The sequence below is a fragment of the Streptomyces sp. NPDC111744 genome, assembly GCF_055634995.1.
This window is the reverse complement of record NZ_JBVKCG010000028.1, coordinates 1-56449: the sequence shown is the minus strand read 5'-3', so window position 1 is coordinate 56449 and position 56449 is coordinate 1. Positions and strand designations below refer to the sequence as shown.

The 56449-nt window shown below is 71.0% G+C and carries 53 protein-coding genes (1 of these 53 cut by a window edge); 34 read left to right on the top strand and 19 right to left on the bottom strand.

Translation table 11 applies throughout. From position 1 onward, the window contains the following. Positions 1-1755, bottom strand: partial view of a phosphatidylglycerol lysyltransferase domain-containing protein gene (locus ACZ7OO_RS38125; protein ID WP_471512055.1) — the 5' portion only. The gene continues 57 nt to the left of window position 1, outside the view; 1755 of the gene's 1812 nt are visible here — the first part of the coding sequence; it begins with the start codon at positions 1753-1755; its stop codon lies off the left edge, out of view. Between the two features lie 224 nt (positions 1756-1979). Here ACZ7OO_RS38125 and ACZ7OO_RS38120 point away from each other — a divergent pair, with 224 nt between their 5' ends. Together ACZ7OO_RS38120 and ACZ7OO_RS38115 are read left to right on the top strand one after the other, a co-directional pair. Further along, positions 1980-3107 (top strand): alpha/beta hydrolase, encoded by a 1128-nt coding sequence (locus ACZ7OO_RS38120; RefSeq protein ID WP_471512054.1) that lies wholly within the window; start codon positions 1980-1982, stop codon positions 3105-3107. Between the two features lie 97 nt (positions 3108-3204). After that, a complete protein-coding gene (locus ACZ7OO_RS38115; RefSeq protein WP_471512053.1) occupies positions 3205-4404 on the top strand; it encodes a coiled-coil domain-containing protein in 1200 nt (399 codons plus the stop codon). A 138-nt stretch (positions 4405-4542) separates the two neighbouring features. Here ACZ7OO_RS38115 and ACZ7OO_RS38110 read toward each other — a convergent pair whose 3' ends face one another. Next, the gene (locus ACZ7OO_RS38110) at positions 4543-5871 is read right to left on the bottom strand and encodes a PH domain-containing protein (protein WP_471512052.1); all 1329 of its coding nucleotides are present in this window, start codon (positions 5869-5871) and stop codon (positions 4543-4545) included. Continuing rightward, positions 5868-6371: a PH domain-containing protein gene (locus ACZ7OO_RS38105; RefSeq protein WP_471512051.1), complete on the bottom strand. Its 504-nt coding sequence runs from the start codon at positions 6369-6371 to the stop codon at positions 5868-5870. Before ACZ7OO_RS38105 ends, ACZ7OO_RS38110 begins: the two co-directional genes overlap by 4 nt. 31 nt (positions 6372-6402) lie before the next feature. Between ACZ7OO_RS38105 and ACZ7OO_RS38100 the strand changes: the two genes are divergently transcribed. After that, the gene (locus tag ACZ7OO_RS38100) at positions 6403-7554 is read left to right on the top strand and encodes an NADH-quinone oxidoreductase subunit D (protein ID WP_471512050.1); all 1152 of its coding nucleotides are present in this window, start codon (positions 6403-6405) and stop codon (positions 7552-7554) included. A 10-nt stretch (positions 7555-7564) separates the two neighbouring features. On the opposite strand, the gene ACZ7OO_RS38095 is transcribed toward ACZ7OO_RS38100, so the two are convergent. Next, positions 7565-8587, bottom strand: a complete 1023-nt coding sequence (locus ACZ7OO_RS38095) for an SAM-dependent methyltransferase (RefSeq protein WP_471512049.1) — start codon at positions 8585-8587, stop codon at positions 7565-7567. Positions 8588-8705: 118 nt separating this feature from the next. Between ACZ7OO_RS38095 and ACZ7OO_RS38090 the strand changes: the two genes are divergently transcribed. Continuing rightward, positions 8706-9911, top strand: a complete 1206-nt coding sequence (locus tag ACZ7OO_RS38090) for a sensor histidine kinase (protein ID WP_471512048.1) — start codon at positions 8706-8708, stop codon at positions 9909-9911. Between the two features lie 83 nt (positions 9912-9994). Beyond that, complete coding sequence (locus ACZ7OO_RS38085) at positions 9995-10669, top strand: response regulator (RefSeq protein ID WP_471512047.1); 675 nt, start codon at positions 9995-9997, stop codon at positions 10667-10669. A gap of 36 nt (positions 10670-10705) precedes the next feature. Here the strand turns inward: ACZ7OO_RS38085 and ACZ7OO_RS38080 are convergent, their stop codons facing one another. Both ACZ7OO_RS38080 and ACZ7OO_RS38075 read right to left on the bottom strand, forming a co-directional pair. Further along, positions 10706-11806, bottom strand: a complete 1101-nt coding sequence (locus ACZ7OO_RS38080) for a DUF5937 family protein (RefSeq protein ID WP_352225673.1) — start codon at positions 11804-11806, stop codon at positions 10706-10708. Positions 11807-12123: 317 nt separating this feature from the next. Continuing rightward, positions 12124-13314 (bottom strand): threonine aldolase family protein, encoded by a 1191-nt coding sequence (locus ACZ7OO_RS38075; RefSeq protein ID WP_471512046.1) that lies wholly within the window; start codon positions 13312-13314, stop codon positions 12124-12126. 209 nt (positions 13315-13523) lie between these two features. On the opposite strand from ACZ7OO_RS38075, the gene ACZ7OO_RS38070 reads away from it, so the two are divergent. From ACZ7OO_RS38070 to ACZ7OO_RS38025, 10 genes are all read left to right on the top strand, one after another. Continuing rightward, a complete protein-coding gene (locus ACZ7OO_RS38070) occupies positions 13524-14459 on the top strand; it encodes a Rossmann-like and DUF2520 domain-containing protein (RefSeq protein WP_471512045.1) in 936 nt (311 codons plus the stop codon). Beyond that, positions 14459-15460: a pantoate--beta-alanine ligase gene (panC, locus tag ACZ7OO_RS38065; RefSeq protein WP_471512044.1), complete on the top strand. Its 1002-nt coding sequence runs from the start codon at positions 14459-14461 to the stop codon at positions 15458-15460. The genes ACZ7OO_RS38070 and panC overlap by 1 nt, the downstream gene beginning before the upstream one ends. Next, a complete protein-coding gene (locus ACZ7OO_RS38060) occupies positions 15457-17178 on the top strand; it encodes an L-aspartate oxidase (RefSeq protein WP_471512043.1) in 1722 nt (573 codons plus the stop codon). Before panC ends, ACZ7OO_RS38060 begins: the two co-directional genes overlap by 4 nt. A gap of 5 nt (positions 17179-17183) precedes the next feature. After that, on the top strand, positions 17184-18152 hold the full coding sequence (nadC, locus tag ACZ7OO_RS38055) for a carboxylating nicotinate-nucleotide diphosphorylase (RefSeq protein ID WP_471512042.1): 969 nt from the start codon (positions 17184-17186) through the stop codon (positions 18150-18152). Between the two features lie 4 nt (positions 18153-18156). Then, on the top strand, positions 18157-18954 hold the full coding sequence (locus ACZ7OO_RS38050; RefSeq protein ID WP_046730883.1) for a type III pantothenate kinase: 798 nt from the start codon (positions 18157-18159) through the stop codon (positions 18952-18954). Between the two features lie 139 nt (positions 18955-19093). Beyond that, positions 19094-19711: a hypothetical protein gene (locus ACZ7OO_RS38045; protein ID WP_471512089.1), complete on the top strand. Its 618-nt coding sequence runs from the start codon at positions 19094-19096 to the stop codon at positions 19709-19711. A gap of 83 nt (positions 19712-19794) precedes the next feature. Next, the gene (locus tag ACZ7OO_RS38040; RefSeq protein ID WP_471512041.1) at positions 19795-19977 is read left to right on the top strand and encodes a hypothetical protein; all 183 of its coding nucleotides are present in this window, start codon (positions 19795-19797) and stop codon (positions 19975-19977) included. 178 nt (positions 19978-20155) lie between these two features. Further along, positions 20156-20593 (top strand): BlaI/MecI/CopY family transcriptional regulator, encoded by a 438-nt coding sequence (locus tag ACZ7OO_RS38035; RefSeq protein ID WP_471512040.1) that lies wholly within the window; start codon positions 20156-20158, stop codon positions 20591-20593. A gap of 9 nt (positions 20594-20602) precedes the next feature. Next, positions 20603-21136, top strand: coding sequence for an amino-acid N-acetyltransferase (locus ACZ7OO_RS38030; protein ID WP_471512039.1), 534 nt, complete (start codon positions 20603-20605; stop codon positions 21134-21136). A gap of 278 nt (positions 21137-21414) precedes the next feature. Next, positions 21415-21750, top strand: a complete 336-nt coding sequence (locus ACZ7OO_RS38025) for a histone-like nucleoid-structuring protein Lsr2 (RefSeq protein ID WP_471512038.1) — start codon at positions 21415-21417, stop codon at positions 21748-21750. Here the strand turns inward: ACZ7OO_RS38025 and ACZ7OO_RS38020 are convergent. Continuing rightward, positions 21729-22493 carry an SCO3374 family protein gene (locus ACZ7OO_RS38020; RefSeq protein ID WP_471512037.1) on the bottom strand — a complete coding sequence of 255 codons (765 nt, stop codon included), beginning with the start codon at positions 22491-22493 and terminating at the stop codon, positions 21729-21731. The genes ACZ7OO_RS38025 and ACZ7OO_RS38020 overlap by 22 nt on opposite strands. A gap of 429 nt (positions 22494-22922) precedes the next feature. Between ACZ7OO_RS38020 and ACZ7OO_RS38015 the strand changes: the two genes are divergently transcribed. After that, on the top strand, positions 22923-25448 hold the full coding sequence (locus ACZ7OO_RS38015) for an ATP-dependent Clp protease ATP-binding subunit (RefSeq protein WP_471512036.1): 2526 nt from the start codon (positions 22923-22925) through the stop codon (positions 25446-25448). Positions 25449-25545: 97 nt separating this feature from the next. Here the strand turns inward: ACZ7OO_RS38015 and ACZ7OO_RS38010 are convergent, their stop codons facing one another. After that, on the bottom strand, positions 25546-26148 hold the full coding sequence (locus ACZ7OO_RS38010; RefSeq protein WP_471512035.1) for an HAD family acid phosphatase: 603 nt from the start codon (positions 26146-26148) through the stop codon (positions 25546-25548). 400 nt (positions 26149-26548) lie between these two features. On the opposite strand from ACZ7OO_RS38010, the gene ACZ7OO_RS38005 reads away from it, so the two are divergent. Next, positions 26549-27100 carry a M23 family metallopeptidase gene (locus ACZ7OO_RS38005; RefSeq protein ID WP_471512034.1) on the top strand — a complete coding sequence of 184 codons (552 nt, stop codon included), beginning with the start codon at positions 26549-26551 and terminating at the stop codon, positions 27098-27100. A 33-nt stretch (positions 27101-27133) separates the two neighbouring features. On the opposite strand, the gene ACZ7OO_RS38000 is transcribed toward ACZ7OO_RS38005, so the two are convergent. Continuing rightward, on the bottom strand, positions 27134-27733 hold the full coding sequence (locus tag ACZ7OO_RS38000; RefSeq protein ID WP_471512033.1) for a TetR/AcrR family transcriptional regulator: 600 nt from the start codon (positions 27731-27733) through the stop codon (positions 27134-27136). A 159-nt stretch (positions 27734-27892) separates the two neighbouring features. On the opposite strand from ACZ7OO_RS38000, the gene ACZ7OO_RS37995 reads away from it, so the two are divergent. From ACZ7OO_RS37995 to ACZ7OO_RS37980, 4 genes are all read left to right on the top strand, one after another. Then, positions 27893-29497: an MDR family MFS transporter gene (locus ACZ7OO_RS37995; protein WP_471512032.1), complete on the top strand. Its 1605-nt coding sequence runs from the start codon at positions 27893-27895 to the stop codon at positions 29495-29497. A 92-nt stretch (positions 29498-29589) separates the two neighbouring features. Then, positions 29590-30072, top strand: a complete 483-nt coding sequence (locus ACZ7OO_RS37990) for a helix-turn-helix transcriptional regulator (RefSeq protein ID WP_471512031.1) — start codon at positions 29590-29592, stop codon at positions 30070-30072. Continuing rightward, complete coding sequence (locus ACZ7OO_RS37985; RefSeq protein WP_471512030.1) at positions 30069-30500, top strand: VOC family protein; 432 nt, start codon at positions 30069-30071, stop codon at positions 30498-30500. Before ACZ7OO_RS37990 ends, ACZ7OO_RS37985 begins: the two co-directional genes overlap by 4 nt. Positions 30501-30502: 2 nt before the next feature. Then, positions 30503-31360 (top strand): class I SAM-dependent methyltransferase, encoded by an 858-nt coding sequence (locus ACZ7OO_RS37980; RefSeq protein ID WP_471512029.1) that lies wholly within the window; start codon positions 30503-30505, stop codon positions 31358-31360. Between the two features lie 3 nt (positions 31361-31363). Here the strand turns inward: ACZ7OO_RS37980 and cseC are convergent, their stop codons facing one another. From cseC to ACZ7OO_RS37955, 5 genes are all read right to left on the bottom strand, one after another. After that, a complete protein-coding gene (gene cseC / locus ACZ7OO_RS37975) occupies positions 31364-32731 on the bottom strand; it encodes a two-component system sensor histidine kinase CseC (RefSeq protein ID WP_471512028.1) in 1368 nt (455 codons plus the stop codon). 11 nt (positions 32732-32742) lie between these two features. Next, positions 32743-33447 carry a two-component system response regulator CseB gene (gene cseB / locus ACZ7OO_RS37970; RefSeq protein WP_471512027.1) on the bottom strand — a complete coding sequence of 235 codons (705 nt, stop codon included), beginning with the start codon at positions 33445-33447 and terminating at the stop codon, positions 32743-32745. A gap of 42 nt (positions 33448-33489) precedes the next feature. Beyond that, a complete protein-coding gene (locus ACZ7OO_RS37965) occupies positions 33490-34161 on the bottom strand; it encodes a hypothetical protein (protein ID WP_471512026.1) in 672 nt (223 codons plus the stop codon). Then, positions 34149-34688 (bottom strand): SigE family RNA polymerase sigma factor, encoded by a 540-nt coding sequence (locus ACZ7OO_RS37960; RefSeq protein ID WP_471512025.1) that lies wholly within the window; start codon positions 34686-34688, stop codon positions 34149-34151. The genes ACZ7OO_RS37965 and ACZ7OO_RS37960 overlap by 13 nt, the downstream gene beginning before the upstream one ends. 267 nt (positions 34689-34955) lie before the next feature. Next, positions 34956-35831 carry an HhH-GPD family protein gene (locus ACZ7OO_RS37955; RefSeq protein WP_471512024.1) on the bottom strand — a complete coding sequence of 292 codons (876 nt, stop codon included), beginning with the start codon at positions 35829-35831 and terminating at the stop codon, positions 34956-34958. Between the two features lie 234 nt (positions 35832-36065). Between ACZ7OO_RS37955 and ACZ7OO_RS37950 the strand changes: the two genes are divergently transcribed. Continuing rightward, positions 36066-36920, top strand: a complete 855-nt coding sequence (locus ACZ7OO_RS37950) for a hypothetical protein (protein WP_471512023.1) — start codon at positions 36066-36068, stop codon at positions 36918-36920. Positions 36921-37132: 212 nt separating this feature from the next. Here ACZ7OO_RS37950 and disA read toward each other — a convergent pair whose 3' ends face one another. Both disA and radA read right to left on the bottom strand, forming a co-directional pair. After that, positions 37133-38257 (bottom strand): DNA integrity scanning diadenylate cyclase DisA, encoded by a 1125-nt coding sequence (gene disA, locus ACZ7OO_RS37945; RefSeq protein WP_471512022.1) that lies wholly within the window; start codon positions 38255-38257, stop codon positions 37133-37135. 80 nt (positions 38258-38337) lie between these two features. Beyond that, the gene (radA, locus tag ACZ7OO_RS37940) at positions 38338-39747 is read right to left on the bottom strand and encodes a DNA repair protein RadA (protein WP_471512021.1); all 1410 of its coding nucleotides are present in this window, start codon (positions 39745-39747) and stop codon (positions 38338-38340) included. 210 nt (positions 39748-39957) lie between these two features. On the opposite strand from radA, the gene ACZ7OO_RS37935 reads away from it, so the two are divergent. Beyond that, complete coding sequence (locus ACZ7OO_RS37935; RefSeq protein ID WP_471512020.1) at positions 39958-41643, top strand: BACON domain-containing protein; 1686 nt, start codon at positions 39958-39960, stop codon at positions 41641-41643. A gap of 114 nt (positions 41644-41757) precedes the next feature. Here ACZ7OO_RS37935 and ACZ7OO_RS37930 read toward each other — a convergent pair whose 3' ends face one another. Next, positions 41758-42561 carry a DUF3109 family protein gene (locus ACZ7OO_RS37930; RefSeq protein ID WP_471512088.1) on the bottom strand — a complete coding sequence of 268 codons (804 nt, stop codon included), beginning with the start codon at positions 42559-42561 and terminating at the stop codon, positions 41758-41760. Between the two features lie 149 nt (positions 42562-42710). Here ACZ7OO_RS37930 and ACZ7OO_RS37925 point away from each other — a divergent pair, with 149 nt between their 5' ends. The 4 genes from ACZ7OO_RS37925 to ilvD all read left to right on the top strand — a co-directional run bounded on the left by ACZ7OO_RS37925 (position 42711) and on the right by ilvD (position 47384). Then, positions 42711-43643: a Ppx/GppA family phosphatase gene (locus ACZ7OO_RS37925; RefSeq protein WP_471512019.1), complete on the top strand. Its 933-nt coding sequence runs from the start codon at positions 42711-42713 to the stop codon at positions 43641-43643. A 166-nt stretch (positions 43644-43809) separates the two neighbouring features. Continuing rightward, a complete protein-coding gene (locus ACZ7OO_RS37920; protein WP_471512018.1) occupies positions 43810-44640 on the top strand; it encodes a sugar phosphate isomerase/epimerase family protein in 831 nt (276 codons plus the stop codon). Then, a complete protein-coding gene (locus ACZ7OO_RS37915) occupies positions 44637-45263 on the top strand; it encodes a TetR/AcrR family transcriptional regulator (RefSeq protein WP_471512017.1) in 627 nt (208 codons plus the stop codon). The genes ACZ7OO_RS37920 and ACZ7OO_RS37915 overlap by 4 nt, the downstream gene beginning before the upstream one ends. Before the next feature lie 267 nt (positions 45264-45530). Next, positions 45531-47384: a dihydroxy-acid dehydratase gene (gene ilvD, locus ACZ7OO_RS37910; protein WP_471512016.1), complete on the top strand. Its 1854-nt coding sequence runs from the start codon at positions 45531-45533 to the stop codon at positions 47382-47384. Positions 47385-47442: 58 nt separating this feature from the next. Here ilvD and ACZ7OO_RS37905 read toward each other — a convergent pair whose 3' ends face one another. Then, positions 47443-49551 (bottom strand): protein kinase domain-containing protein, encoded by a 2109-nt coding sequence (locus ACZ7OO_RS37905; RefSeq protein ID WP_471512015.1) that lies wholly within the window; start codon positions 49549-49551, stop codon positions 47443-47445. 179 nt (positions 49552-49730) lie between these two features. Here ACZ7OO_RS37905 and ACZ7OO_RS37900 point away from each other — a divergent pair, with 179 nt between their 5' ends. From ACZ7OO_RS37900 to proC, 7 genes are all read left to right on the top strand, one after another. After that, positions 49731-50051, top strand: coding sequence for an SH3 domain-containing protein (locus ACZ7OO_RS37900; protein ID WP_471512014.1), 321 nt, complete (start codon positions 49731-49733; stop codon positions 50049-50051). 116 nt (positions 50052-50167) lie between these two features. Beyond that, complete coding sequence (locus ACZ7OO_RS37895) at positions 50168-50458, top strand: SH3 domain-containing protein (protein ID WP_471512013.1); 291 nt, start codon at positions 50168-50170, stop codon at positions 50456-50458. A 56-nt stretch (positions 50459-50514) separates the two neighbouring features. Next, positions 50515-51033, top strand: a complete 519-nt coding sequence (locus ACZ7OO_RS37890) for a voltage-gated chloride channel family protein (RefSeq protein WP_352225637.1) — start codon at positions 50515-50517, stop codon at positions 51031-51033. Between the two features lie 85 nt (positions 51034-51118). Next, a complete protein-coding gene (locus ACZ7OO_RS37885; RefSeq protein WP_471512012.1) occupies positions 51119-51928 on the top strand; it encodes a class I SAM-dependent methyltransferase in 810 nt (269 codons plus the stop codon). A gap of 246 nt (positions 51929-52174) precedes the next feature. After that, positions 52175-52984 (top strand): ABC transporter ATP-binding protein, encoded by an 810-nt coding sequence (locus ACZ7OO_RS37880; RefSeq protein ID WP_471512011.1) that lies wholly within the window; start codon positions 52175-52177, stop codon positions 52982-52984. Then, entirely contained in the window at positions 52981-53763 is a 783-nt protein-coding gene (locus tag ACZ7OO_RS37875) for an ABC transporter permease (protein WP_471512010.1), read from the top strand. Before ACZ7OO_RS37880 ends, ACZ7OO_RS37875 begins: the two co-directional genes overlap by 4 nt. 68 nt (positions 53764-53831) lie before the next feature. Then, a complete protein-coding gene (proC, locus tag ACZ7OO_RS37870) occupies positions 53832-54644 on the top strand; it encodes a pyrroline-5-carboxylate reductase (protein ID WP_471512009.1) in 813 nt (270 codons plus the stop codon). A 133-nt stretch (positions 54645-54777) separates the two neighbouring features. On the opposite strand, the gene trpS is transcribed toward proC, so the two are convergent. Beyond that, positions 54778-55824 (bottom strand): tryptophan--tRNA ligase, encoded by a 1047-nt coding sequence (gene trpS / locus ACZ7OO_RS37865; protein WP_471512008.1) that lies wholly within the window; start codon positions 55822-55824, stop codon positions 54778-54780. Positions 55825-56449 lie beyond the last annotated feature (625 nt).

The following is a 56449-nucleotide window of genomic DNA, read 5'->3' as shown; positions in this document are numbered from 1 at the left end:
GGCGTTGCGGCGCAGGAAGCGCGGCAGCGGGAGGGCGAGGTTGACGAAGCCCTCGGCCTGCATGGCGGCGAGGCCGATGCGCGGGAGGTCGCCGGAGGCCCGGTAGACCACGAAGCGCGGCTCCCAGCGTGGCTGGAACTTGGCGTTGAACTTGTACAGCGACTCGATCTGGAACCAGCGCGACAGGAAGACCAGCAGTCCGCGCCAGGCGCGCAGCACCGGTCCCGCGCCGATCTTCTCGCCGCGTGCGAGCGCCGAGCGGAACATCGCGAAGTTGAGCGAGATCCGGGTGATGCCGAGCTTGGGGGCGGCCTGGAGGGCGGCCACGATGAGCAGTTCGTTCATCCCGGGGTCGGCCGCGCGGTCGCGGCGCATCAGGTCGAGGGAGACCCCGTCGGTTCCCCAGGGCACGAAGTGCAGGATCGCCTTGAGGTCGCCATAGGCGCCGGGTGTCTCCTCCGCCTTGTGCGCGGTGGCGATCAGGCAGTCGCCGTCGGCGAGGTCGCCGATGCGGCCCAGGGCCATCGAGAAGCCGCGCTCGGTGTCGGTGCCGCGCCAGTCCTCCGCCGCCCGGCGGATGCGGTCCAACTCCGCCTCGCCGAGGTCACGGATGCGCCGTACCCGGGTTTCGTAGCCGGCCCGCTCGATGCGCTTGACCATCTGTCGCACGTTGCGCATCGCGCGTCCGGCGAGCGAGAAATCCGCTACGTCCACCACCGCCTCGTCGCCCAGTTCAAGGGCGTCCAGGCCGGTCTCCCGGGTCCACACCTCGCCGCCCGTCTCCGAGCAGCCCATCACGGCGGGGGTCCAGGAGTGGGCCTTGGCCTCGTCCATGAAGCGTTCGATGGCACCGGGCCAGGCCTCGACATCGCCGATGGGATCCCCGCTGGCGAGCATCACCCCGGAGACGACGCGGTAGGTGACCGCCGCCTTGCCGCTGGGCGAGAAGACCACCGCCTTGTCACGGCGGAGCGCGAAGTGGCCGAGTGAGTCACGGGCGCCGTGCTTCTCAAGGAGGGCGCGCAGCCGCGACTCGTCTTCTTCGGTGAGGTGCGCAGCGGGGTGTTCGGGGCGGAAGGCGAAGTAGATGGTGGTGACCGCGGTGATCAGGCCGAGGGCGCCGAGCGAGAAGGCGACCGTCCATGAGGTTGACCCCTCGTAGTCGACGGGGCCTTCGAAGCCGAACAGGCCGTACAGGACGTGCGTGATGCGGTCGGCCAGGCTCGGGTCGCCGATCGTGCGCTTCGGGTGGGCGCTGACGATGACCAGCCCGAGGGTGAGCGAACCGGCGCTCATCAGCACGAAGTTGGCGAGCGCGCGCCACCGGCTGCGCGGATCTGGCAACGCCTTGAACTCGTCGCGGTGGACCACCAGGGGCACGAACAGCGCCAGCGAGATCAGGGCCCCGATGACCGAGTGCCGGTACACGAACTGCGACACCGCGCCGGCCGGCAGCAGTACGACCGCGGCCCTCCACGCCCGGCGCTTGCGCCGCTTGAGCCCGTGCGCGAGCAGCATCAACAGCACGCCGACGCTGAGCGAGAGCGCGGCGGCGAACGGCCCCAGCGACCCGGGCAGCACCTCGGCCATGGCGTGCATACGGCTGTGCCGGAAGCGCGGGAACACACCCGCGGCGATGTCCAGGACGCCTACGACCGCGCACGCCCTGCCGACCAGAGCGGGGACCGCCTCAGGGCGCGGACCACGGACTATGCGCCGCGCCCGGCTTGATCGGCTCGGAACCCCGCCCGACATTTCCCCATCTATCCTGACAGACATCGCATCCCGTAGTTCTGCGAGAGACCTTGAATCCGGTGCCGATTCGGGCATCCGGCGACATTGCGCCCTCTAGGACGGTGTCTCGGGGGGAGAGGTTCACTCCCCATCGGAAAGCCGGGTCAAAGGCCGAGAAAAGACCGGGGCAAGCCTCGCTGAAAGCGGCGGTCGCCACGGGGGAAAGCGCAGGCAGGAAGCAGCTCATGGGTCTCACGAGTGACAAGACACTGGCATTGGCGATCTTGCTCGCCGTACTCCTGTTCGTAGCCACGGTATGGCTGTGGCCTCGGCTGGCCCGCCGGAACTGGCGGGCCGTCAGCGGCCGCGTCGGCCTTCTGCTGGCCACCCAGACGGCACTTTTCGCGTGCGTCGGGGCAGCCGCCAACCAGGCTTTCGGTTTCTACGCCAGCTGGGCCGACCTGTTCGGGCAGGAGACCGACCAGGGTGTCGTCGTCGACCACGCGCCGGGCGGCGCCCCCGCGGGCCCGCTCCAGGTGCTCTCCACGGGCGACGTGCCCGGCGTGAGCGGTTCGCTGCCGCGGACGGCCGGCCGGCTCCAGAAGGTCGTGGTGGCCGGCCGTACGACCCACCTCGCCACGTCCGCGTATGTGTACCTGCCCCCGGAGTACTTCCAGTCGCGGTACCGCACCCGTACGTTTCCGGTGACGGTCGTCCTGACCGGCTACCCCGGCACCGCGCGTGCGCTGGTGGACAAGCTGCACTACCCCCGTACGGCACACCGGCTGGCCAAGGACGGGCGGATGCGGCCGATGATCCTGGTGATGCTGCGGCCCACGGTCGCGCCGCCCCGGGACACCGAGTGCGTGGACGTACCGGGCGGGCCGCAGACCGAGACCTTCTTCGCCAAGGACCTGCCCGACGCCGTGACCGCGCACTACAGAGTGGGCAGGGAGCCGGGCGGTTGGGGAATCGTCGGCGACTCGACGGGCGGATACTGCGCGCTGAAACTCGCGATGCACCATCCGGGCGTGTACGGCGTCGGCGCCGGCCTGTCCGCCGACTACAAGGCGCCTGCCGACCGCACGACCGGTGATCTCTTCCGGGGCGACCGGAGACTTCGTGATCGCGCCGACCTGTCGTGGTTCCTGGGCCACGAGCCCGCTCCGGACACCTCGTTGCTGGTCACCAGCAGCAAAGTCGGAGAGAAGAACTACAAGGAGACGATGGAATTCATCGCGCGCGTGCAGGCCACGAACCTGACCCGGATATCGTCGATCATCCTCGCCAGCGGCGGCCACAACTTCAATACCTGGCGACGCGAGATCCCCGCGACGCTCCAGTGGATCAGCGGCCGGCTGAACGACCGCTGAACCCCGCCCCCGGCGATGCCATGTGAAGACTTCGTTGTCGCTGTGTTTTTACGGCCGGGGGCACCACGATTCGCCTACGCGCGGTAAGTTTCTGGCCATGCCACGTGGACGCCACCGTCATTCCCCGCCTTTGCACAGGCTGTTGCCTCCTTCGGCGATCGCCGGTGTCTCCCTCGTCTGCGCGCTGGGCCCCTGGTTGTTCTCCCAACCGACGGTGCTGCGCACGCTGGCCGCGATCGCCGCGGCGACCGCGGTCGTCGGTGCCGCCGTCATGCGCCGCTGGGACACCGAGGCCGGCAAGCAGGTGGCCGACCTGTCACGCGCGCGTGCGAGCGACGAGTGGCGCCACGAGGAGCGGATCGCCGAGCTGGAGACCGACCTCGAGGAGTCGCGGGAGCTGCGCTCCAAGCTCGAGCAGCGGCTGCGCGCGAAGCGGGCGGAGCTGGCGGCCCTGCGCAACGAGCACGCGTCCCTGCTGCGCCGCTACGCCACGGCCGAGACCGAGCGCGCGAGCGCCCTGGAGGGCCGCCGCCTGCTGGAGATCGAGGCGACTGCGCCCTCGAACGCGCTGCCGGCCGCCCGGACATCCGAAGAGGCGGCAGGTCCCACGGAGGCCGTCGAGGAGCCGAAGGTCGAGGAGCCAGAGGTGGAGGAGGCGACTCCCGCGGTCTTCTCACCGGAGGGTTCCAAGCTGTTCCTGCGGGCCAAGGTGGCATTGGCCCGCTTCGACGAGGGCGACGCGCCGGCGGCCGAGGCCGACGCCGACACCGACACCGGGGGCGTGACGGAGACGGCCGCCGCACCCGAGGCGCCGAAGAGCGAGTCCGCACCGGAGGACGAGGAACAGGGGCAGCCCGAGGCGGTCGACGGGCACACGCGCGCGGCCGCCACCACCACGGCCGAGCCGGAGGACACCGCCCAGGCGCCGGCGGAGCGGGACGCCCACACCATGACGGCACCGTCCGCCAACTCCGTGCAGCCCACCGGGCACTTCACGGTGCCGACCGCGGTGGCCGTCCTGCCGGCCGCGCCCATCCCGCGTCCGCTGGTCACCGGCGGGTTCGACTTCTTCGGCACCCAGAAGGGCTCGTCGGCCGGCGGCCTGGAGTCCATGCACAACGAGGACCTCGCGGACGTCGTCGGCCAGGAGGCACTCGCGCTCCACAAGGCCGAGTCCGAGGCCGAGTTCAAGCCCGCCGGCCCGGAGGCCCGGGGCGTCGGCCAGGTCATCGACCTGACCGCGCACGACGAGACCGAGCAGATCAACCTAGGGGGCCTGCGCAGCGCCGCCTCCTGAACACCACCACCGGGCAACCACCACCGCAACCCGCGCCGATCCGAGCCGGGTCACCCACCGGGTGCCCCGGCTCAGACGTTCCTCGGGCCGTTCCTCGGGCCGTACTCGCCGTCCTCAGGCCTTTCTCGGGCGCCGTTCTCAGGCCATCCAGCGGTCCGGGCGGGCCGACCGGCGTCCCGTCCGGGACCGCTCGGCCTGCTCCCGCAGCAGCGACCCGGCCGCCTCCGCGCCCCGCAGCCGGGCCGTCACGGTCTTGCCGGCCCCCGTGTCCACATGAACGTCCGCGAGCCGCCACAGCCGCTCCCAGGGCCCCTGCGTCAGCCGTACGCTCTGGACCTTGGCGTGCGGGACCAGTGCCAGACGCCGGCGCAGCAGCCCGTGCCGCGCGGCGAACACCGTGTCCGTGACCGCGAGCCCGTACCCGCGCCACCACAACGGCACGCACCAGCCGGCCCGCCGGGGCGGCCGCGGCAACGCGCCGGGCACCGTCACACCGGGCAGCACGCGCGCGACGACCGACTCGGCGACCGCGCGCGGGGCGACCGGCACCAGCACCGAGTTCGCCGACCCGGCCACGTCCAGCTCCACCCGCACCCAGCGCAGTGGCCGCCACAGCAGTGGCTCCACTATCCGCACGGTCTGCACCCGCCCCGGTGGCACCGTCTCGTGCGTGCGGTCCAGCAGCCCGTGGTCGATGCGCAGCCCGTCGGGGGACTCCGCGAGCGTCCAGTCGTACTCCGCGACGAACCGCCCCACACTGGTCGTGGCCGCCGCGCCGAGCAGCGGCAGGGCGGTGGCGAGGACCGTCCACACGCTGTGCGTGGCCAGCCACAGCACCGGCGGTACGACGAGGGCGGCGGCCAGGGAGCCCCAGGTGGCGCCCGTCAGCACGAGGGAGAGCGCGAGCTTGCCAGGGGGCACGCGCATCAGCTCGTGCGCCGGCGCCTCGCCGACCTCGTGCGCCGTCTCGGGCGCGAATCCGGCGGCGCGCGCCAGCAGTTCCGCGCGGAGCGCGCGCGCCTCGCCCTGGCCCAGGAAGGCCAGTTCGTCCTTCTTGTCGGTGCCGACGACATCGATGCGCAGCTTGGCGACGCCCGCCACGCGCGCGAGGAGCGGCTGGGTCACGTCGACGGCCTGGATCCGCTCCAGCCGGATGTGCGCGGTGCGCCGGAACAACAGGCCGGTGCGTATGCGCAGTTCGCTGTCGGTCACCGCGAAGTAGGTGAACCACCAGGTGAGGAAGCCGTACAGCGCGGCCGCCGTGACCAGGACGGCGAGTCCGCCCAGGAGCATGGTCGTGGTCAGCTTCGTCAGCTGCTCCTGGGCCTGGTTCGGGTCGTGCACCGCCCAGCCGGTGAGCACCGCGACCGGCGCCCACGCCCGCCGGAACGGTGTCACGGGATGCAGCCGCCGCTCGCCCACGGCCTTGCCGGGGCGTATGACGCCGTCGACGCCGGGCGCGGTCACAGGCCCGCCGATCGGGCCTCGCCGAGCTCGGTGAGCCGGTCGCGCAGCCGTTCCGCCTCGGCCGGGTCGAGGCCGGGGATGGCCGCGTCGGTGGCCGCGGCCGCGGTGTGCAGCTGCACGCTCGCCAGGCCGAAGTACCGCTCGACGGGCCCCGAGGTCACCTCCACCAGCTGCATCCGCCCGTACGGCACCACGGTCTCCTCGCGCCACAGCACGCCGCGGCTGATCAGCAGGTCGTCGGCGCGTTCGGCGTACCGCCAGGAGCGCCAGTTGCGGCCGAGCAGCACCCAGCCCCATGCCATCGCGGCCAGCGGCAGCAGCGCGAAGGCCGCCCACACCGGGCCCGCGAGCAGACCCGGCAGCAGGCCCACGGCCAGCGCGAGCAGCCCCAGCCACACCACCAGCAGCAGCCGGCGCATCCGCAGCAGGCCGGGCGGCAGCCCCGTCCACACCGGCTCGGTCTCCGTCGCCCCGGCGCCGGCCGGGCTCCCCGTCTCCATGAGGTCAGCGTACGTACGAGAGACTGGGTCCATGACTCCTACGACGGAGACCACGGTCGGCATCGGCGGCGCCGCGGAGAGCACCGACATGGTGCTCAACATCGGTCCCCAGCATCCCTCCACACACGGCGTGCTGCGGCTCAAGCTCGTGCTGGACGGCGAGCGGATCGTCTCCGCCGAGCCGGTGATCGGCTATATGCACCGCGGCGCGGAGAAGCTCTTCGAGGCGCGCGACTACCGGCAGATCATCATGCTCGCCAACCGCCACGACTGGCTGTCGGCCTTCTCGAACGAGCTGGGCGTGGTCCTCGCCGTCGAGCGCATGCTCGGCATGGAGGTGCCCGTCCGCGCGGTGTGGACGCGCACGCTGCTCGCCGAGCTGAACCGGGTGCTCAACCACCTGATGTTCCTCGGCTCCTACCCGCTGGAGCTGGGCGGGATCACGCCGGTCTTCTACGCGTTCCGTGAGCGCGAGGAACTCCAGAACGTCATGGAGGAGGTCTCCGGCGGGCGTATGCACTACATGTTCAACCGTGTCGGCGGCCTCAAGGAGGACCTCCCGGCCGGCTGGACCGCACGCGCGCGTGCCGCCGTTTCCGCCGTGCGCTCCCGCATGGACGTCTTCGACAACCTGGTCCTCGGCAACGAGATCTTCCGAGGGCGCACCCGGGGCGTGGGCACCCTCGCGCCGGAGGCCGTGCACGCGTACGGCGTGAGCGGGCCCATCGCGCGTGCCTCGGGCGTCGACTTCGACCTGCGCCGCGACGAGCCCTACCTGGCCTACGGCGAGCTCCAGGACACCCTCAGGGTGGTCACCCGGTCCGAGGGCGACTGCCTGGCCCGCTTCGAGTGCCTCCTGGAGCAGACGCACAACGCCCTGGACCTGGCCGACGCCTGCCTGGACCGGGTCGCCGACCTGCCGCGGGGGCCGATCAACCAGCGGCTCCCCAAGGTCCTCAAGGCACCCGAGGGCCACACCTACGCCTGGACCGAGAACCCTCTCGGCATCAACGGCTACTACCTCGTCAGCAAGGGCGAGAAGACCCCGTACCGGCTGAAGCTGCGCTCGGCGTCGTTCAACAACATCCAGGCGCTGACGGAGCTGCTGCCGGGGACGCTGGTGGCGGACATGGTCGCGATTCTGGGGTCGATGTTCTTCGTGGTGGGGGACATCGACAAGTAGGGGGCGTGGGTCAGAGCAGCGGGTTCTCGATGCCCACCGGCTGCAGCAGCCAGCCGAAGTCGCCGAGGCCGCCGGGGGCGGTGAGTTCGGCGGCCTCGCCGGCGCTCGCGAGGGCGCGCACGTAGGAGGCGGGGTGAGTGGAGGCGAGCGTGAGCGGGGGGCGTGCGCCGATGAGGCCCAGGGCGCGCAGGGCGTCGCGTTGTGTGCACAGGAGCGCTGCGGGGAGGGCGTACGCCGTGTCGAGCGCCGTGCACGCGTCCAGTGCGACATGCGCCGTGATGTCACAGGACCCGTCCGGGACGGGCGCCGTCGCCCGCCCCTCGCGGAAGCCGGTCAGCGTGCCGAACGGGGGGCGCGTTTCCAGGGTGTGCGCATAGTCCACGGCCACCGCGAGCCCCTGCCGTACGCAGGTGACGGCGTCCGCCCACGCCCGGTCCCGGGGCAGCCCGATCTCCGCCCGCAGCCCCGGTTCGGCGCCCAGCGGCCACCACCGCGCGAGCCACTCCGCGTCCGCGCCCCACACCCGCTCTCCGAGCAGTTCGATGCCGTCGCGCCGGACGAGCACCAGCCGGGGCACACCGGCCGAGTCCACCTCGGCGACGTCGACCGGGACGTTGTCGAGCCATTCGTTGGCGAAGAGCAGGCCGGTGACCGTGCGCGGCAGCTCGCTCAGCCAGGTGATGCGGTCGGGCAGGCCGGGCGGGCGGTCGGCGACCTCGACGGCGCAGGCACGCACGCGTGCCGCCACGTCGGCGGGCAGCGCGGCGAGTACGCCGGTGACCAGCTCGCCCCGGCCGGCGCCCATGTCGACGAAGTCCAGCGTCTCCGGGCGTCCCAGGGCCTCGTCGACCCTGCACAGCAGTTCGGCCACGGCATCGGCGAACAGCCGCGACGCGTGGACCGACGTACGGAAGTGCCCGGCCGGTCCCTCCGGGCGGCGGTAGAAGCCGCCGGGGCCGTACAGGGCCGCCTCGGTGGCCGCACGCCAGCCACGGGCGTCGTCGGCCGTCACTCGCGTCGCCTCATCCGTCACCGGGCCAGACTAGGCGCACAGGTGATCACCTTCTCCACCTTGCGGAGTACGTGTGCGGAACAGGGATCGGCCCTCCGGTTGACCCCTGCACCTATCACGCTTACCTACTCTGGGTTACGTGCAGCGCCTCTATGACTTCCTCCGCAGGAACCCGACATGGGTCGACAGCTTCTGGGCCGTCGTCCTGCTCGGGCTGTCCTGCGTGAGCGTCGTGAATCTCAGCGGGGCGCGCGGCCATCACGGTTCGACCGCCGCCATGCTGGCCGTGTCCGTCGTCATGGGCGTGGTGGTGGCGCTGCGCCGCCGTTTCCCGGAGCCGATGCTGATGCTGGCCGCCGCGACCGGCCTGGCCCAGCTGGTCCTGGACGTCGAGACGACCGTCGCCGACTTCGCCATGCTGGTGATCGTCTGCACGGTCGCCGCGGTCGGCGAGCGCAGGGCGTCCCGGTTCGCCCTCTACGCGGGGCTGTGCGCGGCGCCTCTGGCGCAGATCCGGTGGCCGGCGGAGAAGACGAGTCTCGTGGGGCACCTGGCGATCGTGGTGTTCCAGACGGTGCCGTTCGTGCTCGCCTGGGTGCTCGGCGACTCCATGCGGACCCGACGCGCCTACTTCGCGCAGCTGGAGGAGCGGGCCGCCCGGCTGGAGAAGGAGCGCGAGGCCCAGGCCAAGGTCGCGGTCGCGGCCGAGCGCGCCCGGATCGCGCGCGAGCTGCACGACGTGGTCGCGCACAACGTGTCGGTGATGGTGGTCCAGGCCGACGGCGCCGCCTATGTCCTCGACGCCGCCCCCGACCAGGCCAAGAAGGCCCTCGAGACGATCTCCTCCACCGGCCGCCAGGCCCTTGCCGAGATGCGCCGCCTGCTGGGCGTGCTGCGCACGGGTGAGCACAAGGAGGTCGGCGAGTACGTTCCGCAGCCCGACGTCGAGCAGATCGACGAGCTGGTCGAGCAGTGCCGCAGTTCCGGCCTGCCAGTCGACTTCAAGGTCGAGGGCACCCCGCGCCCGCTGCCCAGCGGTGTCGAACTGACGGCGTACCGGATCGTGCAGGAGGCGCTCACCAACACCCGCAAGCACGGCGGCCCCAACGCGGGCGCCAGCGTGCGGCTGGTCTACTTCGACGACGGACTCGGCCTGCTGGTCGAGGACGACGGCAAGGGCGCCCCGCACGAGATGTACGAGGATGGCGGCGCCGACGGGCAGGGGCACGGCCTGATCGGAATGCGCGAGCGGGTGGGCATGGTCGGCGGCACCCTCGACGCCGGCCCCCGTCCCGGCGGAGGGTTCCGCATCAGTGCTCTGCTGCCGCTCAAACCGGCGCATTGACACAGACGCACGCCCCGTTGACACCTGTCACACTCCCCGGAAACCCCGCAACAGACCGACGAACGGAAACGGAAGAGGCCCCGATGACGATCCGCGTGATGCTCGTCGACGACCAGGTGCTGCTGCGCACCGGGTTCCGGATGGTGCTCGCGGCGCAGCCGGACATGGAGGTCGTCGCGGAGGCGGGCGACGGCGTCGAGGCCCTCCAGGTGCTGAACTCCACCGACGTGGACGTCGTGCTGATGGACGTGCGCATGCCCAAGCTGGACGGGGTGGAGACCACCCGCCGCATCTGCTCGGAGCCCGACCCGCCCAAGGTGCTCATACTGACCACCTTCGACCTCGACGAGTACGCCTTCTCGGGGCTGAAGGCGGGCGCCTCCGGCTTCATGCTCAAGGACGTGCCGCCGGGCGAGCTGCTGGCCGCCATCCGCTCCGTGCACAGCGGCGACGCCGTCGTCGCACCCTCCACCACCCGGCGGCTGCTCGACCGCTTCGCACCGATGCTGCCCTCCGCCGGCAAGGAACCCCGGCACCAGGAACTGAAGCGGCTCACCGACCGCGAGCGCGAGGTCATGGTGCTGGTCGCACAGGGGCTGTCGAACGGCGAGATCGCGGCCCGGCTGGTGCTCTCCGAGGCGACTGTGAAGACCCATGTGGGCCGCATCCTGACCAAGCTCGGGCTGCGCGACCGGGTGCAGGTGGTCGTGCTGGCCTATGAGACCGGGTTGGTCCGCGCGGGCGGCGGACACGGCTGACCCGCGGCACGCGCGGCCGACGTACGCTCCGGGCCGCTAGCGGAGTATCCCTTCCAGGAAGTCGCTGCCGAGGCGGGCCACGACCGTGACGTCCAGCTGGTGCAGTACGTACCGGCCGCGGCGGCGCGTCGTGACCAGGCCCGCCTTCTTGAGCACGCCCAGGTGCCGGGACACCTCGGGCGCCGACAGGCCTTGCACCTGCGCCAGCTCGCTGGTGGTGTACGCACTGCGTGCCAGGTACCGGCACAGCCGCATCCGGACGGGATGGGACAGCGCCGCCATCCGCAGCGTGAGCGCCTCCACCGACGCCGGTGCGGCCAGCTCCGGCGAGCCGACCGGATAGTGCAGCACCGGCTGCCAGCCGTAGCGGTGCAGGACCATCAGATGCGGCCAGCCCAGGCTCGTGGGCACCAGCAGGAGGCCGTCGGCCTCGGCCGCGATGTGGACGTCGGTGATCTTGTCCACGGTGATCCGCGTGGCCGTCTCGTCGAGCGTCACGGCGGGCGAGACCGCGGCCAGCGCCTCGGCCAGGCCCTTGCGCCGCAGCAGCTCCGTCTTGTGCCGGGCGTCGGCCGCCAGCTGGTGGCGCAGCCGCGACCAGGCCTCGTCGAAGAACGCCTCGGCGCAGTCCTCCAGGAACCGGCGCAGCCACGCGCGCACGCTCGGCGGATCGTCGAGCAGCCGCTGCGCGAACCGGACCTGCTGCGGACCGCGCGAGGCGGCCACCTCCAGCGCCCTGCGGCGCCCGACCGGATCCGACAGGATGGCCGGAGCCCGCGTGGCGTACGAGAGCACGCACGTGAACTCCATGGCCGCGTCCACGAACTGTTCGTCCGTCAGTTTGTCCAGCTGGTCGAGCTCCTCGGCGAGCGTGCCGCCCGGGACGGCGCCGGGAACGGCCGCGTACGGCAGGAACAGGTCGGAGAACGTCGACCGCCACAGGAAGTCCGCCTCGCACATCCGGTCGGCCAGATGCGGCTCCATACGGGCGGTCACGCCGGTCACCCAGCCCTGGAGGCCCGGATGGTGCCCCGGCTCGGACAGCGCGTGCAGCGCCATGCCGAGCTCGGCCAGGGGCGAGGGCACGACGGTGACCCTCTCCGGCCGCAGCCCCGCGATGTCGATACGTACGCTCATGTCACCATCGTGCACCCCGCCACCGACAACGCCCCGCTCGATTGACGGCCGCCGTCAATCGACGCGACTGCGGCGCGGCGGGCGCGCAGGCTGGGGAGCCATGAGCATCGTCCAGCAGTACTTCCTCGACACGTACCGAGCTCAGCAGCACGGCGATCCCGCGCCGCCCGCGCCCGGCGCGGGCGTGCGCGGGGCGCGAACAGGCGCGGACTGGCCGTCTACGAGGGTGGTGGGTGCCCTGCGACGGGTGCTGCGGGCGCGACGTGGCCGGCCGCGCCCATACGGCGGAGCCGCAGATCGCTAGAGCCCCGCGCCCCCTACTGGGTCGCTCCAGGCAACCGCGTAACGAAGTCCGCGACCGCCGCACGCACGTCCTCCGCCGTCCACCCCAGGCCCTCCGCCGTCACCGTCACCTCGGTCACGGTCAGCCCCGGTCCCTTGGACCCCCAGTGGCCGCTGAACAGGTAGGTGCCGGTCTCCTCGGCCTGGCGGACCGCCGCCTCCATCAGCACGTCGCCGTCGTACGGCAGCCAGACCTGGAACTCGTGGGTGTGCGGTTCCTCGGGGAAGACGCGTGCCCAGGGCAGGCCTGCCTCGGCGAAGCCCTCGCGCAGCGCCGAGGCGACCACGCGCGCGTGCCGCACGTAGTCCGGCAGGCGGGGCAGCTCGCGATCCAGGCCGGCCAGGGCCGCGAGCGCGGTCGGGAACTGCTGGAAGACCGTCCCGCCGTACCGGTGCCGCCAGGTCTTCGCCTCCTCGACCAGGGGCTTCGGGCCGGCCAGCGCGGCGCCGCCGAAGCCTTCGAGGGATTTGTAGAACGACACGTAGACGCTGTCCGCCAGGTCCGCGATCTCGTGCAGGGGGCGCCCGAAGTGGACGGTGGACTCCCACAGGCGCGCGCCGTCGAAGTGCACCACCGCGTCGCGCTCCCGCGCCGCCTCCACGACCGCCGTGAGCTCCTCCCAGGAGGGCAGCACGAAACCGGCGTCCCTGAGGGGCAGTTCCAGCATCAGCGCCCCGAAGGGCTCCTCGAAGTCGCGTATCTCCTGGGCGGTGGGGAGCCGGGGCTCACCCGTGACGCGTACGGGGCGCAGGCCGGCGACCTCGCGAAGGGCGTTGCGTTCGTGGAGCTCGGGGTGGGCGAGGGCGTGCAGGGCGACCGTGGGGTTGCCGGTGCGGGCTGCCCAGCAGCGCAGGGCCACCTGCTGGGCCATCGTGCCGGTCGGGAAGAACGCGGCGGCCTCCGTGCCCAGCAGGGCCGCGACACGCGCCTCCAGTGCCTCGACGACTCCGTTGCCGTAGAGGTCCGCCGGTCCGTCCAGGTCGTAGACGTCGGGGGCCGATTCCTGGAGCCGCGCGAGCCGTTCGCGCAGTGAGGAGAGCGCGCCCACGCGCGCGAGGACGCGTTCGGCCTTCCGGTAGGCGGCCGTGCGCCGCTCTCGCATCCGCTGCTGCGCCGACGCGGGTTCGTTCGGCTGGTCGTCCTGGGTGGTCGCCGTATCGCTCATGCCCTGGATGATGCCGTGGCACAGCACCCGAGGGCCTCGTATTTTCCGCGCGGGACAATGGCCGCAGGCGTGTGCGCGGGACGCCAGGCGCGATGTGACCGGTCCCCCACAGCCTGTGGACAGCCAACTGGGGCCGAACCCGATAGCGTTAACATGACGAGAAATCGTCCGGTACCCAGAGCGGACTGGAACGGGAAGGCCACCGTCGCGTGAGTACAGTCCAACAGCCAGACCTCAGTGACCGCCCCGCGCGGCTCACCGTCGGCGTCGTCGGCGCCGGTCGGGTGGGCCCCGCGCTCGCCGCGTCCCTGCAGCTCGCCGGGCACCGTCCGGTGGCCGTCTCCGGTGTCTCCGACGCCTCCAGGCGGCGCGCCGAGACGCTGCTGCCCGACATCCCGCTGGTACCCCCCGCCGAGGTCCTCCGACGTGCCGACCTGGTGCTCCTGACCGTCCCCGACGACGCCCTGCCCGGCCTGGTCGCCGGCCTCGCCGAGACCGGTGCCGTAAGGCCGGGCCAGCTGCTCGTGCACACCTCCGGGCGATACGGCGCCAAGGTCCTGGACCCGGCCCTGCGCGCGGGCGCGCTGCCACTGGCCCTGCACCCTGCCATGACGTTCACCGGGACGCCGGTGGACGTACAGCGGCTCGCGGGCTGCTCGTTCGGGGTGACCGCGCCCGAGGAGCTGCGGCTGGCCGCCGAGGCACTCGTCATCGAGATGGGCGGCGAGCCGGAGTGGATCTCCGAGGAGAACCGCCCGCTCTACCACGCGGCCCTCGCCCTCGGCGCCAACCACCTGGTCACCCTGGTCGCCCAGTCCATGGAGCTGCTGCGCACGGCCGGTGTCGAGGCCCCCGACCGGATGCTCGGCCCGCTGCTCGGCGCCGCCCTGGACAACGCCCTGCGCTCCGGCGACGCGGCGCTGACCGGGCCGGTCGCGCGTGGGGACGCGGGCACGGTCGCCGCGCACGTCACGGAGCTGCGCCGGCATGCCCCGCAGGCCGTCGACGGCTATCTGGCGATGGCCCGCGCCACGGCCGACCGGGCGCTCGCGCACGGCCTGCTGAAGCCGGAACTCGCCGAGGACCTCCTCGGTGTCCTCGCCGGCGGCACGAACGGCACCCACGGCACCGAGGGGAACAGCTGATGAGCACCGCCCTGCTGCGCACCGCCGACGAACTGCACGCGCGCGTGCGGCACGGTCGCCGCGCCGTCGTGATGACCATGGGTGCCCTGCACGAGGGCCACGCCACGCTGATCCGCGGCGCACGCGAGATCGCCGGCCCGGACGGCGAGGTCGTCGTCACGGTCTTCGTCAACCCGCTGCAGTTCGGGGCCGGCGAGGACCTCGACCGCTACCCGCGCACCCTGGACTCCGACCTGAAGATCGCCGAGCAGGCGGGCGCGGACGTCGTGTTCGCCCCGTCGGCCGAAGAGGTCTACCCGGGCGGACAGCCCCAGGTGCGCGTCACAGCGGGGCCGATGGGCACGCTCCTGGAGGGCGCCGCACGGCCCGGGCACTTCGACGGCGTCCTGACCGTCGTCGCCAAGCTGCTGCACCTCACCCGGCCCGACGCGGCCCTGTTCGGGCAGAAGGACGCCCAGCAGCTGGCCGTGATCCGGCGCATGGTGCGGGACCTGAACTTCGGCATCGAGATCGTCGGCGTACCGACGGTGCGCGAGGCCGACGGGCTCGCGCTCTCCAGCCGCAACCGCTATCTGTCGGTCGACGACCGGCGCACGGCGCTCGCGCTGTCGCGCGCGCTGTTCGCCGGGCGCGACCGGCACGCGGCACAGGAGGCGTTGCGCGCGCGGGCGCTCGAGGTGCCGTCCACGCGGGCGCGCGCCGAGGCGCTCAGCGCCATAGGGGAGTCCCGCGCGGCGGCCGACGCGCATGCCGTCGCCAAGGCCGTGCCGAACGCCGCTGCCGCCGTCCGTGCGGCCGCGCGGACCGTCCTGGACGAGGCCGCCCACTACGATCCGCCGCTCGAACTGGACTACCTCGCCCTGGTCGACCCCTCCGACTTCACCGAGATCGACGACGACTTCGCCGGAGAGGCCGTCCTCGCCGTCGCCGCCCGGGTCGGGACGACCCGGCTGATCGACAACATCCCTCTCACCTTCGCCGCCCCCGGAGCCGCCTCGTGACCAGCACAGGCATACGACTGCACGCGCCCGCCCCCGGATGGTCAATCGACGCGGACGTGGTGGTGGTCGGGTCCGGCGTCGCCGGCCTGACCGCCGCCCTGCGCTGCGAGGCCGCCGGACTGACCACGGTCGTCGTCACCAAGGCACTCCTCGACGACGGCTCCACCCGCTGGGCCCAGGGAGGCGTCGCGGCGGCCCTGGGCGAGGGCGACACCCCCGAGCAGCACCTGGACGACACCCTGGTCGCGGGCGCGGGCCTGTGCGACGAGAACGCCGTGCGGATCCTCGTCACCGAGGGCCCCGACGCGGTACGGCGGCTGATTTCGACCGGCGCCCACTTCGACACCGACGCGGACGGCGACATCGAACTCGCCCGCGAGGGTGGCCACCACCGGCGCCGGATCGCGCACGCGGGTGGGGACGCGACCGGCTTGGAGATCTCGCGCGCGCTGGTGGAAGCGGCTCGCGCGCGGGGCGTGCGGATGATCGAGAACGCGCTGGTGCTCGACCTGCTGACCGACGCCGAGGGGCGCACGGCGGGCGTGACCCTGCATGTGATGGGCGAGGGCCAGCACGACGGCGTGGGCGCCGTGCACGCCCCCGCGGTCGTCCTCGCGACCGGCGGCATGGGCCAGGTCTTCTCCGCGACCACCAACCCGTCGGTGTCCACCGGAGACGGGGTGGCCCTGGCACTGCGCGCGGGAGCGGAGGTCTCCGACCTCGAATTCGTCCAGTTCCACCCGACCGTGCTGTTCCTCGGCGCCGACGCGGAGGGCCAGCAGCCGCTGGTCTCCGAGGCGGTTCGCGGCGAGGGCGCGCACCTGGTCGACGCGGACGGTGTGCGCTTCATGGTGGGGCAGCACGAGCTGGCCGAGCTCGCGCCCCGGGACATCGTCGCCAAGGGCATCATGCGGCGCATGCAGGAGCAGGGCGCCGAACACATGTTCCTGGACGCCCGGCACTTCGGCGCCGACATGTGGGAGCACCGTTTCCCGACGATCCTGGCCGCCTGCCGGGCGCACGGCATCGACCCGGTCACCGAGCCCATCCCGATCGCGCCGGCCGCGCACTACGCCTCCGGGGGAGTGCGCACCGACGCGCGCGGGCGCACGACCGTGCGCGGGCTGTACGCGTGCGGCGAGGTCGCGTGCACCGGCGTGCACGGCGCGAACCGGCTCGCCTCCAACTCCCTCCTGGAGGGCCTGGTCTACGCCGAGCGCATCGCCGCCGACATCACCGCGCGGCACGCGGAGAACCGCCTCCACGCGCGCGTGCCCGCCCCGGTCCCGCACTCCGACAAGCCCGCGCACCCGCTGCAGGCCCCCGAGGCCCGGTTCGCGATCCAGCGGATCATGACCGAGGGCGCCGGCGTCCTGCGCTCCGACGAGTCCCTGACCGGGGCCGCCGAGCAGCTCCAGCGCCTGCACACCGAGGCACGCGACGCCCTCGCCGAGAACGGCAAGACCGCCGAGCCCGGCGTGGACACCTGGGAGGCCACCAACCTCCTGTGCGTCGCGCGCGTGCTCGTCGAGGCGGCCCGGCGCCGCCAGGAGACCCGCGGCTGCCACTGGCGCGAGGACCACGCCGACCGCGACGACACCGCGTGGCGCCGCCATATCGTCGTACGGCTGAATCCGGACCGGACGCTGGCCGTACGCACCACCGACACCGCAGACTTCCCCCCGACCCGGCCGCACCAGCCATCCCAGGAGCAGTGACAGACGTGAGCACCAACGACCTTCCCCTCGCCGACGGCGGCGGCTGCGGCGACGGCTGTGCCTGTGGTGACGAGGAGTACCTGGAGTGCGGGCTCGACCCCGCGCTCGCCGAGCTCCTCGCCGCCGCCGGACTCGACCCCGTGGAGGTCGAGGACATCGCCAATGTGGCCATCCAGGAGGACCTGGACAACGGCGTGGACGTGACGACCGTCGCGACGATCCCCGAGGAGGCCGTGGCGACCGCCGACTTCGTCGCGCGCGAGGCGGGCGTCGTCGCGGGGCTGCGGGTCGCCGAGGCCGTGGTCTCCGTGGTCTGCACGGACGAGTTCGAGGTCGAGCGGCACGTCGAGGACGGCGACCGGGTCGAGGCCGGGCAGCCGCTGCTGTCGATCACCACCCGCACCCGCGACCTGCTCACCGCCGAGCGCAGCGCGCTGAACGTCCTGTGCCGCCTCTCCGGCATCGCGACCGCCACGCGCGCGTGGGCGGACACGCTGGAGGGCACGCGGGCACGCGTGCGTGACACCCGCAAGACCACCCCGGGGCTGCGCTCCCTGGAGAAGTTCGCGGTGCGCTGCGGCGGCGGCGTCAACCACCGGATGTCACTCTCCGACGCGGCCCTGGTCAAGGACAACCACGTGGTCGCCGCCGGTGGCGTCGGGCCGGCCTTCAAGGCCGTGCGCGAGGCCTTCCCGGACCTGGCGATCGAGGTCGAGGTCGACACCCTGCACCAGCTGCGCGAGGTCGTCGACGCGGGCGCCGACCTGATCCTGCTGGACAACTTCACGCCGGGGGAGTGCGAGGAGGCCGTGGCGATCGTCGGCGGGCGCGCGCTCCTGGAGGCGTCAGGGCGGCTCACCCTGGAGAACGCGCGGGCGTACGCCGACACCGGCGTGGACTTCCTGGCCGTCGGTGCCCTGACCCACTCCTCGCCGATCCTGGACATCGGCCTGGATCTGCGCGAGGCGGTGTGACCCCATGCTCCTCACGATCGACGTCGGCAACACACACACCGTCCTCGGGCTCTTCGACGGCGAGGACATCGTCGAGCACTGGCGCATCTCCACGGACGCGCGCCGTACCGCCGACGAGCTGGCGGTGCTCCTCCAGGGACTGATGGGCATGCACCCGCTGCTCGGCGACGAACTGGGCGACGGCATCGACGGGATCGCGATCTGCGCGACCGTGCCGTCCGTGCTGCACGAGCTGCGCGAGGTCACCCGGCGGTACTACGGCGACGTCCCGGCGGTGCTGGTGGAGCCGGGGGTGAAGACGGGGGTGCCGGTCCTCACCGACAACCCCAAGGAGGTCGGCGCGGACCGGATCATCAACGCGGTCGCCGCCGTCGAGCTGTTCGGCGGCCCGGCGATCGTCGTCGACTTCGGCACGGCCACGACCTTCGACGCGGTGTCCGCGCGAGGGGAGTACGTCGGCGGGGTGATCGCGCCCGGTATCGAGATCTCGGTGGAGGCACTGGGCGTCAAGGGCGCGCAGCTGCGGAAGATCGAGGTGGCCCGGCCCCGGAGCGTGATCGGCAAGAACACGGTGGAGGCCATGCAGGCGGGCATCGTGTACGGGTTCGCCGGGCAGGTCGACGGGGTGGTCGGCCGGATGGCGCGGGAGCTGGCGGACGATCCGGACGATGTGACGGTGATCGCGACGGGCGGCCTGGCGCCGATGGTGCTGGGCGAGTCCTCGGTGATCGACGAGCACGAGCCGTGGCTGACGCTGGTGGGGCTGCGGCTGGTGTACGAACGGAACGTGTCGCGGATGTGAGCCGGGCGGGGGCGGGCGCATCGAGCGGCGGCGGCCAGGTGGGTGGCCCCGTCACGCCACACCCTGCCCCCTATGTCGAGTTTGTCTGATTTACGCGTATCTTCGGTCCATGCCCACGCCATATGGATCCCGCGGCGGCATGGCGTTCGGTGCGGAGGAGCTGCGTGTGCTCCGCCGTGCTCTCGCCCTCGCCCTTCACCCCGGTCCCGCCTCCGCCGAGGACATCAAGGACTGTCATCGGCTCGCCGAGTCGTTCGACGAGGCGATGCGTGAGGGGGCCCGGCTGCGCGCCTTCCTGGTGGCCGATCTCGTCCGGTACCGCGCGGCCCTGCCGGGGACCGTCGCCGGTTATCTCGCCCTCCTGGAGGAGGCGCTGAGCGCCGGGCATCGGCCCACCCCGGACGACCTCGCCGCGCTGCGGGCACTGCGTGGGAACGCCGGCGCCGCGGCGCTGCTCGACCGCTGCCAGGACCTCGCGGAGCGTGATGTGCGGGCCCGGCTGGCGCAGGGCGCCCGCAAGGTGCCCGCACCGGCCGTTCCGGCGTCCAGGGTCCGTCTGACGGCCCTGGCGGGCGGTGTGGCCAAGGAGCCGCAGAAGAAGCCGAAGGAGAGGCCCGCCGAGCGGCCCGCCCCGCAGCCCGCGGCCCCCGAGCCCGTCGTGCCGAAGCGGCCCATTCCGACCCCGGGCGAGGTCTTCCCCCGGCGCCGGCCCACCCCGCCGCCCGCGGGGTCACCGCAGCAGCTCGCCGCCGGCTGAGCAAAACGGCAGCTCGCGCGCGTTGCGTGACGCTTCGCCCACCCCGCACCTTTCGCCCGGTACCCCCTGGCTACCCTGGACGCATGGACTACGTCTCCGCGCTCCTGCCCCCGGTCGTCATGGCCATCTTCTTCATCGGTCTGGTCCGGGTGATCGTGAAGACCCAGGGCGGCGCCGCCAAGGCCAAGGAGGACGCCGCCGTGGACGCCGCCCTCGCGCGCGCGGAGAGCGCCCGGCAGGCCTCCGCCCCGACCGGCGACGCCTGATCGCGGACACCTCCCGGGCGTACGACTCGAAGCACAGCCACAGCCGCACCTCTCGAGCCGTACGCCCTTTTTGCCCGCCTTTGTTGGCGAAAGTGCCCGTCGGGCACGCCATGGGCGGGATCTCCCACTATTGTTCTGAGCTGTGCCTCGCCCATTGGGAGAACTCGAAGACGCGGTCATGACGCGGGTGTGGAAGTGGAACCGCCCGGTGACCGTTCGAGAAGTCCTGGAAGACCTCCAGCAGGAACGGTCCATCGCGTACACCACGGTGATGACCGTTTTGGACAATCTCCATCAGAAGGGCTGGGTGCGACGGGAGGCCGAAGGGCGCGCCTATCGATATGAGGCCGTCTCCACCCGGGCCGCCTACGCCGCCGCCCTCATGAACGACGCCTGGTCGCAGAGCGACAACCCGGCCGCCGCTCTCGTCGCCTTCTTCGGGATGATGAGCGACGAACAGCGCCAGGCTCTGCGGGACGCCGTACGGATCGTGCAGGGTCCGGATAGGCCGGAACAGCAGGAAGAACGCGAAGAGCGCGAAGCCCCGCAACGCGAGGACCAGGAAGCCCCGCAAGAGGAGAACCCCGGCTCCATGGTGGACCGCGGCGGGCGATAGCGTCCGCTCATGTCAGCGATGCGCCCCGAAGTCACCGCAAAAGCCATCACCGTCCGGCGGGCCCGGACCAGCGATGTCCCGGCGGTACGCCGACTCCTTGACGCGTACGTTCGTGACCGCATCCTCCTCGACAAAGCCACGGTGATGCTTTACGAGGACATCCAGGAGTTCTGGGTCGCGGAACGCGACGACAACGCCGAGGTGGTCGGCTGTGGTGCACTGCACGTGATGTGGGAAGACCTCGCCGAAGTGCGCACTCTCGCGGTGAAGCCCGGCCTCAAGGGCGCCGGTGTCGGTCATCAGTTGCTGGAGAAGTTGCTGGAGACCGCGCGTTGGCTTGGTGTTCGCCGAGTTTTCTGTCTGACCTTCGAAGTCGAGTTCTTCGGGAAGCACGGCTTCGTGGAGATCGGCGAGACGCCCGTGGACACCGATGTCTACGCGGAGCTGTTGCGTTCCTATGACGAGGGTGTCGCGGAGTTCCTCGGACTCGAACGAGTGAAACCGAACACCTTGGGCAACAGCCGGATGCTTCTGCATCTGTGATCGCCAAGAGGGACCGCGGCGGACAAGAGGCATCGGGGCGGAGTCGGGTGGGAGATCGGGCCGCTATTCCGGGCACCCCGCCTGCCCAGGTGCCCTATGTCCGAAACGCGCATGTTTCCGGGCAGGAGCGGGCCCCTCGGTCTCTCCCAGGGGTTTGTGTTTTTCCCGCAAAAGCGGTTTGCTTTCCGACGTACTGCAGTACTGCATATAACAGGGGGCGGCGAAACGGCGGACGCCGCAGACCCCCGGCCCTGAAGTTATCGATGAAAGGAAATCCGGTGGCACAGAAGGTTCAGGTCCTTCTTGTCGACGACCTCGACGGCGGCGAGGCGGACGAGACCGTGACGTTCGCGCTGGACGGCAAGACGTACGAGATCGACCTCACGACCGGCAATGCGGACAAGCTGCGCGGTCTTCTCGACCCCTATGTCAAGGGCGGTCGTCGTACCGGTGGCCGTGCTTCGGGCGGACGCGGAAAGGCCCGAGTGGCTTCCGGCGGCAGCCAGGACACCGCGCAGATTCGCGCATGGGCAAAGGAGAACGGCTACGAGGTCAACGACCGCGGCCGTGTTCCCGCGACGATTCGTCAGGCCTACGAGGACGCCAACAGCTGACTGTCCTCCGGCCCGCGGCCCACGCGCCGCAACCGGACCCGGTGGCACTCGGTGGCCACCGTGTCCACCAGCCGTACGAGATCGGGGGCGCCCCCAACGCCCCCCATGGCCGACCTTGTCGAGAGCGTCGACAGTGTCGGCAGCGAGGCTTCGACCTCGCCCCCCGACTCGGGGGGCCGCAACCAGACGGCGGCCCCCTGTACGGCTCCCAGGGGCCTCGAGGACTCGACGGCGCCTTCGGCGGCTTCGGGAAGCGGTCGGGCACCGATGAAGACCGGCTCGGGCCGCACCGGAGCGTCCATCCGGCCGTGCGCGCCCAGCGCCCGCAGGTCCAGGGCCAGCGAGCCCCACTCCAGCCAGTCCAGCAGCCCCGGCAGCTCCTCCGCGCCGCCCGCGGCCACCAGCAGCCGCATCCGGTCGCCCTGAACCGCCACCGGAGAGCGCGGCCCCAGATGCCTGAGCGCCTTCGCGCCCGCCCTGGCCGGCACGTCCAGCACGTCGAAACGCACGCCCGTGACCAGCCGCAGCGGCTCTCCGGGCGCCGCGGGCACTGTTGCCCAGCCCAGATCGTTCTCGTACCAGTGCCGGAGCCGGGCCGCCCGCCCCTCCGGCCCGACGGCGCCCACCAAACCGGATGCGACGACGCGACCGGAGCCGGACGCGTCGCAAGAACCGGAACCGGAATCGAGCGGACGACGGGGGTGAGGGACCGTGGAAGCGGCCAGAGGGACTGTGCCAGCCATACCAAGTGCAACTCTCGCAATCCCCCGGAGTTACGCTGGGTGTGCGTACGAATGCGCAGGGTGCCGGAAGAGGGCGCGTGTAGGGGTCAGGAGAGACGCAAGGTTGTTCGCCCATAGCGGAGGGACCGGGGGCATCCGGCATGGACTGTCAGTCCGGGCGGGTAAGACATCCCTAGTGGGAGGGGACGACACGCATGCGAGGCCGTCTCACGTTCGCCATCGGCGTACTGGAGGTAAGGGTAACTGCCTGGCCTGCGGGAACATCGTCTCGCACCATCGGGTTGGAGCAGATGTCGGCGTTCGGGGTCAGGAGGCCATCGACGGTGTCGGCAGTTGGAATGAGCGGTCCCCGCTTGCGGGACTAAGCTGCGGAAGGACAGAGAGGGGAAGTTCCCCCCACTGCCTGACCGCTCTGAGGAGCGATTAACGATGTTCGAGAGGTTCACCGACCGCGCGCGGCGGGTTGTCGTCCTGGCTCAGGAAGAAGCCCGGATGCTCAACCACAACTACATCGGCACCGAGCACATCCTCCTGGGCCTGATCCACGAGGGTGAGGGTGTCGCCGCCAAGGCCCTTGAGAGCCTCGGGATTTCGCTCGAGGCGGTCCGCCAGCAGGTGGAGGAGATCATCGGGCAGGGGCAGCAGGCCCCGTCCGGGCACATTCCCTTCACCCCCCGTGCCAAGAAGGTCCTGGAGCTGTCGCTCCGCGAGGCCCTTCAGCTGGGCCACAACTACATCGGCACGGAGCACATCCTGCTCGGCCTGATCCGTGAGGGCGAGGGCGTCGCCGCCCAGGTCCTGGTCAAGCTGGGCGCAGATCTCAACCGGGTGCGGCAGCAGGTCATCCAGCTGCTCTCCGGTTACCAGGGCAAGGAGACCGCCACCGCCGGCGGCCCTGCCGAGGGCACCCCCTCGACGTCCCTGGTCCTCGACCAGTTCGGCCGGAACCTCACCCAGGCCGCTCGTGAGTCCAAGCTCGACCCGGTCATCGGGCGCGAGAAGGAGATCGAGCGGGTCATGCAGGTGCTGTCCCGCCGTACCAAGAACAACCCGGTCCTGATCGGTGAGCCCGGCGTCGGCAAGACCGCCGTCGTCGAGGGCCTCGCCCAGGCCATCGTCAAGGGCGAGGTGCCCGAGACCCTCAAGGACAAGCACCTCTACACCCTGGACCTCGGCGCCCTGGTCGCCGGCTCCCGCTACCGCGGTGACTTCGAGGAGCGCCTGAAGAAGGTGCTCAAGGAGATCCGCACCCGCGGCGACATCATCCTGTTCATCGACGAGCTGCACACGCTGGTCGGTGCGGGTGCCGCCGAGGGCGCCATCGACGCGGCCTCGATCCTGAAGCCGATGCTGGCCCGCGGTGAGCTGCAGACCATCGGTGCCACCACCCTGGACGAGTACCGCAAGCACCTGGAGAAGGACGCGGCCCTGGAGCGCCGCTTCCAGCCCATCCAGGTCGCCGAGCCGTCCCTGCCGCACACGATCGAGATCCTCAAGGGTCTGCGTGACCGGTACGAGGCCCACCACCGGGTCTCCATCACGGACGAGGCGCTGGTCCAGGCGGCCACCCTGGCCGACCGCTACATCTCGGACCGCTTCCTGCCGGACAAGGCGATCGACCTGATCGACGAGGCCGGATCGAGGATGCGCATCCGCCGGATGACCGCTCCGCCGGACCTGCGCGAGTTCGACGAGAAGATCGCCGCCGTCCGCCGGGACAAGGAGTCCGCGATCGACTCGCAGGACTTCGAGAAGGCCGCCTCCCTCCGCGACAAGGAGAAGCAGCTCCTGGCCGCCAAGGCCAAGCGGGAGAAGGAGTGGAAGGCCGGCGACATGGACGTCGTCGCCGAGGTCGACGGCGAGCTGATCGCCGAGGTGCTGGCCACGGCCACGGGCATCCCGGTCTTCAAGCTCACCGAGGAGGAGTCCTCGCGTCTGCTGCGCATGGAGGACGAGCTCCACAAGCGGGTCATCGGCCAGGTCGACGCCGTCAAGGCGCTGTCGAAGGCGATCCGCCGTACGCGTGCCGGTCTGAAGGACCCGAAGCGTCCCGGTGGCTCGTTCATCTTCGCCGGCCCGTCCGGTGTCGGTAAGACCGAGCTGTCCAAGGCGCTCGCCGAGTTCCTCTTCGGTGACGAGGACGCGCTGATCTCCCTCGACATGTCGGAGTTCAGCGAGAAGCACACGGTGTCGCGGCTCTTCGGTTCGCCCCCCGGTTACGTGGGCTACGAAGAGGGCGGCCAGCTGACCGAGAAGGTGCGGCGCAAGCCGTTCTCGGTGGTCCTGTTCGACGAGGTCGAGAAGGCCCACCCGGATATCTTCAACAGCCTGCTGCAGATCCTGGAGGACGGTCGCCTGACCGACTCCCAGGGCCGGGTCGTGGACTTCAAGAACACGGTCATCATCATGACGACCAACCTCGGCACCCGGGACATCTCCAAGGGCTTCAACCTGGGCTTCGCGGCCACGGGCGACACGAAGTCCAACTACGAGCGCATGAAGAACAAGGTGTCGGACGAGCTCAAGCAGCACTTCCGTCCCGAGTTCCTCAACCGCGTCGACGACGTGGTCGTCTTCCCGCAGCTCACGCAGGAGGACATCCTGCGGATCGTCGACCTGATGGTCGGCAAGGTGGACGAGCGCCTCAAGGACCGGGACATGGGCATCGAGCTCTCCCAGTCCGCCAAGGAGCTGCTGGCCAAGAAGGGCTACGACCCGGTGCTGGGCGCGCGTCCGCTGCGTCGCACGATCCAGCGCGAGATCGAGGACACGCTCTCCGAGAAGATCCTCTTCGGCGAGCTGCGCCCCGGTCACATCGTGGTCGTCGGCACGGAGGGCGAGGGCGACGCCAAGACCTTCACCTTCCGGGGTGAGGAGAAGTCGGCACTCCCCGACGTCCCGCCGATCGAGCAGGCGGCCGGCGGAGCCGGTCCGAATCTGAGCAAGGAGGCGTAGCCCTTCCGGGGTTCGCCGAAGGAAGGGGCCGGTGCTTTTCGAAGCACCGGCCCTTTCGTATACCGCCGCGCGGGATACCGCGTGCGATGCCGTGGGATTACGACAGCTGGCCGTTGTAGTCCGGCAGCTTGAACGTCTTCTCCGCGTGGCCGCCCGAGAGGTCGGTGGCGCTGTTGCCGATGTTCGCGATGATCGTGTAGCCGTTGTTCTCGATGTCGACGCGCTGGGCGGTCTTGTAGGCGGCGACGTCCTTGAAGAGGTCGAAGAGGTTCCGGACGTACAGGCCGGAGACGTCGTAGCCGTCGTGTTCGAGGTTGTACTCGGTCGGCAGGTAGATGATGCCCGGGCGGGCCGTGACGAAGAACAGGGAGACGCCGTGCTCCTGGGCGTATTCGGCGACGTTCAGGACCGGCTTGTTGGCCGGCTGGGGGTAGCTGAGGCCGAAGTCGGTCTCCAGCGTGGTGTTGTCGATGTCGAAGACGATCGCCTGCCTCTCGCCCGGCTTGACGGCGGCGATGCGCTGCTTCAGGTAGGGCAGGGCCTGGTCCATCACAGACTGGCAGTCCTTCTGCCAGGTGGCGTAGTCGACCGTGGTGGAGCTGCTCTCCGTCGCGGCCTGGGCCGGCGCGGCCATACCGGCGAGCGCGGCCACGGAGACGGCGGTGACGGATATGCGGCGGGTCCAGGTGCCTGTGGTCATCGGTTGGGGTGTCCTCTCACGGTCCACGGCTGTGTCAGGGGCATGGTGAGTGGAGGAGGTGGCGTGGAGGGGGCCGTGGGGTTACCGGCAGGTAGGTTGGGGGAGGTGTGCGCCATATTTCCGGGGGTGCAGATCTCGGCCGCCTGTGACATGGCGCACGGACGAAACGCCTGTTACTAGCCGAGATAGTGGGACCCGGGTAGGGCCGAAAGGGATTTTTTGCCCTCGGTGCCCGGTCGAATGGGATGGCGGGTTCGGGTTGGCTGTTCAAGGGCGCTCTGTCAAGAAAGAGTCAATTTTATGCATAGGTACTAGGAGATGCCGTAGATAAGGGGGTTTGAGGGGTGCGCGGCTTTCGGGTTACCAAGGGATTCCCCGTCGTCTACTCCACGAGGTTCCGATGTCCCTGCGCGCCGCTGTCCGTGCCACCCGTACGTCCTCGCTCCGCAAGCGCGCCGCCGTTCTGGCCGCCGGTGTCGGAGTCACGGCCGTGGTGGGGTCCGGGGTCGCGTCGGCCGCCACCTCCAGTGCCGCCGCCTGGGTCGAGCCGGTGAAGAAGTACACCCTCTCCTCGAGCTACGCCCAGTCCGGCGCCCTGTGGACCGCCAAGCACAGCGGGCAGGACTTCGCCGTGCCGACCGGCACCCGGGTCGTCGCCGCGCACGGCGGCACCGTCGTCAAGGCCGGGGGCAACGGCGCGGGTGACGGTCCCGCGTACGGCAACGCCATCGTCATCAAGCACGGCGGCGGCCAGTACTCGCAGTACGCGCATCTGTCGCGCGTCGACGTCAAGGTCGGGCAGATCGTCACGACCGGTCAGCGCATCGGGCTGTCCGGCAGCACCGGCAACTCCACCGGGCCGCACCTGCACTTCGAGATCCGTACGACCCCGCACTACGGCTCCGCCGTCGACCCGGTCGCCTTCCTCCGCGCCAAGGGCGTGATCCTCTGAGCGGCGTGACCGTCCAACAGGCCGCCTGACCGTCTAGGCGGAGTGACCGGACCCCCGGTGGGCCTGGGTCACCAGGTCCAGGGCGACCTCCAGAACGGCTTCCTGCTTCTTCTCGGGGTCGCCTTCGAGGTCCTGTATGACGAACATGCCCGCGTGCAGCGTGAACATCGCGCTGATGCAGCGGACCTGGTCGGTCAGGGGCGCGTCCGGATCGATGATGATGTTCCGCAGGTCGCGCATCCGGTCCTTGAAGGTGTCGCCGATCCGCAGCTCCCGCACGGTCGCCTGGTTCTCCTGCATGAAGCGGAACAGCGGTCCGGCGGCGGCGAGCGCCTGGCTGTAACGCCGTACGATCTCCTGCTTGGTCTCCAGGGTGTGCGGCTGGCCCTTGCCCCACTCGATCAGGTCCTGGATCGGCCGGGTCAGGTCCTCGAAGACGCTGACCAGGATCTCTTCCTTGGTCTTGAAGTGGTAGTAGAGGGCCGCCTTGGTCACGTCGAGACGCTCGGCGATCTCCCGCAGGGAGGTCTTCTCGTAGCCCTGCTCGGCGAAGAGTTCGAGCGCCACGTCCTGGATGCGCTGGCGGGTGTTGCCCCGGCGCTGCTGCTTGGTGCCGTCCATGGTGACGCCCATCCTCTTACTCCTCGCGCTCCCGCGAAAACTCGCCCTGTCGGATACCGGCGTCCGGTCCGTAGACTTACTTGACGACCGGCTAGTGACAGGTTTACCTTTCCAGTGTACTGAACTAGCCGGGCGGCAAGTAAGTAGCTGTCGCCAGGGGGAGTGGGAGAGATGGCGGACACCCAGGCGGCCGGCACCGGCCAGGAATCACCGGGGGCACCGGTCGCGGCGGACTCGTCGGCGAAACAGCCCAGGAGCGTGCGGGTCGTGATCCTCGCGCTCATGATCGCGATGATGCTCGCGATGCTCGACAACATGATCGTGGGTACGGCGATGCCGACGATCGTGGGTGATCTCGGCGGCCTCGAACATCTGTCGTGGGTCGTGACCGCCTACACCCTCGCGACCGCGGCGGCCACCCCGCTCTGGGGCAAGCTCGGTGACATGTACGGGCGCAAGGGCGCCTTCATGACCTCCATAGTCATCTTCCTGATCGGCTCCGCGCTCAGCGGCATGGCCCAGAACATGGGCGAGCTGATCGGGTTCCGGGCCATCCAGGGGCTCGGTGCCGGTGGTCTGATGGTCGGCGTCATGGCGATCATCGGTGACCTCGTGCCGCCCCGTGAGCGCGGCAAGTACCAGGGCATGATGGCCGGCGTCATGGCGCTCGCGATGATCGGCGGCCCGCTGGTCGGCGGCACCATCACCGACAACTGGGGCTGGCGCTGGGCCTTCTACATCAACCTGCCGCTCGGTGTGGTCGCGCTGGCCGCCGTCAGCGCCGTACTGCACCTGCCGAAGAAGCGGAGCAAGGCGCGTATCGACTACCTCGGTGCCGGTCTGCTGACCCTCGGCATCACCTCGATCGTGCTGGTCACCACCTGGGGCGGCTCCCAGTACGCCTGGACGTCCGCGCGGATCATGGAACTGATCGCCATCGGTGTCGTCTCGCTGATCGGGTTCGTCTTCTGGCAGACCAAGGCCGCCGAACCGGTCCTGCCGCTGCACATCTTCCGCAGCCGCAACTTCACTCTGATGTCGATCATCGGCTTCATCGTGGGCTTCGTGATGTTCGGCGCCACGCTGTTCCTGCCGCTGTACCAGCAGTCCGTGCAGGGCGCGTCCGCGACCAACTCCGGTCTGCTGCTGCTCCCGATGCTCGGCGCGATGCTGGTGACCTCGATGGTCGCCGGGCGGGTCACCACCAGCACCGGCCGCTACAAGATCTTCCCCCTCGCGGGCGGTGTGCTGCTGACCGTCGGCCTGTACCTGCTGTCCACGATGGACACCGACACCACCCGGTTCATCTCCGGCGTGTACATGGCCGTCGTCGGCCTCGGCATGGGCTGCCTGATGCAGATCACCATGCTGGTCGCGCAGAACAGCGTGGAGATGAGGGACATGGGCGTCGCGTCCTCGTCGACCACCCTGTTCCGTACGCTCGGCTCCTCCTTCGGTGTCGCCATCATGGGCGCGATCTTCAACAACCGGGTCCAGGACGAGATGACCGCGCGGGCCGGGGCGCTGGGCTCGAAGGTCACCGAGCAGTCGGCCTCGCTGAACGCGGCGAGCCTGGCGAAGCTGCCGGCCACGGTCCGCGAGGCGTACCAGCACGCGGTGTCGGCCGGCACCCACTCGGCGTTCCTGCTCGGTGCCGTGATCGCCGTGGTGGTCGTGGTGGCGGCGGCGTTCGTCAAGGAGGTGCCGCTGCGGGGCGGCCCCCAGAAGGCGGGCTCCGACGAGGCGGCGCCGCTGGCGGTGGTCGAGGCGGTCTGAACGGCCCCCTCCTCGCTTGTCCTCGAACGCCGGTCGGGCTGGTCTGTCCAGCCCGGCCGGCGTTGTCAGTGGCCCGTGTCACCATCGGCCCCATGGACAGACTGCGTCGGCTGCGCCTCGCCAAAGACGCCATGGACCGGGAGTGGGCCGACCCGGACCTGGACCTCGACGCGGTCGCCGCGCACGCCGGGTACTCGCGGTATCACTTCATCCGCGCCTTCAAGGAGGCCTACGGCGAGACGCCCGGCCAGTATCTGACGCACCGCAGGATCGAGCGGGCCCAGGAGATGCTCCGCGGCGCCAACCTCACCGTCACCGAGATCTGCCATCTGGTCGGCTTCAGCAGTTTGGGTACGTTCTCCAGCCGCTTCAAGGCACGTACCGGGCTCAGTCCCACCGAGTACCGGACCGAGCACGTGGGCAGAGGTGCCTCCCTCATCCCCGGCTGCTACGCCATGCTCTGGGCCGGCGGCTTCCGGAACAGGAGCGCAACTTCCGAGAAGCGCGCCGACGACCCGCCCGCCTACCGTGACGGACAGGAGCAGCAACCGTCCGGCAGGAGAGCACAGCCATGATCCAGGGCCTGGCCATCACCACCGTGTGGACCTTCGACCAGCAGCGCACCAAGGCGTTCTTCACCGAGAAGCTCGGCTTCGAGGTACGCGACGACATCGCCATGGGTGACATGCACTGGGTCACCGTCGGCGCCAAGGGCCAGCCCGGTGTCGAACTCGCCCTGATGCGCGTGGACGGGCCGGGCCTCGACCCCGAGTCCGCGGACGCGCTGCGCACGCTGGTGGCCAAGGGCGCCCTGGGCGCCGGGGCGTTCCGCACCGACGACTGCCGAGGTGACTACGAGACCTTCCGGGCGCGGGGCGTCGAGTTCATCCAGGAGCCCAAGGAGCGGCCGTACGGCATCGAGGCGATCTTCCGCGACGACAACGGCAACTGGTACTCACTGACCGAGCGCAGCGAGGAGCTCGACTTCTCCAAGGAGTTCTGAGCATGTCCGTGCACGAGGGCCCCGATCACACCGCCGTCCGCGTCGCCCTGTGGCGGGCGCTGCACCGGCACGCCGACGCACCGCCATACGTCATCGAGGACGAGGCCGGGCTGCGGCTCGCCGGGCCGGAGGCCGGGGACGACTGGCGGGCGCGACCGGACATGGACGCCGAGGCCACCCGGCGGACCCGGGCGTCCATCGTGGCCCGGGCCCGGTTCGTCGAGGACCTGGCGCTGGCGGCGGCCGGGCGCGGCGTGGACCAGTACGTCGTCCTGGGCGCCGGTCTCGACACCTTCGCGCAGCGCCGCGCGTCCGACGCGGTGGCCGCCGGGCTGCGGGTGTTCGAGGCCGACCGGGCCGGGGCCGTGGCATGGAAGCGGCGGCGGCTGACCGAGCTGGGGTACGGGGTACCGGGCTGGCTGCGGCTGGTGCCGGTGGACTTCGAGGGGGACTGGTGGGGACAGCTGGTGGCCGCCGGTTTCGAGCCGGGCCGGCCGGCCGTGGTGGCCTCGGCAGGGGTCACCATGTACCTCACCGAGGACGCCGTCGCCGCCACCTTCGGGCGCATCGCCGGGCTGGCCCCCGGGTCGACGCTGGTCACGACGTTCCTGCGGCCGATCGAGGACGTCGAGCCGGACCAGCGGGAGCAGCTGCGGGTGGCCCAGCGGGGCGCGCAGGCCTCCGGTACGCCCTTCCTGACCTTCTACACGCCGGAGCGGATCGCGGCCCTGGCCAGGCAGGCCGGTTTCCGCGAGACCCGGCATGTGCCGGCGGAGGAACTGGCCGAGCGCTACTTCACCGGCCGAACGGACGGCCTGCGCCCCTCACGCGGCGAGGAACTGCTCGTGGCCACGACCTGAGCCTCAACGGCTCGCCTGAGTCGGGCCCGGCAGCATCGGATAGCTCCCCGTGGCCGTCGGCGCGTGCTCCGGCAGCCACAGCACGGCCACCGCGCCCTCCGCCGGGATGTGTTCGGGCGCGCCCGCCGCCCGGATGTTGCGGAAGGTCAGGCGGGCGCCCAGGACGCGGGCCTGGCCGGCCGCAATGGTCAGGCCCAGTCCGTGACCCTGCCCCGCGCGGTCCTCGCTGCCGGTTCGGAAGCGGCTCGGGCCCTCGGCGAGAAGCTTCTCCGGGAAGCCGGGGCCGTGGTCGCGGACCCGGATGACCCGGCCCTCGACGGTCACCTCGATGGGCGCCCTGCCGTGCCGGGCCGCGTTGGCGAGCAGGTTGAACAGCACCCGCTCCAGGCGGCGCGGATCGGTGGTGACCTCCGACTCGTGCACCACCCGCACCTCGATCTCCGGGTCCTTCGCGGCCACCCGCCGGGCGACGAACTCGCCCAGCATGATGTCCTGCAGCTCGGCCCGCTCGGAGGCGCTGTCGAGCCGGGCCACCTCCAGCACGTCCTCGACGAGGGTGCGCATCGCCTTCGCCCGGTCGAGGACCAGCTCGGTCGGGCGGCCGGGCGGGAGCAGTTCGGCCGCCGTGAGCAGTCCGGTCACCGGCGTCCGCAGCTCGTGCGCGATGTCGGCCGTCACCCGCCGCTCGGCCTCAAGGCGCTGCTGCAAGGCGTCCGCCATGGCATCCACCGCACGCGCCAGGTCGTCGGTCTCGTCCCGTACGACCCCGCCGATCGCCTCCCGCACCCGCACGTCCGGGTCGCCCTGGGCGACCTGGTTGGCCGCGGCCGCCGCCTTGCGCAGCCGGCGGGAGAGCTGCCCGCCGATCAGCACGCCGAGCGCGCTGCCGCCGAGGACGACCGCGATGGAGCCGATGACGAGGGCCTGGTCGAGGTCCTTCAGCACATTGCTGCTGCGGTTCGGGAAGGTGCCGTGCAGGGACAGCACGCGCCCGTCCTTGGCCTGCACCGCCGCCCAGATGTCCGGCGCGCCGCCACCCGGATCGATGACGTCGGTCGCCCGGCGGCCCGCCTCGACCCTCTCGCGCAGCGCCGGCGGCAGCTCGGGGTCGTTGATCTTGACGTCGGGGAAGTTCGCCCGCCCGGACAGCTCGTAGTTGCGCTGGCCGATCTGCAGCCGCTCGTTGGCCAGGTCGCGTGCGTTGTCCAGCATCGAGACCCGGGCGGCGTTGTGCACCACCAGGCTCAGCGCGATCGCGACGAGCGCGCCGACCAGCGCGATCGCCGCGCTCAGCTTCCACCGGAGTCCGGTGCGCAGCCGCGGACCTCGGTGCCGAATGGATCTCCGGATGGATCTGGTGAGCTCCCGCATGGCCGCCCCGCTCAGGCCTTCAGCTTGTAGCCGAAACCGCGGACCGTCTCGATCCGGTCCTGGCCGATCTTCGTACGCAGCCGCTGCACATGGACATCCACGACCCGGGTGTCCCCGCCCCAGCCGTAGTCCCAGACCCGTTCCAGCAGCTTGTCGCGGGAGAGTACGGTCCCCGGGGCCGAGGAGAACTCCAGGAGCAGCCGCATCTCGGTCGGCGTGAGCGCGACCGGCTCTCCGGCCCGGCGCACCTCCATGCCCTCGGTGTCGATCTCCAGCTCCCCGAAGGTCAGCGGGCCGCCGGTCACCGCGGCCGCGTCCTCGTGCGGCCGGTCGGCGCCGCTCGCGTGCCCGAAGCGCCGCAGTACCGCACGGATCCGGGCGACCAGCACCGCGCCGTCGAACGGCTTGGTGACGTAGTCGTCGGCGCCCGCCTCCAGACCCAGCACCACGTCGATGGAGTCGGCGCGCGCCGACAGCATGATCACCGGCACCGTGGACTCGTCGCGGATGCGCCGGCACAGGCTCACCCCGTCCAGGCCCGGCACCATCACGTCGAGCAGCGCGATGTCGGGCCGGTCGGCGCGGAACGCCTCCAGTCCCGACAGCCCGTCGGGCATGGCGGTGACCGCGAAGCCGTCCCGCTCCAGGGCGAGCTGGGTGGCCTCGCGGATGACGTCGTCGTCCTCGACGAACAGGACGTGGGTCTGGTCTGCCATCCCGGCTCTCTCGTGTGGTCGGTGTGGGATCAGTCGGCGGGGTCAGCCGGCGGGGGAGGGGACCGGCGTGGCGTCGTCGCCGCTGCCGGTCGCGTTGCCGTAGTCGGTGTGGTGGAAGTCCTCCTGGACGAAGCGCCCCGCGGCCCAGCTGTAGGTGATCACGTTCTCACCGGACGGGCTCGACACCGGGTCGCCCTTCTCGTACACCTGTTTGGTCACGCTCAGATCGCCCCGGTCGATCTCCGCGTAGACCGGGGACTCCTCGGCCTTGAAGACATTCTTGTACGCGCCGCTCTCGTCGCGGTACACATATGCCCCCACCCCGACCGCGTCTCCGCAGGTCAGGACGTTCACGACGACGTCCTCGACCGGGCCGCCGGTCAGATCGCCGTAGGTCACGTCGACCGGGTACTCGTCGCCCGCGCACGGCTTCAGGTCCCGCTTCACGGTGGCCGAGACCGCCGGATCGGCCTTCACCAGAGCGACCGCGTCGACCTTCGCATAGGTCTGGGACGGGTTGGGCGAGGGGGAGGCGGCGGCCGGGGCCTTCTCCGCCGAGCCGGCGTGCGCCGGGCCCTCGTCCCGGGCGCCGGTGCCGCCCGTGCCGCAGGCGGCGGCGAAAAGGGCGAGGGCGGCGAGCACGGCCGCCGCCGTGGTCACCGCCTGTGCACTCGCCGAGCCCCGGCTGGGCCCTGTGCCGGTCAGGCCGCGCAACGCTCCCGCTCCTCACGCTCCAGCGCGCGTGCGTCGAGGTCGCGTGACTCCAGCTCCTCGCGGAGCCGGGCGAGCGCCCGGTGCAGCGTGCTCTTGACCGTTCCGGCCGACATGCCGAGGGCGGCGGCCGTCTCCTCCGTGGACATCTGCTCCCAGTGTCGCAGCACGACGACACTGCGCTGCTTCGGTGCCAGAACCTTCATGATGTCCATGAGGAGAGCGCGGTCGGCGTGCTGCTCGGTGGAGTCCTCCACGCAGGCGTCGGGCAGCTGCTCGGTCGGGACCTCCTCCAGCTTGCGGGCCCGCCACCACTCGGTCCGCGTGTTGATCATGACCCGGCGCAGATAGGCGTCCGCGAGCCGCTTGTCCTCGATGGTCTCCCAGCGGCCGTACGTCCGCACCAGCGCGGTCTGGAGCAGGTCCTGGGCGTCCGTCGGGTCCGGGACCAGCCGGCGGGCGCTGCGCAGCAGCGCGTCCTGTCGAGTGCGGACGTACTCCTCGAATTCGAGCACCTCGCCCTGCGTCATGATCAACCGCCTCCCGATCCCCGTTTTCCCCGGCCCTGTGCCTGAGTTCCTGCTGTCCCGCGGTCCTGGCGGGCACAGAAACGAAGCTACGGACCTGTTGTCACGGGGCTGTGCGGAGCAGCCTTCGGCTAGCAATCGGCTGTCCGTCGGTTGTGTAACGGAAGTAGGCGCGGGGTAAGCAAACGGGGTTGTATGTCCGGGTATTGAGTGATTTGCCGCCGTGCTGGGGTCGTAACACAGCCCCCTCTCCTGTGATGTGGCTGTACGTCAGCCCAGCGGAAGCCGGTACAGGCCGCCCGCGAGCGGCTCCACCAGCCCGTCCGAGACCAGTCCGTCCAGCGCGCGCGCCCGCTGCACCGGCTCGTGCCACACCCGGTCGAGCACCGCCTGCGGCACGGGGGCGTGCGCTTCGCGCAGTACGGCCAGGAGTTTGCCGCGCACCTGCCGGTCGGTACCGGCGTACGTCTGCCCACGCCGGGGCGGCCCCTCGTGCTCCGGCTTGCCGGCCAGCCGCCAGGCGCAGTCCCCGGCGATAGGGCACCGCAGGCACGTCTCGTTCTTCGCCGTGCACACCAGCGCTCCCAGCTCCATGGAGGCGGCGGCCCAGCGGGCGGCGGTCCGCTCGTCCTCGGGCAGCAGTTCACGGGCGAGCTTGCGCTCGGCGGCGGTGGTGGCGTTCGGCGGGTACTGCACACCGGTCACGGCCCGCGCGAAAACCCGCCGCACATTGGTGTCGAGCACGGCGTGCCGCTGCCCGTACGCGAAGGAGGCGACGGCCGCGGCGGTGTACTCGCCGATGCCGGGCAGCGCGAGCAGCTGCGCGTGATCCGTCGGTACGTCGCCGTCGTGCCGTTCCGTTATGGCGACGGCGGCGCCGTGCAGCCGCAGGGCGCGGCGCGGGTAGCCGAGTCGGCCCCAGGCGCGGACCGCCTCGCCGGGCGCCTCGGCGGCGAGGTCCGCGGGGCGCGGCCAGCGGGCCAGCCACTGCTCGTAGACGGGCAGCACCCGGCTGACCGGGGTCTGCTGCAGCATGAACTCGCTGACCATCACCCCCCAGGGGCCCGCCTCCGGGCGGCGCCAGGGGAGGTCACGGGCATGGGCGTCGAACCAGGAGATCACGGGGGCGTGGAGCTTCTCAGTCATGGCCCTCCCGATCCTGCCACGTCCGGCCACGGCTGGGTTGGACGTGGTTCACGGCGAGGCCGGGGCGGCCGCCGCTTCAGGGTCTGTCCGGCGCTGTTCGGCGCCCTCCTTCGGACCTGTCACGCGAAAAGGGGTCACGCCGACGGGAGTTGCCGAAATGATGATCCGGAAAAGTTGAGGTTTGGGCGGCGGGTGGGGCGAGGAACTGCACGGATCTCTCGTACAGTTTGCGCCGTGGGATCTCTGCGCAATCCGGTCGGGCCGCTTCCCTCCTCCATCTACTGGCGACGGAGGGTCGTCATGGTGTCCGTGGTCGCCGTGCTGGCGCTGCTGATCACCTGGATCGTCACGTCGAGTGGCGGGGGCGGCAAGAAGGGTGCCGACGGCTCGAACGGCAAGAATCCCGCGTCCACCATCACGCCGGGGCCGTCCGGCAGCGGGCCGGCGATCAGCCAGGCGCCGGGCGGGCGGGACGAGTCGAGCGGGGGCGGGGGCGCGTCGTCCAGCACCGGTTCCGGTTCTGGTTCCTCTGGTTCCGGTTCCAGTTCCGACGGCGGGAGTTCGGGCGGGTCGGGGGTCGGCTCGTCGGCTGGTTCCGCCGGTTCCTCGGGTTCCTCGTCGGGCTCGGGCGATGTCACCTCGGGCTCCGGCGGTACGGTCGCCTCGCTGCCGGGGACTTCCACCCTCCCCAACTGCACCGCCGCGGCCGTGTCGTTGAGCCTGAAGAGCCTGCACAACTCGTACGCGCCGGAGCAGACGCCGAGCTTCGAACTCACGGCGAAGAACACGTCGTCCAGCGACTGCAAGGTCGATCTCGGGCCGAAGAACGCGGTGTTGACGATCACGCCTGCCAGTGCGAACGACAGCTACTGGTCGTCGGCGGACTGCCCGAAGACGGCCGGGAGTCTCTGGTACCGGGTGCCGGCGGGGAGCAGCATCACCTACACCCTGAAGTGGGACCGCAAGCCGAGTGCCCCGCAGTGCGCGACGCCTTCGGCGGGGTCGGCCGGGGCAGGCACATATCTGGTGGAGGCCGAGACCCCGGGATTCACGAAGGCCCAGGCTTCTTTCGTACTGGCCGCGGATTAGCCGGGGGCGGGTGGGGCCGCTCTGAAGCGCCCCTTCAGGGGCGCGGGGCGGTATCGATGGGCGGCTGCCGCCGCGTGGGCGCGGCCAGCCCCCACCGGCCCGCGGGCGATCAGCACCGGCCCGCGGGCGATCAGCACCGGCCCGCGGGCGATCAGCACCGGCCCGCGGGCGAACAGCACCGGCCCGCGGACGACCCGTCTGCCCCGGCGGAGCTACACGTACCGTTCGAGAATCGACGACTCCGCCAGCCTTGACAGGCCCTCCCGGACGCTCCGCGCCCGCGCCTCGCCCACCCCGTCCACGGTCTGCAGGTCGTCGACGCTCGCGGCGAGCAGCTTCTGCAGGCCTCCGAAATGATCCACCAACCGGTCGATGATCGCCCCGGGCAGCCGCGGAACCTTCGCCAGCAGCCGGAAGCCGCGCGGCGACACCGCCGAGTCCAGCGCCTCCGGTGAACCGGTGTAACCCAGCGCCCGCGCCACCGTCAGCAGTTCCAGCAGCTCCGCGTGGCTCAGCGCGTCCAGCTCGGAGAGCGCCTCGTCGACCGTGCGGGAGCGTTTTGCCGTGGGCTCGGGGACGTAGTCCCGGACCACCAGCTCGCGCTCGGGCTCGACACCGGCGATCAGCTCGTCCAGCTGGAGCGCGAGAAGCCGCCCGTCGGTGCCCAGTTCGACGACGTACTCGGCGATCTCCGTGGCGATACGGCGGACCATCTCCAGGCGCTGGGCGACGGCCGAGACATCTCGGACCGTCACCAGGTCCTCGATCTCCAGCGCCGACAACGTTCCCGCGACCTCGTCCAGGCGGAGCTTGTACCGCTCCAGCGTCGCGAGCGCCTGGTTCGCACGGGAGAGGATCGCCGCCGAGTCCTCCAGGACGCGGCGCTGCCCGCCGACGTAGAGCGCGATCAGCCGCATCGACTGGGATACCGAGATCACCGGGAAGCCGACCTGTTTGGAGATCCGGTCCGCCGTGCGGTGCCGGGTGCCGGTCTCCTCCGTCGGGATCGTCGAGTCCGGCACGAACTGGACGCCGGCCCGCAGGATCTTCGACAGGTCGGAGGAGATCACGATGCCGCCGTCGAGCTTGCACAGCTCACGCAGCCGGGTCGCCGTGAACTCGACATCCAGGACGAAACCGCCCGTGCACATCGTCTCGACCGTCTTGTCGAAGCCGAGGACGATGAGCCCGCCGGTGTTGCCGCGGAGGACCCGCTCCAGGCCGTCGCGCAGGGACGTGCCCGGAGCCACAGCGCTCAGCGAGGCACGCATCAGGCCATCGGAACCGGCACTCCCACCGGACTTTCCGGGAGCCGTTGCCCGGTCGTTGGCTGCCACTGCACTCCTCGCGTCGCAGGTTCTGATGCGCTCCCGCACCCGCACGCGGTTCGTACGGACGGGCGAGACCAGGGCAAAGTCTACCGGCGCTCCTCCGCCTCCCGTGGGGCCTCTCGGCGACGGGAGCGCGGCAGCACCCGTAGCGCGTCTCCCATGTCGGCGACTTCCAGGACCTTCATGCCCGCCGGGATCTTGCCGGGATCGCCCGGTACGAGCGCGTGTGTGAAGCCGAGCCGGTGCGCCTCCGCGAGCCTGCGCTGGACGCCGGTGACCCGTCTGACCTCGCCCGCGAGGCCGACCTCGCCGATGGCGACCAGGTTCTTCGGGAGCGGGGTGTCGCTCGCGGCGGAGGCCAGGGCGAGGGCGATCGCCAGGTCGGCGGCGGGCTCGGAGAGCTTCACCCCGCCCACGGTCGCGGAGTAGATGTCCCGCTTGCCGAGCGCGCTGATCCGCCCGCGCTGCTCCAGCACCGCCAGCATCATCGAGACCCGGGAGGTCTCCAGGCCTGAGGTGGTCCGGCGCGGGGAGGGGATCTGGGAGTCCACGGTCAGCGCCTGGACCTCGGCGACCAGCGGGCGCCGGCCCTCCAGGGTGACCGTCAGGCAGGTACCCGGGACGGGTTCGGCGCGTCGTGTCAGGAAAAGTCCGCTCGGGTCGGCGAGGCCCGTGATGCCCTCGTCGTGCAGTTCGAAGCAGCCGACCTCGTCCGTGGCGCCGTAGCGGTTCTTGACGCCCCGGACCAGCCGCAGGCGCGCGTGCCGGTCGCCCTCGAAGCTCAGCACGACGTCCACGAGGTGTTCGAGGAGGCGGGGACCGGCGATCGCGCCGTCCTTGGTGACATGGCCCACGAGAAGAGTCGACATGCCCCGCTCCTTGGAGGCACGGATGAGCGCCCCGGCCACCTCCCGTACCTGGGCCATGCCACCGGGCGCGCCGTCGATCTCGGGGGACGCGACCGTCTGCACGGAGTCCAGGATCAGCAGTGACGGCTTGACCGCGTCCAAGTGGCCGAGGACGGCGGCCAGATCGGTCTCGGCGGCGAGATAGAGGTGGTCGTCGATGGCGCCGATGCGGTCGGCGCGCAGCCGGACCTGGCTCGCGGACTCCTCGCCGGTGACATAGAGCGTGCGGTGCTCGTCGCTGGCCGACTTGGCCGCCACGTCGAGGAGGAGGGTGGACTTGCCGACGCCGGGCTCGCCGGCCAGCAGGACGACCGCTCCGGGGATCAGGCCGCCGCCGAGGACCCGGTCCAGCTCGGGCACGCCGGTCGGCCGCGCGGTGGCCTGGCGGCCGTCGACCTGGCCGATGGGCACCGCGGAGGTGGTGACACGGCCGGGTGTCGTCGTACGGACCGCGGGCGTGCCGTACTCCTCGACCGTCCCCCAGGCCTGGCACTCGGGGCAGCGACCGAGCCACTTGGCCGTCTGCCAGCCGCACTCGGTGCAGCGGTAGGACGGACGGTCCTTGGAGGTCTTGGTACGGGCAGCCATGCGGAAACCGTAGCCCCCGCCACTGACAGCGGGGCCAGGGTGGCCTCCGTGACGGGTGTGGGTGGACGGATCCTGGCCATGCCACATCGGGAACGAGCCACGGAATATCCGGTTCCTGTCCCCTTATGAGGGATCGTTTCACCCGTACGGATTAAAAGAGCTCAAGGCGCAGGAAGGGGCCATCCGCCGCCGCCTACGGTCGCACGGGTGATGAGCAGCAGTCCGGAGACCACGGCCCGAACGACCGGCACACACCGGGCGCACCGGGGAGCACGCTCGGCGCGCGATCGTACGGCGGCACGCGCGCTGGCGCAGCGACCGCCGGCCCGCTACGAGCCGTACCTGGACGGGCTGTTCACGTACTGCCTCTCGGTGCTGTGCGACCACGACGCGGCCACCGCCGCCCTCGGGGACGTCCTCGCGCTCGCCGAGCGGCGCGGCCAGCGTGTCCCGGAGGCCGCCGGGGACCGCAGGGCCTGGCTGTACGCGCTGGCCCGCTGGGCCTGTCTGCGCGGGCTTGCCGAGGCCAAGCAGAAACGTCAGGCCTCCCATGCGGCGGGGCGGCACACCGCCCCCGAACCGCTGGTCGCCGCCGAGACCGAGGAGCAGCGGCGCCGCGAACTCGCCCTGCTCGCCTGGCCCGAGGCCGCCGGCACCACCCCGGAGCAGCGCGAGGCGCTCGAACTCGCCGTACGCCACCACCTGGCCGCCCACGAGGTCGCCGCCGTCCTCGGCATGGACCTGGCCGGCGCCCGCGAACTGCTCGCCTCCGCCGCCTGCGAGGTGGAACGCACCCGCGCGGCGCTCGCCGTCGTCGAGACCGGCGGCTGCCCGAGCGTGTCCCACCTGACCGGGGACAGCCAGCTGGTGCTCAGCAGCGCCCTGCGCCGCGAACTGGTCCGGCATGTAGACGACTGTCCGCGCTGCCGCCGTACCGCCGAACGCGCTGCACCCGGGCGGTGGCCCGGCGCGATGACCACACCGGCCGAGCTGCCCGTTCTGGAGGCGCCCCGCGCGGCCCTGCACATGGCCATGGCGCATCCGCCACGCGCGCGTGGCGCCGCCGTTCCGCGCTTCGACCGGCGCGGTTTCCCGATGGACCCCAAGGATCGCGCGGCCCGCCGCGACCGGCTACGCGCGCGTGCCGTCACGACGACCGTGGTCGCCACGGTGGTGGCCGCGCCGGTGCTGGCCCTGTGGGCCGCGTACCGGGGCTCGCCTGCGGCAGAGGGCCACGAGGGGCCGTCCGCGACCGCGCGCGAGGCCTCCGGCCCCGACGCGCTGGGCGGCGACGCGGCCGGGGGCTACGAGAACGCCGGAAACGCCAGCATCAGACCCGGGCCGCGCATCGGCAGGGACGGCAAGGCCGATGTCTCGGTGGAGGTGATCAGCGTCGCGGGCGGCGACCGGAAGAAGGCGGCCGGTGCGGGGCACCTCGCGGTGACGGCCTCCAACGACGGCGACACGACGCTGATCACGCTCTCCGCGGCCGGGGGTTCGGCGGTGCGGTGGTCGGTGTCCACGTCGGCGGGATGGCTGTACTTCTCGCGGCCCTCGGGAACGCTCCGGCCGGGCGAGTCGTTCACGATCAAGGTGTACGTCGATCATCTGCGGGAGCCGGCCGGTCACTGGAGCGCGCGGGTGGCAGTGGCGCCGGCGGGCGCGGTGGTGTCGATCGACGGGTACGGGATGGCTCCGCCGGTGAGGAGGGGGCCGACCCCTCCGGTGACGCCGGTGCCGACGGTGACGGGGTCAGCTTCCGCCGATCCGACGCCGACGGCCTCGCCGAGCGAGTCGACGCCCACGCCGACGCCCACCGAGTCGGACACGCCGAGTCCGACTGGGCCGGCTTCGCCGACGGAGAGCGAGAGTGCGGGTTCGTCGGCCAGTCCGTGAGTGGTGGGTGCGGTGTGTCGGCGGGTGCGGCGTCGTTGTGGCTGCTCGCGCCCACGCGGCGGAGCCGCATATCGATACGGCCCCGCGCCCCTGAGAGGCGCGCTGCACGCGGCGTCAGCCGACAGGATCCGCCGGATGCGGTGCCAGCAGCGGCAGCTGCGAAGCCAGGCGCTCCTCGCACAGCTCTGCCAGGCGGTCGTAGCCCGCCTTGCCCATCAGCTCGGTCAGTTCCGGGCGGTAGGAGACGTACACCGGGTCGCCCGCGCCGTGTGCCGAGGTCGCCGAGGTGCACCACCAGTGCAGGTCGTGGCCGCCCGGGCCCCAGCCCCTGCGGTCGTACTCGCCGATGGAGACCTGGAGGACGCGCGTGTCGTCGGGGCGGTCGATCCAGTCGTACGTGCGGCGGATCGGAAGCTGCCAGCAGACGTCCGGCTTGGTCTCCAGCGGCTCGCGGCCCTCCCGCAGCGCCAGAATGTGCAGCGAGCAGCCCGCGCCGCCCGCGAATCCGGGGCGGTTCTGGAAGATGCACGAGCCGTTGAACGGGCGGGTCTGGCGGGAGCCCTCGTCGTCCTCCGAGACCCAGCCGTTCCGCGTGCCCTCATCGTGGTGCTGCCAGATGTCCGGCGTGAGCCTCGACACATGACCGGCGACCCGCTTCTCGTCGTCCTCGTCGGAGAAGTGCGCGCCCAGCGTGCAGCAGCCGTCGTCCGCGCGGCCCGCCTGGATGCCCTGGCAGCCGCTGCCGAAGATGCAGTTCCAGCGGGAGGTCAGCCATGTCAGATCACAGCGGAACACCTGTTCGTCGTCCGCCGGGTCCGGGAATTCCACCCATGCGCGCGCGAAGTCGAGGCCCTTCTCGTCCCCTGCCGGAGCCTGCTGTGACGTCTTCGACTTCTTCAGTGGCTTCGGTGGCTTCACCGCCCGAGAAGAACCGTCGGCGGATTTGGCGCCCTTGTGGTCCTTCGTCTTTTTCGTCTTTGGCACCTGTACAGGGTAAGTCGCCCGAGGCGGGTTCGTGGACGGCTCCGACGACGGGTTACCGGCCACCTGGCAGTAGCGTTCCGTACATGAGACTCGGTGTCCTCGACGTGGGATCCAACACGGTGCATCTGCTGGTGGTGGATGCGCACCCCGGCGCACGCCCGCTGCCCGCGCACTCGCACAAGGCGGAATTGCGCCTTGCCCAACTCCTCGACGGCAACGGCGCGATCGGTCCCGACGGGGTCGAGAAACTCATCGGTGTCCTCCATGGGGCCCTGCAGGCCGCGGAGGACAAGGGCGTCGAGGATCTGCTGCCGTTCGCCACCTCCGCCGTGCGCGAGGCCAGTAACGCCGACGACGTCCTGGCGCGCGTGAAGGCCGAGACAGGTGTCGAGCTCCAGGTCCTCGCCGGCGCCGAGGAGGCCCGGCTGACCTTCCTCGCCGTACGCCGCTGGTTCGGCTGGTCCGCCGGAAAGCTGCTGGTCCTGGACATCGGGGGCGGCTCCCTGGAGATCGCGTACGGCATCGACGAGGAGCCGGACACGGCCGTCTCGCTGCCGCTCGGCGCCGGCCGGCTCACCGCCGGCTGGCTCCCCGGCGACCCGCCGGCCTCGGACGACATACGGGCGCTGCGCCGCCATGTACGCGCCGAGATCGCGCGTACGGTCGGCGAGTTCAGCCGCTTCGGCGCCCCCGACCACGTGGTGGCCACGTCCAAGACCTTCAAGCAGCTGGCCCGTATCGCCGGCGCGGCCCGCTCCGCGGAGGGCCTCTACGTCCAGCGCGAACTCAGGCGGAGCTCCCTGGAGACCTGGGTCCCGAGGCTGGCGGCCATGAACACGGCCCAGCGCAGCGCACTCCCCGGAGTCTCCGAGGGCCGGGCGGCCCAGCTGGTGGCGGGCGCGCTGGTGGCGGAGGCCGCGATGGACCTGTTCGGGGTGGAGACGGTGGAGGTGTGCCCATGGGCGCTGAGGGAGGGCGTCATCCTCCGGCGCCTTGATCACATGGGTTCGGCGTAAGTATCCCTGGCGGGGGCGGGCGCGAGGGCGGGGGCGGGCGCGGGCGCGGGGGCGCGGGCAACCCCCGACTGCGGGCAGGCGCCCCGCCCCACTTCGATGCGACGATCGTCACACCGCCGAAGACGCACTCCGCCCCCACCCGACCCCACCCCGTAACCTGTCCCTCGTGGCAAATCCAAGGGACGTCGTCCGCATCCCGGATGCGAAGGTCGCGCTCTCCACGGCCTCCGTCTATCCGGAGTCGACGGCGACGGCCTTCGAGATCGCCGCGCGCCTCGGCTACGACGGGGTCGAGGTCATGGTGTGGACCGACCCGGTCAGCCAGGACATCGAGGCCCTGCGCAGGCTGAGCGACTACCACCGCATCCCGATCCTCGCCGTCCACGCCCCCTGTCTGCTGATCACCCAGCGGGTCTGGTCCACCGACCCCTGGGTCAAGCTCCAGCGGGCCCGGGCCGCCGCCGAGAAACTGGGCGCGAGCACGGTCGTGGTGCACCCGCCGTTCCGCTGGCAGCGCCAGTACGCCCGCGACTTCGTCCAGGGGATCTGGCGCATGGCGAACGAGACGGACGTCCGGTTCGCGGTGGAGAACATGTACCCCTGGCGCTACCGCGACCGCGAGATGCTGGCGTACGCACCCGACTGGGACGTCACCAAGGACGACTACCGGCACTTCACGATCGACCTCAGCCATGCCGCGACCTCCCGCACGGACGCGCTCGCCATGCTCGACCGGATGGGCGGCCGGCTCGGCCATGTCCACCTCGCCGACGGCCGCGGCTCCGCCAAGGACGAGCACCTGGTACCCGGCCGCGGCACCCAGCCCTGCGCCGAACTCCTGGAGCGCCTCGCGCTCGCCGGCTTCGACGGGCATGTCGTCATCGAGGTCAACACCCGGCGCGCGATGTCCGGCGCGGAGCGCGAGGCCGACCTCGCTGAGGCCCTGGCCTTCACCCGCCTGCACCTGGCCTCGGCGGTGAAGGTGCCCCGCCGATGACCGACGCCGCCCCAGCCGGCAACGGGACCGGCACCCGCCGCCGCGGCCGCCCTCCGCGTACCGAGTCGGCGGACACCCGGGACCGTATCCTCGTCGCTGCCCGCGAGGAGTTCTCCGAACGCGGGTACGACAAGACGTCCGTCCGCGGGATCGCCAAGGCCGCCGGCGTCGACCCGGCCCTCGTCCACCACTACTTCGGCACCAAGGAGCAGGTCTTCGAGGCCTCCATCTCGGTCGCCTTCGCGCCCGCGCTGAACGCGCCCATCGCGGTCGCCGACGGCCCGGTGGACGGCGTCGGCGAGCGTCTGACCCGCTTCATCTTCGGCATCTGGGAGAACCCCACCACCCGTACCCCCCTGCTGGCGATCCTCCGCTCGGCCGTGAACAACGACACGGCCGCCGCCGTCTTCCGCCGGCTGATCGCCTCCCAGCTGCTGCGTCGTCTCGCCGAACAGCTGGACCTCCCGGACGGGGAGCTGCGCGCCGAACTGGCGGCCGCGCAGCTGGTGGGGTGCGCGATGCTGCGATACGTGATCAAGGTGGAGCCGCTGGCGTCGGCGGACCTGGAGCAGATCGTGGCGCGGGTGGCCCCGGTGGTGCAGGGGCATCTGACCCGGCCGTAGGGCCCGGCAAGGAGAGAGACCCGGAAGCTCACTCCCGAGAAGTCCAGAGACCTCCCGAGGCATCCGTCCGAGACACCGTCCGAGGCATCCGTCCGAGGCATCCGTCCGAGACACCGTCCGAGGCATCCGTCCGAGGCATCCGTCCGAGACACCGCCTGAGGCATCCGTCCGAGACATTCGTCCCGCATTCCGGACACCTCGTCCCGAGGCCTGAACTACGGGCGTACGCTCGATGACAGCCCTATCTGTCTGAAGGAGCGAGCGACGATGCCCGAGCTGAGGTCCCGCACAGTCACCCACGGCCGCAACATGGCGGGCGCCCGCGCCCTTATGCGCGCCTCCGGTGTACCCGGTGCGGACATCGGCCGCAAGCCGATCATCGCGGTCGCCAACAGCTTCACCGAGTTCGTGCCGGGCCACACCCACCTCCAGCCGGTCGGCCGGATCGTCAGCGAGGCGATCACCGCGGCCGGCGGTATCCCGCGCGAGTTCAACACCATCGCGGTGGACGACGGCATCGCCATGGGCCACGGAGGGATGCTGTACAGCCTCCCCTCCCGCGACCTGATCGCGGACTCGGTCGAGTACATGGTCGAGGCGCACTGCGCCGACGCCCTGGTCTGCATCTCCAACTGCGACAAGATCACCCCGGGCATGCTGATGGCGGCGCTCCGCCTGAACATCCCGGCGGTCTTCGTCTCCGGCGGCCCGATGGAGGCCGGCCGGGCCACCCTCGTGGACGGCACGGTCCGCACCCTCGACCTGGTCGACGCGATCTCCGACGCCGTGAACGACAAGATCTCGGACGAGGACATCCTCCGTATCGAGGAGAACGCCTGTCCGACCTGCGGCTCCTGCTCCGGCATGTTCACCGCCAACTCGATGAACTGCCTGACCGAGGCCATCGGTCTCTCCCTCCCCGGCAACGGCTCGGTCCTGGCCACCCACACGGCCCGTAAACAGCTGTACGTCGCCGCGGCCCGCACGGTCATGGACATCACCCGCCGCTACTACGAGCAGGACGACGACACGGTCCTGCCCCGTAACATCGCGACCTTCGCCGCGTTCGAGAACGCGATGGCCCTGGACATCGCGATGGGCGGCTCCACCAACACGATCCTGCACCTGCTGGCCGCCGCCCAGGAGGCGGGTGTCCCGTTCGGCCTGGAGGAGATCAACGAGGTCTCGCGCCGGGTGCCCTGCCTGGCCAAGGTCGCCCCGAACGTCGCGAAGACCCGCACGTACTACATGGAGGACGTGCACCGGGCCGGCGGTATCCCCGCCCTCCTCGGCGAACTGCACCGCGGCGGTCTCCTCAACGAGGAGGTCCACTCCGTCCACAGCCCGTCCCTGTCGGACTGGCTGAAGACCTGGGACGTGCGCGGTGGCTCCCCGTCCCCCGAGGCGGTGGAGCTGTGGCACGCGGCCCCGGGCTGCGTCCGCTCCGCCGAGGCATTCTCCCAGTCCGAGCGCTGGGAGGCCCTGGACGAGGACGCGGCGGAGGGCTGCATCCGCAGCGTCGAGCACGCGTACTCCAAGGACGGCGGCCTCGCGGTCCTCAAGGGCAACCTGGCGGTCGACGGCTGCGTCGTGAAGACGGCGGGCGTCGACGAGTCGATCTGGACCTTCGAGGGCCCGGCGGTCGTCTGCGAGTCGCAGGAAGAGGCCGTCGAGAAGATCCTCAACAAGCAGGTCACGGACGGCGACGTGGTCGTCATCCGCTACGAGGGCCCCAAGGGCGGCCCCGGCATGCAGGAGATGCTCTACCCGACGTCCTTCCTCAAGGGCCGCGGCCTCGGCAAGACCTGCGCACTGATCACGGACGGCCGCTTCTCCGGCGGCACGTCGGGCCTGTCGATCGGCCACGCGTCGCCCGAGGCGGCTTCCGGCGGCACGATCGCGCTCGTCGAGAACGGCGACCGCATCCGCATCGACATCCCCAACCGCACGATCGAACTCCTCGTCGACGAGGCCGAGCTGTCCCGCCGCGAGCAGGCCCTGAACGGCGTGTACGCCCCGAAGAACCGCGACCGCAAGGTCTCCGCGGCCCTCCGCGCCTACGCCGCGATGGCCACCAGCGCCGACAAGGGCGCGGTGCGCGACGTGAGCAAGCTCGGCTGAACCCTGCCTGCGCAAGGGGCCGCCTCCCTTTACGGGGGGCGGCCCCTTCGCCCGTCAGTTACCAGCCGGCCGGATCCTCGGCGTCCACGGCGAAGACGGTGCCGTCGGGGGCGGTGGCGTAGATGTGGGTGGCGAGGACCAGCGGCGCCGGCAGGGCGGCGGTGATCTGGTCGGCGTTGGTGCCCAGTCGCGCCGGAGTCTGGCCGACGAGGGTTCCCTTGCGGGCGTCGACGGCGAGCAGACGTCCGTCGGCCGCGGTGAAGTAGACGCGCCGGTTGTCGGCCGCGGGCGCCGAGCCCCGGCTCACCGACGTCTGGAGTGCCCAGAGCCGTTTGCCGCGCTCCAGGTCCACGGCCTCCAGCGAGCCACCGGCGGACAGCAGATAGACGACATCGCCCCGCACGGCGGCACCCGGCGCCAACCGGGGAAGGGGCAGCGTCACGCGGCGGGCCGCCTTCGCGTCAGCCGTGTAGCGCACCACCGCGTCCGTCGCCCCGGAGGTGGTGTCCACGGACAGCAGGAACAGTGACCCGCCCGCGCTGCCGACCGGCCGGAGGTCCCCCGCGAGCCGGGCTTCCCAGCGCTTGGCACCGGTGCCCGGGTCCAGTGCGGTGACCAGGGTGTGCGTTCCGTCGGCGGAGGTGCTGGTCGCGTACGCCGACGGATCTCCGGCGAACGAACTCAGGGACGGGGTGCCGCTGCCGGAGACGGGCATGCTCCACCTGGCGCGGCCGGACTTGCTGTCGAGGCCGGTGATCACTTTGTCGGCCCCGACGACCAGTAGCATGCTCTTGGTGATCTTCATGCCCTGGTGCGCGGGCAGGTCCTGCTTCCAGCGCGACGAACCTGAGGCGGGGTCCAGCGCCTCCACCCGCCGGCCCCCGTCCGTCGGCAGCAGCAGGAGCCCGCCCGACACGGAGGGCGAGCCGCTGGTACGTTCGTCCGTGGCCCTGTGCCGCCACAGCAGTCGGCCGTCCACTGGGTCGAGGGCGAAGGCCAGCCCCGACCGGAAGCACAGCAGTCTGCCTGCTCCGCCCACGCATTGGGGCATCCCCGAGCCGTCCTTGGCCACTGCCTCCTTCTGCCAGGCTTCGAACGCGGGGGCGGAACTGTGCACCGTGTCGCCGGCAGGTGCCGGACGGCCGTCCCCCGGCCACAGTGCCGAAGCGACCACACCGCCCAGGACCAGGACACCCGTCCCGGCGACGACGCCCATGCGCCGTCTCGTCGCCTTTCGCGCCCTCTTCTCCGGAACAGCGGCCGGTGCCCCCTCCCTGGGCGGATCGCCGTGGTCGTCCCTGACCCGCTGGGCCGGTATGAACGCCTGCGTGTCGTACGACGCCGCCAACGACCGCAGTTCCCGCATCATCTCGTCGGGCGTCGGCCGGTCCTCGGGCTCCTTGGCGAGACAGCGCAGCACCAGCGGAGCCAGCTCATCCGGTACGCCGGTGAGGTCGGGCTCGTCATGCACGACCTGGTAGGCGACGACGTACGGGCTGTCGGAGTCGAACGGCCCCCGCCCGGTCGCCGCATGCACCAGCACCGACCCGAGCGCGAAGATGTCCGCGGCCGGCCCGACCTCACGAGGCCGGCGGAACTGCTCGGGCGCCATGAACGGCGGCGTACCGATCAACTTCCCGGTCTCGGTCCGCAGTTCACTGTCCTTTGGCCGAGAAATTCCGAAGTCGATGACCTTGGGACCGTCCTCTGCGAGCAGCACATTGCTCGGTTTGAGATCCCTGTGCACCACCCCGACCCTGTGAATATCGCGCAGCGCCTCCGCGAGCCCGGCCATCAGCCGGCGCAACTGCGCAGGGGACATGGGCCCGTTCCGCTTCACCTGCTCGGCGAGGGTCGGGCCGGGGATGAAGAGGGTGGCCATCCAGGGCCGCGCGGCCTCGGGATCGGCGTCCACGACGGGCGCGGTGAAGGCGCCGCTGACCTTGCGCGCGGCGGCCACCTCCTGCCGGAAACGGCCCCTGAACTCACGGTCCTTGGCGAACTGGGCGTGCACGATCTTGACGGCGAGCTTCAGCCCCGAGGTGCTGCGAGCCAGGTGCACCACACCCATACCGCCCGAACCAAGGCAGGACTCCAGGCGGTAGTGCCCGGCGTACTCGGGAAGTTCCGCTTCCGCGTCCGCTCCGGTGTTGCGCTGTGACGTCATCTGACCACCCCCGTGCTTTCTCCGCGGAGCGCGACGCACGGAGCCTAGTCGATGACTCGTGCGATACAGAGGCGGCTTGCTAGCCTCCGAGTGCGAGTTGCGCACATGCGTTTCGTGGCTCGATTCAGGGGAATTTACGGGACTCCATGGCACTCATGGGGCCAACGGGGGAGCTACACATGTCTGTCGATCAAGCACAGCAAACCGAGAGCAGCGGCGAGGAAGAGGCCGTCACGACGCTGGCCGCATCCGTGAAGACGTATGCGGTCGCCCCGGGCGTCCGCCTGAACGTCCGCAGCGGCCCCGGCACCAGCTACAACATCACGCGGACCCTCCCCGAGGGCACCCGCGTCCCGATCTTCTGCCAGACGTCCGGCACGACGGTGGCCGGCTACTACGGCACATCCCAGATCTGGGACAACATCGACAACGGCGAATACGTCTCGGACGCCTATGTCCACACCGGCAGCGACGGCTATGTAGCCGACCGCTGCGCCTGATCCTGTCTCGTGACCGGGTTTCGCCTGATCCGGTCTTCGGACTCCGGAGGACTCCTATGACATCGCTCAGACGCAGATCCACCCTTTTAGCGGCAGCCACCGGCAGCGCCTTCCTCATGCTCCTTGGCTCCGCCGCCACAGCGAACGCCGCCGCCAGCGTCCGCTACTACGACGTCGCCCCGGGCCTTCGCCTGAACGTCCGCAGCGGCCCCGGCACCAGCTACGACATCACCCGGGTCCTGCCCGAGGGAGCCAAGGTGCCGATCTACTGTCAGACGCCGGGCTCCACCGTGTCCGGCTACTACGGCACCTCGAACATCTGGGACAACATCAGCAACGGCGAGTTCGTCTCGGACACCAACGTCAACACGGGCAGCGACGGCTACGTAGCCGACCGCTGCTCCTGACACGGTCGGTACGACCCGCCCCGGAGCCCGCGGCCGCCCGGCGCCATAATCGTCCCGTGAGCGACGAACCAGGCACCCCGGACACCCCCGCGGGCTCCACCGGCGAGGCCCCGAGCGGACCCCGCCCCGAGCCCCTCCGTTTCTTCGGCACGTCCTGGGTCAACCACGACGACGGCTACACCGCCCGCCGTATCGGCGTGGCCGTCGGCTCGCTCGCCGCCGCCGTCGTCTCCTGCCTTGTCCTCCGCTTCGCCTACGAGGGCGTGCAGCTCGCCGACACCGGCGCCTTCGTGACCGTTCTGGTCGTCGCGATGTTCGCCATCTGCAGCGCCCTCGCCTTCCGCAACACCTGGGACGGCTTCGGGAAGCGCCCCGACCCCGAACGCCAGGCCTCCCTGCGCGGCCTCCTCGCCATCGGCTTCGTCGGCTCCCTCCTCGCCTACTTCTTCCGCTCCCTGACGGAGGCCCCCGGCGAGAGACTCCACCGTGCCGAGTACGACACCGCCCGCCAGGAACACGAACGACGCACCACGCGCCGCACGGGCAACCCGTCGAAGAAGAGGCGGAGGCGCTGAGGGACTGCGGTACGGCATCGGGCGCATCCGCCCGCCTGTCGAAACTCCCTGTCGCCCCTCGCCCCACCCCCGGGATCATGCCCGTGTGACCACAAGCCGGCCGAGCCCCCAGAACCCCGCCTCCACCCCCATCCCCTCCCACGCAACCCGCGCCCGCTCCTTCGACGTCGCCGCGGCCCAGTACGCCGCGAACCGTCCCTCCTACCCGCCCGCTCTCCTCGACGCCGTCGAGGAGGAGGCCGGCCGCTCCCTCACCGGCGCCCGGGTGGTCGACGTCGGCGCGGGCACCGGTATCGCGACCGCCGTCCTGCACGCGCGCGGCGCCGACGTGGTCGCGGTGGAGCCGGGGGAGGGCATGGCGGCCCAGTTCCACCTCACGCTCCCCGGCATCCCGCTCGTCCGCGGCAACGGCAACGCCCTCCCGCTCGCCGACGACACCGCCGACTTCCTCACATACGCCCAGGCCTGGCACTGGACCGACCCGGCCCACGCCGTGCCGGAGGCGCTCCGCGTGCTGCGTCCCGGCGGTGCGCTCGCGCTGTGGTGGAACACCGACGCCCTCGACATCGACTGGATCGCCGGGCAGGCCGACCGGAGTAGCCGCTTCTTCGGCGTGGACACCGCCGCCGAGAAGCGCAAGACCGCCGACCGCACGGACCTCGCCGACCCCAGTGGCCGCCTCCGCTTCACCCGCCGTGCGGTCCGCTGGAGCCGCCGCGTCCCCCTCGACACCCACCTCGCCAACATCGGCAGCCACTCGGCGTTCCTGGTCACTCCCGAGGACCGCCGCACCGCCGTCCTCACCGAGGAGCGCGCCCACCTCCTGAAGGTCTTCCCGGAGGAAATCGTCGAGGAGACGTACGACGTCCTGCTCCTCGTCGCCCTCAATGCCTGACCAACACCCGCACACCGGCCCGCCGCACCCACACACGAGCGGGCCGGTGACGTTCAACCACGCCCACAGCGCGTACCCGGGCCGCCTTCCCGTCGCGCCGCTCCTTCCCAACGGCAACTGGTCCCGGTGAGCAACCGACTTCAGCCGTTCCTCAGCGCTCGCGCGGCCGTCTCGGAGGGCGCACCGCCGAGTGGCATCCCGTCCCCTCCCCTTGACGCCCCTGTCTCGTCAAGGATTATTCATCACATGGTGAATTATTCGCCGGAACCGCCCGCGGCCCCCGGCAACTCCGTCCTGCCCCCAGCCATCCAGGCCGCCGGCCTCACCGCTGTCCGCGGCCCTCGCACCGTCCTGCGCGGTCTCGACTTCACCGTCCCCCGCGGTCAGATCACCGGCCTGCTCGGGCCCTCCGGATGCGGCAAGTCGACCCTGATGCGTTCCATCGTCGGCAGCCAGGCCAAGGTCACCGGCACCCTGAAGGTCCTCGGCCACCCCGCCGGCCACCCCTCCCTCCGGACCCGCATCGGCTACGTCACCCAAGCCCCTTCCGTCTACGACGACCTGACCATCCGCCAGAACCTCGACTACTTCGGCTCGATCCTCGACCCCACCCGCCCCGCTCCCGACCGCCGCAACGACGTCGAACGCGTCCTCGGCGAAGTCGACCTCACCAGCCACGCCGACGCCCTCGCCGGCAACCTCTCCGGCGGCCAGCGCAGCCGCGTCTCCCTCGCCGCCGCCCTGCTCGGCACCCCCGAACTCCTCGTCCTCGACGAACCCACCGTCGGCCTCGACCCCGTCCTGCGCCGCGACCTCTGGCAGCTCTTCCACTCCATCACCACCAGCCGCGGCGCTACCCTCCTCGTCTCCTCCCACGTCATGGACGAGGCCGAGCGCTGCCACCGCCTCCTCCTCATGCGCGAGGGCGAGATCCTCGCCGACGACACCCCCGAGGCCCTCCGCACCCGCACCGGCTCCGACACGGTCGAGGCCGCCTTCCTCCACCTCGTCGACGAAGCGGCCGCCACCTCCCGCACGAAGGAAAGCGCACGATGACCACCCAGACGGCGACCACCACGACCGCCCCCGTCAGCGCCCTCAACCTCTCCCGCACGACCGCCACCGCGGCCCGTGTCCTGCGCCAGCTCCGCCACGACCCCCGCACGATCGCGCTGCTGCTCCTCATCCCCTGCCTGATGCTGGTCCTGCTCCGCTACGTCTTCGACGGCAGCCCACGCACCTTCGACAACATCGGCGCCTCACTCCTCGGCATCTTCCCGCTCATCACGATGTTCCTGGTGACCTCCATCGCCACCCTCCGCGAACGCACCTCCGGCACCCTCGAACGCCTCCTCACCATGCCTCTCGGCAAAGCCGACCTCATCGCCGGCTACGCCCTCGCCTTCGGCCTCCTCGCGATCATCCAGTCGGCCCTCGCCACCGGCCTGGCCGTCTGGTTCCTGGGCCTCGACGTCACCGGCTCCCCCTGGCTCCTGCTCCTGGTCGCCCTGCTCGACGCCCTGCTCGGCACAGCCCTCGGTCTTTTCGTCTCGGCCTTCGCGGCCTCGGAATTCCAGGCGGTCCAGTTCATGCCGGCGGTGATCTTCCCCCAGCTCCTCCTCTGCGGCCTCTTCGCGCCCCGCTCCGAGATGCACCCCGCCCTCGAAGCCCTCTCCGACGTCCTCCCCATGTCCTACGCCGTCGACGGCATGAACCAGGTCCTCCACCACACCGACATGACCGCCACCTTCGTCAGGGACATCCTGATCGTCGCCGGCTGCGCCCTGCTGGTGCTGACCCTGGGAGCTGCCACCCTGAGGCGACGTACGGCATAGCCGGCGCCGACGTCCGCTCAGCGGACAACCGCCCCTCGCCCCCCACCCTCGGTGCCAGACTGAACCGTATGAGTCAGAAAGTCGCAGTCCTCGGTACCGGCAAGATCGGCGAAGCCCTGCTCAGCGGAATGATCCGCGCCGGCTGGGCACCCGCCGACCTCCTGGTCACCGCTCGCCGCCCCGAACGGGCCGAAGAACTCCGCGCCCGCCACGGAGTCACCCCGGTCACCAACCCCGAGGCCGCGAAGACCGCCGACACCCTGATCCTCACGGTCAAGCCGCAGGACATGGGCGCCCTCCTCGACGAACTCGCCCCGCACATCCCCGCCGACCGCCTCGTCATCAGCGGCGCGGCGGGCATCCCCACCTCCTTCTTCGAGGAGCGCCTCGCCACCGGCACCCCGGTCGTCCGTGTCATGACGAACACCCCCGCCCTCGTCGACGAGGCGATGTCCGTCATCTCCGCCGGCAGCCACGCCACGGCCGCCCATCTCGCCACCGCCGAGGACATCTTCGGCGCCGTCGGCAAGACCCTCCAGGTCCCCGAGTCCCAGCAGGACGCCTGCACCGCCCTCTCCGGCTCGGGCCCGGCGTACTTCTTCTACCTGGTCGAGGCCATGACCGACGCCGGCATCCTGCTCGGCCTGCCCCGCGACAAGGCCCACGACCTCATCGTCCAGTCCGCGATCGGCGCCGCCGTGATGCTCCGCGACAGCGGCGAACACCCCGTCAAACTCCGCGAGAACGTCACCTCGCCCGCCGGCACCACCATCAACGCCATCCGCGAACTGGAGAGCCACGGCGTACGGGCCGCCCTCATCGCCGCCCTCGAAGCCGCCCGCGACCGCAGCCGCGAACTCGCCTCCGGCAAGAAGGACTAAGAAGGACCAGGAAGGCAGAGGGGCTGACGGGGGCTGATGCTTCAAGGCCACTCGGGGCCGGCTTCAGCAGCGAGGTCGCGATGCGACGGCACTTCGCATCGCGACCTGCCACCAGTCCCCACGCCTACCGCGCCTATCGCACGGTGCTCAGCGCGGGCTCGGCCGCAGCAGCGCCCGAGAAGGCGCCGGGCGGCAACAACCCGATCGCCCGATAGGCGGTATCGACAATCGGCCGGGCGATCGCCCGAGCCTTCTCCGCCCCATGCCGCAGCACCCCCTCCACATATCCCGGATCGGCACACAACTCCTTGTGCCTGGCCTGTACGGGACTGAGCATGTCCAGCACCGCCTCCGCGGTGGCGTGCTTCAGAGCGCCGTACGAATCATGAACGGATGCCAGTGACTCAGGGTTCCCGCCCGTGCACGCAGCGAGAATCTCCAGCAGGTTCGCGACCCCCGGCTGCTCCTCCCGGTCATAGACGACCTCCCGCCCACTGTCCGTGACGGCCCGCATGATCTTCTTCCGGATCACGTCCGGTTCGTCGAGCAGATAGACGATGCCCGCCCCGGAGTCGTCGCTCTTGCCCATCTTCGACGTCGGATCCTGCAGGTTCATCACCCGCGCGGCCACCTTGGGCACGGTCGCCTTCGGCACCACGAACGTGTGCCCGTACCGCTGGTTGAACCGCACCGCCAGGTCACGCGTCAGCTCCACGTGCTGCGCCTGATCGTCACCGACCGGCACCTCGTCCGCCCCGTACCCCAGGATGTCCGCCGCCATCAGCGCCGGGTACGTCAGCAGGGACAGTCGCACGCTCCGCCCCCGCGCCCCTTCGCTCGCGACCTTCTCCTTGTACTGGATCATGCGCCGCATCTCCCCGTCGGTCGCAACGCACTCCATGAGGTACGACAGCCGGGTGTGCTCGTCGACATGACTCTGTACGAACACGGTGCACAGCTCCGGATCCAGCCCTGCCGCCAGCAGCAGGGTCGCCGCCTGCCGGGTGAGCCGGCGAAGCCGGGCCGGATCGTGGTCCACGGTCATCCCGTGCAGATCGACGATGCAGAACAAGGAGTCAGCCTGGTACTGATCCACGGCGGCCCACTGCCGCATGGCCCCCAGGTAGTTCCCCAGAGTCAGGTGCCCGGTCGGCTTGATCCCGCTGAAGACCCGTGTCATTCCCTCTCCACCTCCTGGTCGGAGCCGCCGTCCCGAGCGGCCGACCCTCAGAGGTTCTGGAGGGAGATACACGAACGGCCGCCGAGGCGGCGGCCGTTGGATGCGTACGTGAGCGCGGCCGCCGTCAGGCGGCCCACCACTGCTGGGTGCACGTACGCGTAGTCATGCCGCCCACCATACGCCCCCGGGGTCCCGTCCCGCCGCGAGTTGACACACCCCAACCGGATACGTAATGTTCTCCGGGTTGTCCGACGTGAGCGCCGACTCCGGTCGGTCCCCGGACAGCCACTCCGCAAGTACCTACCAGCAGTCGGCGACGTCGTCGTGTTGCTTTGGCATGCGTATTAGCGGAATGAGGAATCCACGTTCGAAAGGACGCGGCCCCCGATTAGCTCGGAGGCCGGGAATCCGCTAAAGTCTCACTCGTCGGAACGGCCCAACAGCCGCGAAGACAGCCCCCTCTGACGGGGAATCAGACGCCGAAAGGATCTGATAGAGTCGGAGCCGCCGGAAAGGGAAACGCGAGAGCGGGAACCTGGAAAGCGCCGAGGAAATCGGATCGGAAAACGGTCTGATAGAGTCGGAAACGCAAGACCGAAGGGAAGCCCGGAGGAAAGCCCGAGAG

Coding starts and splice junctions, on each gene's coding strand:
- ACZ7OO_RS38120 (WP_471512054.1), top strand. CDS start 1,980: ATGGGTCTCACGAGTGACAAGACACTGGCATTGGCGATCTTGCTCGCC.
- ACZ7OO_RS38115 (WP_471512053.1), top strand. CDS start 3,205: ATGCCACGTGGACGCCACCGTCATTCCCCGCCTTTGCACAGGCTGTTG.
- ACZ7OO_RS38105 (WP_471512051.1), bottom strand. CDS start 6,371: ATGGAGACGGGGAGCCCGGCCGGCGCCGGGGCGACGGAGACCGAGCCG.
- ACZ7OO_RS38100 (WP_471512050.1), top strand. CDS start 6,403: ATGACTCCTACGACGGAGACCACGGTCGGCATCGGCGGCGCCGCGGAG.
- ACZ7OO_RS38085 (WP_471512047.1), top strand. CDS start 9,995: ATGACGATCCGCGTGATGCTCGTCGACGACCAGGTGCTGCTGCGCACC.
- ACZ7OO_RS38080 (WP_352225673.1), bottom strand. CDS start 11,806: ATGAGCGTACGTATCGACATCGCGGGGCTGCGGCCGGAGAGGGTCACC.
- ACZ7OO_RS38075 (WP_471512046.1), bottom strand. CDS start 13,314: ATGAGCGATACGGCGACCACCCAGGACGACCAGCCGAACGAACCCGCG.
- panC (WP_471512044.1), top strand. CDS start 14,459: ATGAGCACCGCCCTGCTGCGCACCGCCGACGAACTGCACGCGCGCGTG.
- ACZ7OO_RS38050 (WP_046730883.1), top strand. CDS start 18,157: ATGCTCCTCACGATCGACGTCGGCAACACACACACCGTCCTCGGGCTC.
- ACZ7OO_RS38045 (WP_471512089.1), top strand. CDS start 19,094: ATGGCGTTCGGTGCGGAGGAGCTGCGTGTGCTCCGCCGTGCTCTCGCC.
- ACZ7OO_RS38040 (WP_471512041.1), top strand. CDS start 19,795: ATGGACTACGTCTCCGCGCTCCTGCCCCCGGTCGTCATGGCCATCTTC.
- ACZ7OO_RS38035 (WP_471512040.1), top strand. CDS start 20,156: ATGACGCGGGTGTGGAAGTGGAACCGCCCGGTGACCGTTCGAGAAGTC.
- ACZ7OO_RS38030 (WP_471512039.1), top strand. CDS start 20,603: ATGTCAGCGATGCGCCCCGAAGTCACCGCAAAAGCCATCACCGTCCGG.
- ACZ7OO_RS38020 (WP_471512037.1), bottom strand. CDS start 22,493: ATGGCTGGCACAGTCCCTCTGGCCGCTTCCACGGTCCCTCACCCCCGT.
- ACZ7OO_RS38015 (WP_471512036.1), top strand. CDS start 22,923: ATGTTCGAGAGGTTCACCGACCGCGCGCGGCGGGTTGTCGTCCTGGCT.
- ACZ7OO_RS38010 (WP_471512035.1), bottom strand. CDS start 26,148: ATGACCACAGGCACCTGGACCCGCCGCATATCCGTCACCGCCGTCTCC.
- ACZ7OO_RS38005 (WP_471512034.1), top strand. CDS start 26,549: ATGTCCCTGCGCGCCGCTGTCCGTGCCACCCGTACGTCCTCGCTCCGC.
- ACZ7OO_RS38000 (WP_471512033.1), bottom strand. CDS start 27,733: ATGGGCGTCACCATGGACGGCACCAAGCAGCAGCGCCGGGGCAACACC.
- ACZ7OO_RS37995 (WP_471512032.1), top strand. CDS start 27,893: ATGGCGGACACCCAGGCGGCCGGCACCGGCCAGGAATCACCGGGGGCA.
- ACZ7OO_RS37990 (WP_471512031.1), top strand. CDS start 29,590: ATGGACAGACTGCGTCGGCTGCGCCTCGCCAAAGACGCCATGGACCGG.
- ACZ7OO_RS37985 (WP_471512030.1), top strand. CDS start 30,069: ATGATCCAGGGCCTGGCCATCACCACCGTGTGGACCTTCGACCAGCAG.
- ACZ7OO_RS37980 (WP_471512029.1), top strand. CDS start 30,503: ATGTCCGTGCACGAGGGCCCCGATCACACCGCCGTCCGCGTCGCCCTG.
- cseC (WP_471512028.1), bottom strand. CDS start 32,731: ATGCGGGAGCTCACCAGATCCATCCGGAGATCCATTCGGCACCGAGGT.
- cseB (WP_471512027.1), bottom strand. CDS start 33,447: ATGGCAGACCAGACCCACGTCCTGTTCGTCGAGGACGACGACGTCATC.
- ACZ7OO_RS37960 (WP_471512025.1), bottom strand. CDS start 34,688: ATGACGCAGGGCGAGGTGCTCGAATTCGAGGAGTACGTCCGCACTCGA.
- ACZ7OO_RS37955 (WP_471512024.1), bottom strand. CDS start 35,831: ATGACTGAGAAGCTCCACGCCCCCGTGATCTCCTGGTTCGACGCCCAT.
- radA (WP_471512021.1), bottom strand. CDS start 39,747: ATGGCTGCCCGTACCAAGACCTCCAAGGACCGTCCGTCCTACCGCTGC.
- ACZ7OO_RS37935 (WP_471512020.1), top strand. CDS start 39,958: ATGAGCAGCAGTCCGGAGACCACGGCCCGAACGACCGGCACACACCGG.
- ACZ7OO_RS37925 (WP_471512019.1), top strand. CDS start 42,711: ATGAGACTCGGTGTCCTCGACGTGGGATCCAACACGGTGCATCTGCTG.
- ACZ7OO_RS37915 (WP_471512017.1), top strand. CDS start 44,637: ATGACCGACGCCGCCCCAGCCGGCAACGGGACCGGCACCCGCCGCCGC.
- ilvD (WP_471512016.1), top strand. CDS start 45,531: ATGCCCGAGCTGAGGTCCCGCACAGTCACCCACGGCCGCAACATGGCG.
- ACZ7OO_RS37905 (WP_471512015.1), bottom strand. CDS start 49,551: ATGACGTCACAGCGCAACACCGGAGCGGACGCGGAAGCGGAACTTCCC.
- ACZ7OO_RS37900 (WP_471512014.1), top strand. CDS start 49,731: ATGTCTGTCGATCAAGCACAGCAAACCGAGAGCAGCGGCGAGGAAGAG.
- ACZ7OO_RS37895 (WP_471512013.1), top strand. CDS start 50,168: ATGCTCCTTGGCTCCGCCGCCACAGCGAACGCCGCCGCCAGCGTCCGC.
- ACZ7OO_RS37880 (WP_471512011.1), top strand. CDS start 52,175: ATGGTGAATTATTCGCCGGAACCGCCCGCGGCCCCCGGCAACTCCGTC.
- ACZ7OO_RS37875 (WP_471512010.1), top strand. CDS start 52,981: ATGACCACCCAGACGGCGACCACCACGACCGCCCCCGTCAGCGCCCTC.
- proC (WP_471512009.1), top strand. CDS start 53,832: ATGAGTCAGAAAGTCGCAGTCCTCGGTACCGGCAAGATCGGCGAAGCC.
- trpS (WP_471512008.1), bottom strand. CDS start 55,824: ATGACACGGGTCTTCAGCGGGATCAAGCCGACCGGGCACCTGACTCTG.